This is a genomic window from Vibrio ponticus (genome assembly GCF_009938225.1).
Classification (GTDB): domain Bacteria; phylum Pseudomonadota; class Gammaproteobacteria; order Enterobacterales; family Vibrionaceae; genus Vibrio; species Vibrio ponticus.
Window position 1 is genome coordinate 230,687 of sequence record NZ_AP019658.1, and the last position, 57,671, is coordinate 288,357.

General features: G+C 44.6%; 53 protein-coding genes and 1 pseudogene (2 of these 54 running past the window's edge). 19 read left to right on the top strand and 35 right to left on the bottom strand.

Going from position 1 to position 57,671, the window contains the following annotated elements; all coding sequences use genetic code 11:
• Window positions 1-1,527, bottom strand: the 5' portion of a protein-coding gene (locus GZN30_RS15590) for an SUMF1/EgtB/PvdO family nonheme iron enzyme (protein WP_075647829.1). It extends 300 nt beyond the left edge of the window; 1,527 of the gene's 1,827 nt are visible here — the first part of the coding sequence; it begins with the start codon at window positions 1,525-1,527; the stop codon falls past the left edge of the window.
• A 136-nt stretch (window positions 1,528-1,663) separates the two neighbouring features.
• Complete coding sequence (locus tag GZN30_RS15595; RefSeq protein WP_075647830.1) at window positions 1,664-2,761, bottom strand: PEGA domain-containing protein; 1,098 nt, start codon at window positions 2,759-2,761, stop codon at window positions 1,664-1,666.
• A gap of 406 nt (window positions 2,762-3,167) precedes the next feature.
• Here GZN30_RS15595 and GZN30_RS15600 point away from each other — a divergent pair, with 406 nt between their 5' ends.
• From GZN30_RS15600 to GZN30_RS15620, 5 genes and pseudogenes are all read left to right on the top strand, one after another.
• The gene (locus GZN30_RS15600) at window positions 3,168-3,974 is read left to right on the top strand and encodes a helix-turn-helix domain-containing protein (RefSeq protein WP_075647831.1); all 807 of its coding nucleotides are present in this window, start codon (window positions 3,168-3,170) and stop codon (window positions 3,972-3,974) included.
• 191 nt (window positions 3,975-4,165) lie between these two features.
• Window positions 4,166-7,285, top strand: coding sequence for a bifunctional proline dehydrogenase/L-glutamate gamma-semialdehyde dehydrogenase PutA (putA, locus tag GZN30_RS15605; RefSeq protein WP_075647832.1), 3,120 nt, complete (start codon window positions 4,166-4,168; stop codon window positions 7,283-7,285).
• Window positions 7,286-7,300: 15 nt separating this feature from the next.
• Complete coding sequence (locus GZN30_RS15610) at window positions 7,301-7,990, top strand: 1-pyrroline-5-carboxylate dehydrogenase (RefSeq protein WP_075647833.1); 690 nt, start codon at window positions 7,301-7,303, stop codon at window positions 7,988-7,990.
• Between the two features lie 100 nt (window positions 7,991-8,090).
• Window positions 8,091-9,582 (top strand): annotated as a pseudogene (gene putP / locus GZN30_RS15615) (sodium/proline symporter PutP).
• Window positions 9,583-10,124: 542 nt separating this feature from the next.
• Complete coding sequence (locus GZN30_RS15620) at window positions 10,125-10,592, top strand: Lrp/AsnC family transcriptional regulator (RefSeq protein ID WP_075647835.1); 468 nt, start codon at window positions 10,125-10,127, stop codon at window positions 10,590-10,592.
• Between the two features lie 74 nt (window positions 10,593-10,666).
• On the opposite strand, the gene GZN30_RS15625 is transcribed toward GZN30_RS15620, so the two are convergent.
• Entirely contained in the window at window positions 10,667-11,371 is a 705-nt protein-coding gene (locus tag GZN30_RS15625) for a DUF445 domain-containing protein (RefSeq protein ID WP_075647836.1), read from the bottom strand.
• 115 nt (window positions 11,372-11,486) lie between these two features.
• Complete coding sequence (locus tag GZN30_RS15630) at window positions 11,487-13,322, bottom strand: ABC transporter ATP-binding protein (RefSeq protein ID WP_075647837.1); 1,836 nt, start codon at window positions 13,320-13,322, stop codon at window positions 11,487-11,489.
• Window positions 13,323-13,669: 347 nt separating this feature from the next.
• Between GZN30_RS15630 and GZN30_RS15635 the strand changes: the two genes are divergently transcribed.
• On the top strand, window positions 13,670-14,653 hold the full coding sequence (locus tag GZN30_RS15635) for an arginine deiminase-related protein (protein WP_075647838.1): 984 nt from the start codon (window positions 13,670-13,672) through the stop codon (window positions 14,651-14,653).
• A gap of 107 nt (window positions 14,654-14,760) precedes the next feature.
• Here GZN30_RS15635 and GZN30_RS15640 read toward each other — a convergent pair whose 3' ends face one another.
• Window positions 14,761-15,678, bottom strand: coding sequence for a DUF368 domain-containing protein (locus GZN30_RS15640; protein WP_075647839.1), 918 nt, complete (start codon window positions 15,676-15,678; stop codon window positions 14,761-14,763).
• A 178-nt stretch (window positions 15,679-15,856) separates the two neighbouring features.
• Window positions 15,857-16,597, bottom strand: a complete 741-nt coding sequence (locus GZN30_RS15645) for a flagellar brake protein (RefSeq protein ID WP_075647840.1) — start codon at window positions 16,595-16,597, stop codon at window positions 15,857-15,859.
• Window positions 16,598-16,907: 310 nt separating this feature from the next.
• On the opposite strand from GZN30_RS15645, the gene GZN30_RS15650 reads away from it, so the two are divergent.
• The gene (locus GZN30_RS15650) at window positions 16,908-17,189 is read left to right on the top strand and encodes a GNAT family N-acetyltransferase (protein WP_075647841.1); all 282 of its coding nucleotides are present in this window, start codon (window positions 16,908-16,910) and stop codon (window positions 17,187-17,189) included.
• A gap of 104 nt (window positions 17,190-17,293) precedes the next feature.
• On the opposite strand, the gene GZN30_RS15655 is transcribed toward GZN30_RS15650, so the two are convergent.
• Entirely contained in the window at window positions 17,294-17,785 is a 492-nt protein-coding gene (locus GZN30_RS15655) for a GNAT family N-acetyltransferase (protein ID WP_075647842.1), read from the bottom strand.
• Window positions 17,786-17,945: 160 nt separating this feature from the next.
• Between GZN30_RS15655 and GZN30_RS15660 the strand changes: the two genes are divergently transcribed.
• On the top strand, window positions 17,946-19,124 hold the full coding sequence (locus tag GZN30_RS15660; RefSeq protein WP_075647843.1) for an MFS transporter: 1,179 nt from the start codon (window positions 17,946-17,948) through the stop codon (window positions 19,122-19,124).
• A 245-nt stretch (window positions 19,125-19,369) separates the two neighbouring features.
• On the opposite strand, the gene GZN30_RS15665 is transcribed toward GZN30_RS15660, so the two are convergent.
• From GZN30_RS15665 to deoD, 6 genes are all read right to left on the bottom strand, one after another.
• A complete protein-coding gene (locus GZN30_RS15665; RefSeq protein WP_075647844.1) occupies window positions 19,370-20,209 on the bottom strand; it encodes an energy-coupling factor transporter transmembrane component T family protein in 840 nt (279 codons plus the stop codon).
• Complete coding sequence (locus GZN30_RS15670; protein ID WP_075647845.1) at window positions 20,206-21,900, bottom strand: ABC transporter ATP-binding protein; 1,695 nt, start codon at window positions 21,898-21,900, stop codon at window positions 20,206-20,208. Before GZN30_RS15670 ends, GZN30_RS15665 begins: the two co-directional genes overlap by 4 nt.
• Window positions 21,901-21,906: 6 nt before the next feature.
• Window positions 21,907-22,455, bottom strand: a complete 549-nt coding sequence (locus tag GZN30_RS15675; RefSeq protein ID WP_075647846.1) for an ECF-type riboflavin transporter substrate-binding protein — start codon at window positions 22,453-22,455, stop codon at window positions 21,907-21,909.
• Between the two features lie 325 nt (window positions 22,456-22,780).
• Window positions 22,781-22,927 (bottom strand): hypothetical protein, encoded by a 147-nt coding sequence (locus tag GZN30_RS15680; RefSeq protein ID WP_161987068.1) that lies wholly within the window; start codon window positions 22,925-22,927, stop codon window positions 22,781-22,783.
• Window positions 22,928-23,064: 137 nt separating this feature from the next.
• Window positions 23,065-24,528, bottom strand: a complete 1,464-nt coding sequence (locus GZN30_RS15685) for a lactate dehydrogenase (protein ID WP_075647847.1) — start codon at window positions 24,526-24,528, stop codon at window positions 23,065-23,067.
• Between the two features lie 52 nt (window positions 24,529-24,580).
• The gene (gene deoD / locus GZN30_RS15690) at window positions 24,581-25,291 is read right to left on the bottom strand and encodes a purine-nucleoside phosphorylase (RefSeq protein ID WP_075647848.1); all 711 of its coding nucleotides are present in this window, start codon (window positions 25,289-25,291) and stop codon (window positions 24,581-24,583) included.
• A gap of 344 nt (window positions 25,292-25,635) precedes the next feature.
• Between deoD and GZN30_RS15695 the strand changes: the two genes are divergently transcribed.
• From GZN30_RS15695 to GZN30_RS15715, 5 genes are all read left to right on the top strand, one after another.
• Window positions 25,636-26,586, top strand: coding sequence for a YbgA family protein (locus GZN30_RS15695; protein WP_075647849.1), 951 nt, complete (start codon window positions 25,636-25,638; stop codon window positions 26,584-26,586).
• On the top strand, window positions 26,576-27,373 hold the full coding sequence (locus GZN30_RS15700; protein ID WP_075647850.1) for a MerR family transcriptional regulator: 798 nt from the start codon (window positions 26,576-26,578) through the stop codon (window positions 27,371-27,373). The genes GZN30_RS15695 and GZN30_RS15700 overlap by 11 nt, the downstream gene beginning before the upstream one ends.
• A gap of 9 nt (window positions 27,374-27,382) precedes the next feature.
• Window positions 27,383-28,792 carry a deoxyribodipyrimidine photo-lyase gene (phrB, locus tag GZN30_RS15705; protein WP_075647851.1) on the top strand — a complete coding sequence of 470 codons (1,410 nt, stop codon included), beginning with the start codon at window positions 27,383-27,385 and terminating at the stop codon, window positions 28,790-28,792.
• Window positions 28,792-29,697 carry a L,D-transpeptidase family protein gene (locus tag GZN30_RS15710; protein ID WP_075647852.1) on the top strand — a complete coding sequence of 302 codons (906 nt, stop codon included), beginning with the start codon at window positions 28,792-28,794 and terminating at the stop codon, window positions 29,695-29,697. The genes phrB and GZN30_RS15710 overlap by 1 nt, the downstream gene beginning before the upstream one ends.
• Before the next feature lie 175 nt (window positions 29,698-29,872).
• Window positions 29,873-30,475, top strand: coding sequence for a YitT family protein (locus GZN30_RS15715; protein WP_075647853.1), 603 nt, complete (start codon window positions 29,873-29,875; stop codon window positions 30,473-30,475).
• 682 nt (window positions 30,476-31,157) lie between these two features.
• On the opposite strand, the gene GZN30_RS15720 is transcribed toward GZN30_RS15715, so the two are convergent.
• From GZN30_RS15720 to GZN30_RS15770, 14 genes are all read right to left on the bottom strand, one after another.
• Entirely contained in the window at window positions 31,158-31,370 is a 213-nt protein-coding gene (locus GZN30_RS15720; RefSeq protein WP_075647854.1) for a hypothetical protein, read from the bottom strand.
• 55 nt (window positions 31,371-31,425) lie between these two features.
• The gene (locus GZN30_RS21310; RefSeq protein WP_167521316.1) at window positions 31,426-31,587 is read right to left on the bottom strand and encodes a hypothetical protein; all 162 of its coding nucleotides are present in this window, start codon (window positions 31,585-31,587) and stop codon (window positions 31,426-31,428) included.
• Between the two features lie 54 nt (window positions 31,588-31,641).
• Window positions 31,642-31,803, bottom strand: coding sequence for a hypothetical protein (locus GZN30_RS21315; protein WP_164675333.1), 162 nt, complete (start codon window positions 31,801-31,803; stop codon window positions 31,642-31,644).
• A gap of 57 nt (window positions 31,804-31,860) precedes the next feature.
• Window positions 31,861-32,025 (bottom strand): hypothetical protein, encoded by a 165-nt coding sequence (locus GZN30_RS21320; protein ID WP_167521317.1) that lies wholly within the window; start codon window positions 32,023-32,025, stop codon window positions 31,861-31,863.
• A 59-nt stretch (window positions 32,026-32,084) separates the two neighbouring features.
• Window positions 32,085-32,270, bottom strand: coding sequence for a hypothetical protein (locus GZN30_RS15725; RefSeq protein ID WP_075647855.1), 186 nt, complete (start codon window positions 32,268-32,270; stop codon window positions 32,085-32,087).
• A 256-nt stretch (window positions 32,271-32,526) separates the two neighbouring features.
• On the bottom strand, window positions 32,527-33,408 hold the full coding sequence (locus tag GZN30_RS15730; protein ID WP_075647856.1) for a LysR family transcriptional regulator: 882 nt from the start codon (window positions 33,406-33,408) through the stop codon (window positions 32,527-32,529).
• A 158-nt stretch (window positions 33,409-33,566) separates the two neighbouring features.
• Entirely contained in the window at window positions 33,567-34,199 is a 633-nt protein-coding gene (gene catB, locus GZN30_RS15735; protein ID WP_075647857.1) for a type B chloramphenicol O-acetyltransferase, read from the bottom strand.
• A gap of 165 nt (window positions 34,200-34,364) precedes the next feature.
• Window positions 34,365-35,465, bottom strand: coding sequence for an ABC transporter permease (locus GZN30_RS15740; protein ID WP_075647858.1), 1,101 nt, complete (start codon window positions 35,463-35,465; stop codon window positions 34,365-34,367).
• Window positions 35,462-36,388, bottom strand: coding sequence for an ABC transporter ATP-binding protein (locus GZN30_RS15745; RefSeq protein WP_075647859.1), 927 nt, complete (start codon window positions 36,386-36,388; stop codon window positions 35,462-35,464). The genes GZN30_RS15740 and GZN30_RS15745 overlap by 4 nt, the downstream gene beginning before the upstream one ends.
• 2 nt (window positions 36,389-36,390) lie before the next feature.
• Window positions 36,391-37,341, bottom strand: coding sequence for an HlyD family secretion protein (locus GZN30_RS15750; protein ID WP_075647860.1), 951 nt, complete (start codon window positions 37,339-37,341; stop codon window positions 36,391-36,393).
• Window positions 37,342-37,723: 382 nt separating this feature from the next.
• The gene (locus GZN30_RS15755; protein ID WP_075647861.1) at window positions 37,724-39,109 is read right to left on the bottom strand and encodes a class II fumarate hydratase; all 1,386 of its coding nucleotides are present in this window, start codon (window positions 39,107-39,109) and stop codon (window positions 37,724-37,726) included.
• Between the two features lie 14 nt (window positions 39,110-39,123).
• Window positions 39,124-39,504: a hypothetical protein gene (locus GZN30_RS15760; RefSeq protein ID WP_075647862.1), complete on the bottom strand. Its 381-nt coding sequence runs from the start codon at window positions 39,502-39,504 to the stop codon at window positions 39,124-39,126.
• Window positions 39,505-39,724: 220 nt separating this feature from the next.
• A complete protein-coding gene (locus GZN30_RS15765; RefSeq protein ID WP_075647863.1) occupies window positions 39,725-41,233 on the bottom strand; it encodes a DUF3360 domain-containing protein in 1,509 nt (502 codons plus the stop codon).
• Window positions 41,234-42,425: 1,192 nt separating this feature from the next.
• Window positions 42,426-43,073: an HAD family hydrolase gene (locus GZN30_RS15770; protein WP_075648522.1), complete on the bottom strand. Its 648-nt coding sequence runs from the start codon at window positions 43,071-43,073 to the stop codon at window positions 42,426-42,428.
• Window positions 43,074-43,262: 189 nt separating this feature from the next.
• Here GZN30_RS15770 and GZN30_RS15775 point away from each other — a divergent pair, with 189 nt between their 5' ends.
• Window positions 43,263-44,135, top strand: a complete 873-nt coding sequence (locus tag GZN30_RS15775; protein WP_075648524.1) for an NAD(P)-dependent oxidoreductase — start codon at window positions 43,263-43,265, stop codon at window positions 44,133-44,135.
• Window positions 44,136-44,274: 139 nt separating this feature from the next.
• Here the strand turns inward: GZN30_RS15775 and GZN30_RS15780 are convergent, their stop codons facing one another.
• Window positions 44,275-44,523, bottom strand: coding sequence for an Lpp/OprI family alanine-zipper lipoprotein (locus tag GZN30_RS15780; RefSeq protein ID WP_075648526.1), 249 nt, complete (start codon window positions 44,521-44,523; stop codon window positions 44,275-44,277).
• 298 nt (window positions 44,524-44,821) lie between these two features.
• On the opposite strand from GZN30_RS15780, the gene GZN30_RS15785 reads away from it, so the two are divergent.
• Window positions 44,822-46,168, top strand: coding sequence for a DEAD/DEAH box helicase (locus tag GZN30_RS15785; protein ID WP_075648579.1), 1,347 nt, complete (start codon window positions 44,822-44,824; stop codon window positions 46,166-46,168).
• Window positions 46,169-46,467: 299 nt separating this feature from the next.
• Here GZN30_RS15785 and GZN30_RS15790 read toward each other — a convergent pair whose 3' ends face one another.
• The 3 genes from GZN30_RS15790 to GZN30_RS15800 form a co-directional block, all read right to left on the bottom strand.
• Window positions 46,468-48,075 carry a BCCT family transporter gene (locus tag GZN30_RS15790; protein WP_075648527.1) on the bottom strand — a complete coding sequence of 536 codons (1,608 nt, stop codon included), beginning with the start codon at window positions 48,073-48,075 and terminating at the stop codon, window positions 46,468-46,470.
• 168 nt (window positions 48,076-48,243) lie between these two features.
• On the bottom strand, window positions 48,244-49,368 hold the full coding sequence (locus GZN30_RS15795; RefSeq protein WP_075648529.1) for a mandelate racemase/muconate lactonizing enzyme family protein: 1,125 nt from the start codon (window positions 49,366-49,368) through the stop codon (window positions 48,244-48,246).
• Between the two features lie 11 nt (window positions 49,369-49,379).
• On the bottom strand, window positions 49,380-50,735 hold the full coding sequence (locus GZN30_RS15800; protein WP_075648531.1) for an FAD-dependent oxidoreductase: 1,356 nt from the start codon (window positions 50,733-50,735) through the stop codon (window positions 49,380-49,382).
• A gap of 147 nt (window positions 50,736-50,882) precedes the next feature.
• On the opposite strand from GZN30_RS15800, the gene GZN30_RS15805 reads away from it, so the two are divergent.
• Window positions 50,883-51,536, top strand: coding sequence for a GntR family transcriptional regulator (locus GZN30_RS15805; RefSeq protein WP_075648533.1), 654 nt, complete (start codon window positions 50,883-50,885; stop codon window positions 51,534-51,536).
• 120 nt (window positions 51,537-51,656) lie between these two features.
• Here GZN30_RS15805 and GZN30_RS15810 read toward each other — a convergent pair whose 3' ends face one another.
• From GZN30_RS15810 to GZN30_RS15820, 3 genes are all read right to left on the bottom strand, one after another.
• Complete coding sequence (locus tag GZN30_RS15810) at window positions 51,657-53,027, bottom strand: YjiH family protein (RefSeq protein WP_075648534.1); 1,371 nt, start codon at window positions 53,025-53,027, stop codon at window positions 51,657-51,659.
• Window positions 53,028-53,287: 260 nt separating this feature from the next.
• Window positions 53,288-53,965 (bottom strand): YoaK family protein, encoded by a 678-nt coding sequence (locus GZN30_RS15815; RefSeq protein ID WP_075648536.1) that lies wholly within the window; start codon window positions 53,963-53,965, stop codon window positions 53,288-53,290.
• Window positions 53,966-54,040: 75 nt separating this feature from the next.
• Window positions 54,041-54,448, bottom strand: a complete 408-nt coding sequence (locus tag GZN30_RS15820; protein WP_075648537.1) for a GFA family protein — start codon at window positions 54,446-54,448, stop codon at window positions 54,041-54,043.
• Window positions 54,449-54,522: 74 nt separating this feature from the next.
• Here GZN30_RS15820 and GZN30_RS15825 point away from each other — a divergent pair, with 74 nt between their 5' ends.
• The 3 genes from GZN30_RS15825 to GZN30_RS15835 all read left to right on the top strand — a co-directional run bounded on the left by GZN30_RS15825 (window position 54,523) and on the right by GZN30_RS15835 (window position 57,023).
• Complete coding sequence (locus GZN30_RS15825; protein ID WP_075648538.1) at window positions 54,523-55,143, top strand: hypothetical protein; 621 nt, start codon at window positions 54,523-54,525, stop codon at window positions 55,141-55,143.
• Window positions 55,144-55,214: 71 nt separating this feature from the next.
• Window positions 55,215-55,511: an isoamylase early set domain-containing protein gene (locus tag GZN30_RS15830; RefSeq protein WP_075648539.1), complete on the top strand. Its 297-nt coding sequence runs from the start codon at window positions 55,215-55,217 to the stop codon at window positions 55,509-55,511.
• A gap of 258 nt (window positions 55,512-55,769) precedes the next feature.
• Complete coding sequence (locus tag GZN30_RS15835; protein ID WP_075648580.1) at window positions 55,770-57,023, top strand: peptidoglycan DD-metalloendopeptidase family protein; 1,254 nt, start codon at window positions 55,770-55,772, stop codon at window positions 57,021-57,023.
• A 47-nt stretch (window positions 57,024-57,070) separates the two neighbouring features.
• Here the strand turns inward: GZN30_RS15835 and lldD are convergent, their stop codons facing one another.
• Window positions 57,071-57,671, bottom strand: partial view of an FMN-dependent L-lactate dehydrogenase LldD gene (gene lldD, locus GZN30_RS15840; RefSeq protein ID WP_075648540.1) — the 3' portion only. Its footprint extends 539 nt past the window's final position; the window shows 601 of its 1,140 coding nt (coding positions 540-1,140); its start codon lies beyond the right edge, outside the window; the stop codon is at window positions 57,071-57,073.

Sequence of the window (57,671 nt, forward strand, 5' to 3'; positions counted from 1 at the left end):
GCCCGCACGAGCGGCAATTTCCCATTCGTCTTCACTTGGTAAGCGATATTGATAGCCGGTTTGTTGGCTCAGCCATTTGGTGTAAGCATTGGCATCGTTGCGGCTGATGCATACCACTGGTGATTGTGCTGACTGCTTAAAACCAGGATTACGCCAATAGCTTTTCGCAATCGCTGTCACTTCACCATGACTCATGGCAGTACAGGTATTTTTCAGCTCTGCATCGGTTTGATAATCCGTTTGACGAACGAAAGCATCAAACTCCCCAACGGTGATTGGTGTGACACTAATCCCGAAAGCATGATCAAGGAAATACTGATTGGCAGCATTTTCACCCAGTAAGTATTCGCCTGGAACGATGGTTGCCAATTGTGGCGCTTTGCTGCCTTTTGCAATTAAATCAGCAAACTGATCACCCGCTTTAAGCGTGTTGGCATTTTGCTTGAGTTGCGCTCTGAAGTTTCGGTCAGCGTTGAGCGCGATATTTTGTTTAAAGGTCTGATAACCCTCTTTTTTGATCACTAGGTGGTGTTGACCGATAGGCAACATGATTTCGACAGGTGTACTGCCGTAGGAAACACCATCGACAAAAACGCGATCATCATATTGGTTTGAGCGGACGTTGAGTGTCACCCAAGCAATCTCTTGCTCGTTTTGAGATTGTTGTCCCGAGACATAACCCGGCGCGAAGCAGTACTGCTTGTCGACGTTAAGCAGCGTACAGGCTGTGGTTTCACTAGGTCGAGCTTCAAGCGTGATATCCATCAGAGCTCGATAGCGCTCGCCGTCGTAAAACTCGGCTTGATTGGTTTTGCTACGTAAAACGTGAATGTTGAGCGGCGTTTTGTTGATATTAGCCTCAACCAACGTCTCTTCGGTGGTACTGGCAATGAGCTGAGTTTGAAAGGTTTTCACCGCTTTTTGAGTGGCGAGCTCACGGGTTTGAGCATCACATTGTGCGAGCGTCATCTCCGACTGACAGCGATTGGTAAAGCTGACACTAATTTGCTGGCTTGGTGAGAGTTCTTGCTTAAGTCTATCAACACGAGCACGCAGCTTTTGCTGGTTGCTTTGCTCGATTTCCGTTTCGATTTTACTTACATGAGCCTGGTGCTGTTCAAGTAATTGCTTTGCTTCTTCCAGAGTTTGGCTATCACTAAGCAACTGCTGTTGATTCTGCTTAATGTCACGCCAAACGCTTTGATAATGGGCTTGTACGGCGGCAATATCGATATTGGGGTCGTCAATCATGCGTTGGTAAGCGCTTTCAAGATCGCTTTTTGCCGTTTCAAGCTGAGCATTAAGTTTTGTCGCTTGCTGCTGAGTGTTTTTCAGTGTTTGCTGGTGTTGGGCAACACTTTCTTGCTGCTCACTTTGAGTGGTTAACGCGGCTTTTAACTCAGCGTGTTTGTCAAATAGCTGCGCTTCGATCGCAGTGACCGCATCTGTCGAGGTATTTGCCTGAACAGATAGGGCACCACAACAAGCGGAGAGTGCTAAGAAAAGAGTTGAGAAACGAGTTTTCATCGTTATGTATCTCTCTACAGTTTTGATTCGATTTAAACTAAAGCGCCACTTCGCCTTAGGGTATCGTCCGATAGCTAAGAAACGAAATGGCGCTTTTTAAATAGCATTAACAACGGGTGGCTTCACGCAGGTGATGTTAGCCTTGTTGTTCGCGTAGTTTTACCCATACCGTATCGTTGTGGTTGATGGTCACTTTACGGTTATAAGTTTGGTAACCATCTTTTGATACAGTCACTTGATGTAAGCCACGTGGCAGCATGATTTCGACTGGAGTGCTGCCATATTTCACACCGTTGATCACCACATTGTCGTTGTACTGATCTGAACGTACGGTAACCGCAACCCAGTTTTTGTCTTGTTGCTTCTGTTGTGCGTAAGCATCTGATTTTAGACAGTAACGCGTTGACACGTTCAATAGCTTACAAGCCGCCGTCGCTTCTGGTTTAGCTTGCAATTGCGCTTGTAGCTCAGTGAAGTAACTGTTGTTGCCTTCAAAACCAGTGCGGATTAGTTGGCTTTCTTGTACGTGAACATTAAGCTGCACGCCACTCGCATTTTGTTTCGCTAGCGTTGATTCAGTCAGTCGATCCATCAACGCGGTCTTAAAGGCTTTGACTGCTTTTTGTTTCGTCAGTTGTTGACCTTGGCTAGTACATTCACCTAGCGTCATGGTTGCTGAGCAGGTGGTTTTGAAACTGGTTTGAACGACGTCGCTTTCACTTAATTCAGCAGCAAGACGCTTAACGCGAGCTTCGACTTTTTGCTCTTCTAGGTAAGCAAATTCTGATTTTAGGCGCGCCTGCTTTTGCTTGATTTGCGAAAGACGAACTTCGCTTTCAGTAACTAACTGTTGATTCTCAAGCAGCTCAGATTGATTGCCTTTTACTGCGTTCCAAGAGTCCTGATACTCTTTCTGTAGGCTAACTAAATCAATTTCAGGATCTTCCAGTAGACGACTGTACTGCTTATCAAGCGCCGACTTCGCACGGTTGCGCTTCGCATTTAAATCTTGTTCATCACGTTTTAGCTTTGCATGGTCATTCTGCAGTTGCTGGAAACGTTGAGTTTCTGAATCGAACTCTTCAGCGTTAGCTTGCAGTTCTACCTGCTTATTGCCTAGTTTTTCATCGATGACAGTAACAGGATCAGCAGAAGAGTTTTCAGCTGCCATCGAAGTTGATAGCCAAAATGGGCTGAGCGCAAGCAAAAGCGCTGGGATGCGGCGTGTGATCATAAGTCTCTACAACAGTTATGTTTAATTCACTGATAGCTTTACTCTGCAACAGGAGGAGATTCCGTTGCGCAAGCGATACTTTCCATGTGGGAGTTTGATTCCCAAGTATTTTTGGTACTTTGCGACTAAAATACCATTTTTCATGTAAATCTAAAGTACTAGTTTTTATTTTGTGCGCTTCACACAAATAACGTTTGCAGAAATTGATTTTGTTGCAAGCAAATGGTTAGAAGTGACATTGACCGTAATTTATTTGCACTTGATCATTGTTCCGAGAAAAATGTTATGCAATAGGTTGATAATTAACTTTTTTGGCAAATATTCGCTTGCCTTTCGCCTCTTCTCGAGAATCCGCTAAAATTGTTATACCATCTGCATTAACTTCCGATCTTTACAGTTGTTATCTATGAGTGAGCCCAATAAATTTCCTAATGCTCCCACTATATACATCCCCAAGCCCGCAGAATTAGTGACTTTGCCGTCTTATATGGATTGCCATGATCACCAATACACCCAAATCGTGATTGGTTTAAAAGGGCAGGCAGAGTTTGAAGTTAATGGTGTCGGGAACCTGGTGGGACCGGGTCAAGGTTGCGTGGTGACTTCGGGCTCAGGGCACGCGTTTGGTGGGGTGATCGAGCAATCGGATATCTTGGTGCTCAATATGCCGATGCCAAGCCAAACAGAGCCGCTTATGTTGCAGAAGCTGAACGAACTCAATCAAAAAGAGGTCTATTTCCAACTTGATGCCCAAATTCAGCGTTTAATTCAGATGCTGGTGGCAGAGATGCAGGCAAGCCCAGACGACTTACTCCTCAGTCGCGCTTGTAACGATACGGTGATGGCACTGTTGCAAAGACATGCATCCAGCTTACAGGTGAGTCGCAAAGAGTCTCGCTTTGATCTTGAGGCGATCGACCGTTATATCGAGCAACATTTAACTCAAAAGATCTCTGTCGCTCAGTTGGCTGGCAGTGTGTTTTTGGGGGAAAGTCAGTTTCATAGCCTATTTAAAGATCAGTTAGGCATCACGCCGCATCAGTACGTGCTGTCGAAGCGAATCGACATGGCGAAGCAATTGATTGAGCAACGCAATCTCACTCTCGGGCAAATCGCAGAATTAACCGGATTCTCTGGGCAGAGCACTTTTGCCCATGCGTTTTCACGCTTACAGGGGATCTCGCCATCGCAGTATAAGAAACGAATTGGTTAATTTGGAAAATAAAAATGACCATATATTTTGCTTTTATGGGTGTGATCATGTTTTTGTTTTGTTAAATATCGAAGTTTTAAGCAAATAGTTCGGAGTTTTTGACAAGTATTCCATTCAGCCTCACAATACACTGCTCGCCATTGCAGTAAACCCGCTTAATGATTAAGCAGGTGTGAGATTGAGGAATACGTATGTTTACAGCAACAGATGTGTTGAACGCTGAATTTATTGAGCAGCCGCTTGATAAATTGTGGGCGTTGATCTCGCCACTTTATATGGTGGACGAATCACAATGGTTAGAGCAGCTTTTACCTTTGGCTACGCCAAGCGTTGAGGAAAAGAGTCAAACCGAACTCAAAACCACTCAGTTAATTGAAGCAATTCGCGCAGATAAGAAATCGATTCAAATGATCGATGCGCTATTGCTTGAGTACAGCCTCGATACCCAAGAAGGTATTCTGCTGATGTGTTTAGCAGAAGCTTTGATGCGTATTCCTGATGCCGAAACCGCTGATGCACTTATTCGCGATAAATTAAGCGTTGCGGATTGGAAGTCTCACCTTAAAAACTCCGATTCCGTGTTTGTTAACGCATCGACTTGGGGTTTGATGCTGACAGGTAAAGTGGTTGGTTTAGCGGAATCTCAGCAGCCAAGCCCAACTCAAGCGGTCAACCGTTTGGTCAATAAGCTTTCTGAGCCTGTGATTCGTAAAGCAATGAATCAAGCGATGAAGGTGATGGGGCATCAGTTTGTCTTGGGTCGCACCATTCAAGAAGCGCAGAACAACGGTCGTGCGATGCGTGATAAAGGCTTCACCTATTCTTACGATATGTTGGGTGAAGCGGCGCTGACCGATGCTGACGCGAATAAGTACTTTAAAGACTATCTCATGGCGATTGAAGCGGTAGGGCGTGATGTGGTTTCGGACCACAGTCCAGCCCCTTCAGTTTCGATTAAGCTCTCTGCTTTGCACCCTCGCTACGAAGTAGCAAATGAGTCTCGCGTGATGAATGAATTGCACGACACGCTGTTGCAATTGCTTATTCGCGCTAAAGAGCTCGATGTTGCCATTACCATTGATGCGGAAGAGGCAGACCGCCTGGAACTGTCACTTAAGCTGTTTGCTAAGCTTTACCAGCATCCTTCAGTGCAAGGTTGGGGTAAGTTTGGCTTGGTAATTCAAGCCTATTCAAAACGTGCATTACCTGTGCTGGTTTGGCTCAATGGTTTAGCTAAGCAGCAGGGTGATGTGATTCCTTTGCGTCTAGTGAAAGGCGCTTACTGGGACAGTGAAATAAAGTGGTCACAACAAGCGGGCTACAGTAATTACCCAGTCTACACTCGAAAAGAATCAACCGATGTTGCCTACTTAGCTTGCGCGCGCTTTCTGTTAAGTGATGGTGCACGAGGCAACATCTACCCGCAGTTTGCTAGTCACAATGCACAAACTGTGACCTCAATTGCTCAAATGGCAACCCACACTGACTATGAATTTCAACGTCTACATGGCATGGGTGAGTCACTGTATAACCATGTTATGGCGACTTACCGCCAACCAGTTCGTATTTACGCGCCAGTGGGAAGCCATAAAGATTTGCTGCCTTACTTAGTGCGCCGTCTATTGGAAAATGGTGCTAACAGCTCATTTGTGCACCGTTTGGTGGATGCACGTTGCCCTGTTGATAGCTTAACCGTTCATCCGGTGGAAGCGCTTGCGGGTTTTGCGAGCTTAAACAATCGTGCGATTCCGCTGCCAGGGGATATTTTCCCTAATCGACGTAATTCGCTTGGTATCAACATCGATATCGAAAGTGAAAATGCGCCATTTGAAGCGCAAGTTGCTAAGTGGATGCAACAGCAATGGCATCTTGGTTCGGTTATTAATGGCAAGCTCATTCACGAAAGCATGATCAAGGACGATGTTGATCAGCAACTCGTGACAGCGCCTTATGATCGCCAAGTGGAAGTCGGAACGTTGGCATTTGCCAACCTTGATCATGTTTCCGTAGCGATTGAAAGTGCTGAGCAGGCATTTGACTCTTGGTCAACGCTATCTTTCGAGCAACGCGCCCTGCCAGCGGAGAAGCTTGCAGACTTGTTGGAAGACAATATGGCAGAGCTGGTAGCGCTGTGTCACAAGGAAGCAGGCAAAACCATTCATGATGCGATTGATGAAGTGCGCGAAGCGGTGGACTTTTGCCGTTTCTATGCCAAGCAAGAGCAAGTGTTTACTCCTACTATCACAACCGGTTTTGACGGTATTGAACGCACCGTTGGTCGCAAAGGGCGTGGGGTGTTCGTTTGTATCAGCCCTTGGAACTTCCCTCTAGCCATCTTCCTTGGTCAAGTAACCGCCGCGCTTGTGGCAGGCAATACCGTGGTTGCTAAACCGGCGGAACAAACCAGTTTAATCGCGGTACGCGCAGTACAGCTAATGTTGCAAGCGGGTTTCCCTGCTGGAGTGATTCAACTACTTACCGGTAAAGGCGCAGAAATTGGTGCCGCGCTAACGTCACATGCTGCGATTGCCGGTGTGGCGTTTACTGGCTCAACCTTGACCGCGCAACGTATCAACCAATCACTGGCAGCCCGCGATGCCGCCCCTGTTCCTTTGATTGCTGAAACTGGCGGCTTAAATGCGATGATCGTCGACAGTACCGCACTGCCAGAGCAAGTGGTGCGAGATGTAGTGCGCTCTGCATTTGCCTCTGCAGGGCAACGTTGTAGTGCGCTGCGAGTCCTCTATGTGCAAGGCGACATTGCTGACCGCATTATCGCATTAATCCAAGGTGCCATGCATGAGCTCTCTGTAGGTTTGCCTTACCTCCATTCGACCGATGTTGGTCCTGTGATTGACGCGCAAGCGAAGCAGAAATTACTTAGCCATATTGAATCGATGGCGAGTCAGTTCAAGACAGTCGCTCAAGTTAGCTTGGGTGAAGAGTGCGAGCGTGGCGATTTTGTTGCGCCGACTGCGTTTGAAATTGACGATATTCGTTCTCTAGCGGAAGAGCAGTTTGGACCTATTCTGCATATTGTTCGCTACAAAGCGAGTGAGCTGGCGCAAGTGGTTACTCACATCAACCAGACTGGGTATGGACTCACACTAGGGGTGCATAGCCGCAATGAGACTACCTATCGTTGGATTGAAAAACATGCACGAGTTGGTAATAGCTACATAAATCGTGATCAAGTTGGGGCCGTGGTGGGTGTTCAACCATTTGGTGGTCAAGGTTTATCGGGTACGGGACCAAAAGCTGGTGGTCCACACTATCTATACCGATTCACCCAAACTGTGTTCAATCAATAAGCGAGGAAGAGAGATATGGTTCATCAAGTAGTGAGTTTTACCAATGCTTTCTCTGCGTGGGAGAACTGGAATTTAACCGATTTTGATTCAAAAAGTGAATGCCTACTATCGCTGCAAAAGGCGTTAGTAAAGCCTGAGCATCGTCAAGTAATGGCATTTCATCTAGAACAAGCCCGCCAACTTATTTCTGTTACTCATCAGTTAGTTGGACCAACAGGCGAGAGTAATGAACTTTATACCGCAGGGCGTGGTGTCTGTTTGATTGCCATCGAAACCATTAATGAGAATGCGCGACTTGCAGCAATGGCGCAATGCACCGCAGCGCTCGCGGCGGGCAACAGTATTATTTTGTGTAGCGACGACACTGAGTTTACACAAGATTTGGAGAAGGCTTATGAACAGTCTTCTCTGCCAGTAAATCTACTCCACTTTGCATCTTACGATGCAATCGGTCAGGTGTTGGAATCTGACATTCGTGGTGTGGGCTTTATTGGTTCATCAAACGGGGAAAAAGAGCTTAATCGACAGTTAGCAGCGCGTGAAGGCGTGATTGTTAGCTTTGTTGCTGAGACAGACTTAACAACACTCGAGATAGCGCATGATCCTCAATTGTCGCTGCGGTTTATTACCGAGCGAACCAGAACAATAAATATAACAGCGGTGGGCGGTAACGCGACACTATTAGGCGCCTCAGACCCTCACTAAATGAGGTGCGGTAGCGCTTTGCTGGCTTGCAAATCCAATAACAGAGGTGCCAAGGAGGACATGTCTGTTATTGGATATTCGAATAAAAGAGGAAAATCGAATGGAAAATAGCTTTGCTATTACAACCACATTTATCGCTTACTTAATCTTAATGTTAGCGATTGGTGTGATTGCTTATCAACGAACCAAAAGCTCCACAGACTACTTTCTTGGTGGTCGCTCACTAGGTCCTTGGCCTGCGGCACTTTCTGCAGGCGCATCAGATATGAGTGGTTGGCTACTTCTAGGTCTACCTGGCTATGCATACGCAGCTGGCATTGAAGCTTTCTGGCTTGCTGGTGGTCTATTATTAGGTACTTGGGCAAACTGGTTGATTAGTGCCAAACGCCTGCGTACTTACAGCATTACGACAGATTCTCTAACGATTCCTGAGTTCTTTGCTCGTCGTTTTAACGACAAATCAAAAATGATCCAAACCATTTCTGCGTTCTTCATTTTGCTATTCTTCCTTTTCTACACCAGTTCAGGTTTGGTTGCGGGCGGTAAGTTATTTGAGACAGTATTCGGTCTTGATTACTCAACAGCGGTAATTATCGGTACAGTATGTGTGGTTTCATACACACTATTCGGTGGTTTCTTAGCGGTATCTTGGACTGACTTAGTGCAAGGTCTTTTGATGTCTGCGGCACTATTGATTGTACCTATCGCGACGATGCAAGGTGGTTTTGGTGACGTCGCTAACCAGCTTGAAGCGATCAACCCAGAGCTGTTGACGTTGTGGAATGACTCAAAAGGTCAACCTTTGTCAGCTATCGCGATTATCTCTTTAGCGGCTTGGGGTTTAGGTTATTTTGGTCAGCCGCATATCCTGGCGCGTTTTAAAGCAACACGCAGCAACAAAGATCTGACGACAGCTCGTCGTATCGCGGTGATTTGGACTGCGCTATCAATGGCTGGCGCAATGATGGTTGGTATCGTAGGTTTAATCCACGTACAAAGCACAGGTAACCTGTCACTTGATGATGGTGAGAAAATCTTCATGTTGCTGGTGAACTCTATGTTCCATCCAGTGATTGCAGGTATCTTGCTAGCTGCGATTCTGGCAGCAATCATGAGTACTGCGGACTCGCAATTATTGGTTTCTTCATCGGCACTGGCGGAAGATTTCTACAAACAAGTAATTAAGAAAGACGCAAGCTCAGATGAGATCGTCATGGTTGGTCGTATTGCGGTAGTGGCTATTTCAATTGTGGCTCTGATCTTGGCAATGACGCCAGACAGCACGGTTCTTGGTTTGGTTTCTTACGCTTGGGCTGGTTTTGGTGCGGCGTTTGGTCCGGCAATGATTCTTAGCTTGTACTGGTCTCGTATGAACCGCAATGGCGCTCTGGCTGGTATTATCTGTCGGCGGTGTCACGATTGTTGTCTGGAAACAACTGTCTGGCGGTCTGTTCGATATGTATGAGATTGTTCCGGGAATCATTTTCTCAACGCTGGCAATCATCGGTGTTAGTTTGGCAACCGCTGAACCCGACGAGACGGTAAAAGCTCAGCACCAGAAATTCGAAAAACAACTGATTGAGCTTGATTAATTTGATGACAGCCGTAGCAAAATGTTGAGTTACGGCTGTTGATTAACTACTCATTAGTTATTGCGAAATAGTTCAGCCCTGCTAGCAGGGCTTTTCTGTTTTTCCACTTATATATCTACTCTACATCACACTTTTGTTTATTTTATTTCAAACGGCGGAACTGACAGCTTATAAAAGAGTCAATTCCATAGGCGAGTGAATACCAGAGGATGGAAAAATGACACAAGTGTACTGTAATTGCTGCAATAAAAAGACCGCACATAAAGTTGTTCTTAAACGAAGTGAACAAGCGGATACTTCATTGATTGGCACACTTGTTTGTTTTTTCTCAACCGTTGTCCAGGGTGATCATTACGTGAAGATGGAAAAGCAATATCTTTGCCGTGCTTGCAATCATCAAAATACCCCAGAGCCAACTGCTATTCCTAACATGAAAGTGGCTTAACAAATTCTTACTCAACTGCATTGTTCAATTTGCTGTATTTGTGATTAAATTGTTTCGATAATGTTTCACGATCTAGATTGAATTAGAGCGGTATATCATGGAATTAGATAGAATTGATCGCGAGATCCTCCGAATCCTCAAGGCGCACGGACGTTTGCCTATTGTCGAACTCGCTAAACGAGTAAATCTTACCACCTCTCCTTGTTCTGACCGTGTGAAACGGCTAGAAAAAGAAAGTTATATCAAAGGCTATCATGCTGAACTGAATCCAGAAAAACTTGGTTTTGATGTTCAGGTGTTTATCCATATTCGACTCGACCAAACCTGTTTTTCGGTATTTGAAAAGTTTGCTAAAGCAGTTGAAGAACTGCCAGAAGTTGAGGAGTGTTATTCGCTCTCTGGGGACTTTGATACCATGATCAAAGTGCGTGTCAAAAGCATGAAAGAGTACCAAGGCTTTATGTCAAAAAAATTGGGCAGCTTGCCAGGAGTGATACAGTCACGCAGTGAAGTGGTGATTGAAGAGCATAAATCGAGTATTGGTGTGAGTGCCGAACTGCTTTAAACAGAGAGCTAGGTTACGGATACAATAAAGGCGAACATGTGGTTCGCCTTTATTTTTGACAGGGGATAAATGGTTTATGCGATAAACGATGAAACTACGCCGATCACGCCGCCAAACACACCGCCCCAAACGACGAGCCAACCTAGGTGTTCTTTGATCATTTTTTGCACCATCTCTTTGACTAACTTTGGCGTGAGCTCGCTAAGGCGTTGATCGATGATGTTTTCGATGTTGGTTTTGATCTCATCCATCATCGCTGGCGCTTCCAATTGTTCTTTGAGTGCTTCTTTAACACTGTCGCTTTGGCTGATCTCAATAATTGATTGCTGCATCTTTTCGACGAAAGGCTGCTTCATTGGCTGCAAAGCTTCTGCGCCGCCTAGCATGGCAAGCATGCCACCAAATGATGACTGTTCAATCACTTCAACTAAGGAATCAAAAGCCGGGTTAAGATCCACTTTGGCGATGACAGGTTCAAGGTTTAGTGTTTTGCCTGAAGCCATTTCACTGCTGAGGAATTTGTCGATGTTCGATTCGTTAAAGAATTGCTCCATCATCAAATTCTTAATCGCGAGCTTAAATTCTTCAAAGCGCGCAGGAATAACACCAGAACCATATAAGCCTGGCACCTTTTCAAACAGCATGTGAATCGCTAACCAGTTGGTAATTGCCCCTGAAAAGGCAAATAGACCCGCGTAGTAAGCCAATTGATTATCGTACAGGTGTCCGCCCGCCAATAGGGCAAGCGCAATAATATTAGTCAGTAAGCTCTTGTTCATTGTCACTACAGGTAGTTCTTGATGCGGGGGAGTATAACCAAGAGTCGCGGCAGCAAAAAGCCCTCATTTCAGAGGGCTTGATGATCTACCTTACCTAGCAATCGCTTTAAGCGCGTTATTCATCATCCCCAAGGAAACCACCTGTTTGGTGCGCCCAAAGCTGAGCGTAGATACCTTGGTTCGTTAACAACTCTTGATGAGTGCCTTGCTCAACAATCTTCCCTTGGTCGAGTACAATTAAACGATCCATCGCGGCAATTGTTGATAGACGGTGAGCGATGGCGATTACCGTTTTACCTTCCATCAACTCATTTAAGCTCTCTTGAATCGCCGCTTCCACCTCAGAGTCGAGTGCTGAAGTCGCTTCATCCAGCACAAGTAATGGTGCATCTTTGAGCAGTACTCGCGAGATGGCGATACGCTGACGTTGACCACCGGAGAGTTTTACACCACGCTCACCGACTTGCGCGTCATAGCCGACATTACCAAACGGGTCATTGAGTGTTTGGATAAAGTCATGGGCATGAGCTTGGGTGGTCGCTCGGATCAAATCTTGTTCACTGGCATCGGGTTTGCCGTAAAGAATATTCTCACGAATCGAACGATGCAGCAGTGAGGTATCTTGTGTCACCATACCAATACTGCCACGCAGCGAGTCTTGAGTTACATCAGAGATCACCTGTCCATCAATCTTAATTTGACCTTCTTCGACATCGTGGAAGCGCAAGAGTAGGTTCACTAACGTTGATTTTCCTGCACCAGAACGACCGACTAAACCGACTTTTTCACCCGGCTTAATGTTGAGGTTAAGATTGTTGATAACGCCTTTACTCTTATCGCCGTAGTGGAAGCTGACATTGTCGAACTCAATACCACCTTGATTCACTGCGAGTGGTTTCGCGTTTGGTTGATCTTTAATATCAATCGGCTTTGATAGGGTTTTCATGCCATCTACCACGGTACCCATATTTTCGAACAGCGCACCGACTTCCCACATGATCCACATCGACATACCGTTAATGCGTAGCGCCAAGCTGATTGCGATTGCGATGGCACCAACGCTGATGGCATTGTCCATCCATAGGTAAATTGACAAGGCGCTGATTGAGAATACCAATATGTAGTTAGTGATCTCTACTGCGACATCAAACCCGGTCACTAAACGCATTTGACGGTAAACCGTTTTTAAAAAGCCTTGCATACCTTCTTCAGCGTATTCGGTTTCGCGATCGCTGTGAGAGAAGAGCTTAACGGTTGAGATATTGGTGTAGCTATCGACAATACGTCCGGTCATGGTTGAACGTGCATCTGCTTGTTCCGTCGCTACTTTCTTCAATTTAGGTACAAAGTAAATCTGAATACCAATATAGGCGGCAAGCCAAACCAGCATCGGAATCATTAAGCGCCAGTCTGCTTGAGCGAGCAGCACAATCATGCTGGTAAAGTAGACGGAAACATAGACAAAAACGTCCATGCTTTTCATGACTGTTTCACGCACCGCGAGTGAGGTTTGCATCACTTTAGTTGCCACACGTCCAGCAAAGTCATCTTGGTAGAAATTGACGCTCTGTTTCAGCAAGTAACGGTGTGCCAACCAGCGGATTGACATAGGGTAGTTGCCCAAAAGCGTTTGGTGAATCAGCAATGAATAGCCAACCACCATCACTGGCATAACCACTAAAAGCAGGACACCATAGAAAATTAAATCTGCTTGGTTTTCTTGCCAAAAGGTCTCTGGATTACTGTTTGCCAACCAGTCGACAAGGTTGCCCATTGCGCCAAACAGAGTCACCTCAACGATAGCCACTATCGTTGCCATGATCGACATGATAATCAGTGGGATTTCAAAGCCACGGGTGTAATAACGACAGAAGGCTATGATTCCCTGAGGGGGTTGTTCCGGCTCTTGAGCTGGGAAAGGTTTGGTGAAACCTTCAAATTTCTTAAACATACATCATCCTAGAGCGCGGCAAAGAGATGGGCAAAGGTGCTAAATAGCCACGCGGTATCTAAATTAATCCGCTCATAACAGCACTTAGATAGAATTCAATATGTTAACGGTTTGCATATGAAAATGTAACCACAATAATAGACTTATTGGTTGAAATGGATCGCTAATTATTTCCCTCCATTATTTTGTTTACGCGTTTTCGATATAGCAGCAAGATTTACTGTTTTATATCGAATCTGCCGATGAGATCCCTTTTTGCCCACTTAATTTACTTAAAACTCAGTAATTTTTTTGTTAGCTTTGCGGATACAATCATCTAATAATTAAAACAAATGGAGTTTGTAAACATGTTGCAAAAGCAAACCCTAGAAGATTTAACTAATCCAACGCTAAAAAAACAAAATGCTAACTGTGTGGTAATGGTCCCGCCAAAAGAATTTGGCTTTAACCCAGAAACCGCGAAAGACAATGAGTTTCAACAAGGTATCGCCTTAGACAATCAACAAGTGCAATTACAAGCTTTAGCTGAGTTTGAAACTATGGTTGCTCAATTGCGCGCAGCCGGTATTCAAGTGGTTGTCTTGGATTATGAGCCTAGTGAGTTGCCGACGCCTGATGCAGTATTTCCCAATAACTGGTTTAGTACCACGACACAGGGTGAATTATTCACTTTTCCAATGGCATGTGAGAATCGCCGCCGTGAAATTCGTTTAGCTGAATTGCGCGAAACTCTCGAAATGGCGGGTCGTCACGTTGATAGTACCTATTCGTTTGAAGAACACGTAAAACATCGGGCTTATTTAGAGAGTACGGGTGTGATGATATTTGATCACATCAATAGTACCGTCTATGCCGCACTATCCCAGCGTTGTGATCGTGATGTCCTTGAGCAATTTGCACAACAAGCGGGTTATTCACGCGTGGTTTCTTTCCAAACGGCTTTGCCGTCTGGTAAGCCCATCTATCACACCAACGTGATGTTGGCGATTGGCGAACGTTTTTGCGTCATTTGTGATGAGATTATTCCGCAATATGAACGTACGTTTGTGTTGAAATCACTGGCTAAGGACAAACAGATTATTTCCATTTCGCTGGAGCAGATGAACGCAATGTGTGGCAACGTGCTGCAATTGGAATCGGTTAATGGCGAGAAGGTGATTGCCCTGTCACAAACTGCTTATTACGCATTTACGCAAGCCCAGCTTAACCAATTGGCAAGTCATGGGCGTTTGTTGCCGTTGGACGTCACCACCATAGAAACCGTCGGAGGTGGTAGTGTGCGTTGTATGTTGGGTGAGGTTTTCTTACCTGCACGCAGCAAGTATTTGTAGCAATGAGCATCGCATGATGACCGAGTGATAAAACAAAGCCCCGCTCATTTCTGGCGGGGCTTTCTGTATTGGTTCAGGCGTGCTCTGTACGCTCAGTTGATTGTTACCTAGCGTGTACGCTCAGCGTATTTCTCTAAGCCTAGTACTAAAGCAATAGCGGCTAGCATCATCACGACTGCGATACCAAGTTGAGAAGGCTGGTTAAACACGTGCTCAAACTCAAATGGAGAAAGGTTGTGTTGGATCAGCGGAACCTCTTCACCTTTCGAGTTAGTACGCCAAGTGACCGTTTCTTTCCAAGGCCAGATCTTCGGTAGTGTGCCAATCATTAAGCCAGTTAAGAACATTAATGTGGTGTCTCGAAAGCGATTAAGCAGCCATGATAGTACGTGAGAAAAGCTTAATAAACCTAGTACGCAACCTGTTAAGAATAGCGCGAGAATCGCGATATCAAATGATTTTACCGCTGCAAGTACCGGCGTATACATGCCGATCAAGAGCAAAATAAAACTGCCTGAAATGCCCGGTAAAATCATCGCACAAATCGCAATGGCACCCGCGATCAAAATATTAATGCTGGTTGGTTCCATATGCAGTGGTTTGAGAATCGTAATACAGTAGGCGAAAACAACACCTAGCAGTAAGAATACCCAACGACTAATGGTCTTTTGTTCCACTTGCTTGAGGATGTGAAACACGGAAACCAGAATCAAGCCAAAGAAGAATGACCAAATTGGGATTGGGTGAGTGACGAGCAACCAAGAAATCAATTTTGCTAGTGTTGCGATACTGGTAAATACACCACCGAATAACGCAATCAGGAAGAAGCCATTGATGTGATTGAATGCCGCTTTAAAGCCGTCGCGTTTCCAGATACCCAGTAAGCTCGGGTTGATTCGACGAATACTTTCTAGCAGTGTATCGTAAATCCCCGTGATGAATGCGATTGTTCCGCCAGAGACGCCTGGAACAACATCAGCAGCGCCCATAGCGATGCCTTTCAAAAATGTACTTAAGTAATTCATTATGATTGTCAGAGTGTTGGAATGAGCAGAGTATACCCATCTTAGTGTCGAAAAAGTATGAAAACAGCGCGGCAAATCGCTCTGAAGTTGAGAATTTGCCTCACTAGTTTAGTTACAAAGTTTGCTCGGGTTGATTGCTTCGTTAAGTGGCAATTGGTTTAGGTAATCAAAACGTAGATTATTGTAGTGATAATTTGCTGCCATCAAACTTAAGGTTCGCCAGTAGCGATTTTGCTACTTTCTTACCATTGTCATCAAAAAAGACCCCGTATTTGCGCTTTTGTGACGCTTGTTTCGCGTTGCATACCTTGCCCGTTAATGGTCCAAATGCTTTGCCTTTACTCGCTTCTTGGCTTAAGTGTATTTCGATAGTTTCACCAATGATGAATGGACGACTTAACGAAGAGGTGACGTAGAGACAGCCGCTTTTGGACAAGTCTTTAACGTCGCAATCGATACGGTGGTTGCTACTGTGCGCTTTGGCTGATAAGTCAACTTCATAACGAGGCTCGTTACGCAGCGGTGTCGCTTGCATGGTTTGCGGAATCGACATGGCGATCATCGCAATGGGCGCTCGAATGATATGTAGGATCTGGCTGCGGAAAGTAACAATGGCACCTTCGCCACGAGGCGAGATGGTGGATAACGTAGCCCAAAAGCCTTCTTGGAAAAAGCCTTGAAGCCTATCTTCAGTCAGCTTCGGCATCTCAATCAAAATCATTTGATTTGAGTGACTGCCAACTAAATTACTTTTGGTCACAAAGCTGGTGCCCACGGGCGTGGTAATACTGATACTGAGTTCGCGACCATGATCAAGCATGGCTAGTCCATCAATACTTTTGAGGATCTTTTGCGAACGGTTTTGATTGTCACTTTGCTGAGCAGGTATAGTTTTGGAAGTCCCTGGAAGGGTATTCATTAAGCCACCATGATTCCGCTTGATATTTGGTATTTATTAGACTTGTTCGTTTTTATAACAAGCCAAGGGAATTGGAATACAATTCTATTTATGCTTCGCCAAGAGTCAAACAAGAATTGTTATATATGTCAGTATAGTTATAAATTGATACATTCAAGGTGCAGATATAAGCATCATGCACGGAGAAGTGCTAATGTTGAGATTGTTAATAATAACGATTTCATAGAGAACAGGCAGTTAAGTTGTTAATGTGATATTCGCGCTCATTTGGTTCGACGAGCTTTGTTCTCAATAACAGAGAGAGAAAATAATGAGTAGTGCACTACTAGATGAAGATAGACAACAATTTCGAGTATTACTTGAGGGTGATCATTATGCGATCGCTAAGTACACGCTCAAAGATTCCGTTTACACGATTACTTCGACAAAGGTGCCAGAGGCTTTACAAGGTAAAGGGTATGGTAAGGTTATGATGGAAGCCGTGTTAAGCAAAATTGAAGCGTTGGATGGCAAAGTGATCCCTGAGTGCAGCTTTGTGGTGAGTTACCTGGAGAGAAATCCGCAGTGGCAGCATCTTAGGGCTGAGAATTGAGAATAAGATTCGAGAGTTTAGAATTTAGAGCTTAGAGCTTAGAGCTGAGAGGGCATAGTGGCTTTTAGTCGTGCTACGCCCTCATAGTATTGCGACACAGCGTATTAGCGTTTGATACGCGCCATATAGTAAGTATTCACATACTCACCAGCGCGAAATACGGAACACTCCGCTTCGCCTTCGACTACAAAACCAAATTTTTTATAGCAGGCGATTGCCGCATGATTGTCGACATTGACCTCGATTTGAACGCGTTTGATTTGCAGCCAGTTGTCAGCTAGATCGAGCACAGTCTCGATTAACTTGCTCGCAATACCCAAACCATGAAAATCGTCGTGCACACCCAAGCCAAAGCTGCCGCAGTGATTGAGTCTTGGTCGCTGCAGATGTTCAAAACCAATGTTACCGACGACTTGCCCATCAACCTCAGCAACAAAGCTGTAGACGTGGTCAGGCATGTTCTCTAAGCGTTTTTGCCACATCGCGGTACTCGGTTTTGGCAGTTGGAGGGTCTCTCGGTGCGCTTTGGGTTGAGCATACAGCTCTGCTAATGCTTGGGCATCTGATATTAGGGTAGGTCGCACGATAATTTCCATATACATCTCCAACATTAATTCATCGATATACCCAAGCGACTCGTGATGTTACTTGAGTATACAAATATATAAGATGCGGCTTTCGGTATAGAAAGTAAATAAGTTTGAGTTTGCAATATTCTCTCAGTAATCTGTCAAAGCTTTTTATAAGGAAACTTTGATGAACCACCTTTCTACGTGGAAGACTCCACATAACTTTTTGATCGCTATTTCCATCATCGTTCCCATCGCATTTTCCAGCTGGATGGCACTGTTGAATAACTTTGTTATCGAGCGCGCAAATTTTGATGGTGCCGATATTGGCTTATTGCAGAGCGTACGTGAAATTCCAGGCTTTCTTGCCTTTACCGTAATTTTCGTGCTGATGTTTATTCGTGAACAACGCTTTATGCTGTTGTCTCTGGCAATGTTGACCTTGGGTACCGCCCTGACAGGGTTCTTCCCTTCAGTGATGGGGTTGCTACTGACAACACTGCTTATGTCGACTGGTTTTCACTACTTTGAAACCTTGAAGCAGTCATTATCTTTGCAGTGGTTGAGCAAGGAAGAAGCGCCAGAAGCCTTAGGTAAATATGTTTCGGTAGGGGCTCTAGCCTCTCTGCTTACTTACGGTGCGCTTTGGGTGTGTTTGGAAATATTCCAACTCGAGTTTAAGTGGATTTACCTGTTATTCGGCGGCGTAGGTTTTGCGTTGGTTTTATGGATAACGTTTAGCTTCCCTGAGTTTCAAGCCAATGTGACCCAGAATAAGAAATTGGTGCTACGCAAGCGTTACTGGCTTTACTACGCGCTGACGTTTATGAGCGGAGCTCGTCGTCAAATTTTCACGGTATTTGCTGGTTTCTTAATGGTAGAGCGCTTTGGTTATTCTGCTGCTGACATTACGCTACTTTTCTTAGCAAACTACGGTTTCAACTTCTTATTTGCGAAGAAGATTGGTCGTTTTATCGGGCGAGTGGGTGAGCGCAAAGCGCTGGCATTTGAGTATATTGGTTTGATTGGTGTGTTTGTTGGCTACGCCTTTGTTGAAACGGCTGAGTGGGCGGCGGCACTGTATATCATTGATCACCTATTCTTTGCTCTAGCACTCGCGATTAAAACTTACCTGCAGAAGATTGCCGATCCTGCTGATATGGCATCGACAGCGGGCGTATCGTTTACTATCAACCATATTGCTGCAGTCGTCATCCCAGTGACGTTTGGCTTTATCTGGCTAGTGTCACCTTCGGCGGTGTTCTTTATCGGTGCGGCGATGGCAGCCATTTCATTGCTACTTTCTTTGAATATTCCGGCTAAGCCTGAAGAAGGCAACGAAGTGCGTATTTTGAAGTGGAGTTAATCCACTTGCCACACCAGAATCTGAGAATGGCTAGATAGCAAAAGAGGCTCGATTGAGCCTCTTTTTGTATTGGAAATAACCTTATACCAATCAGCATAAGTCTTTTATCATTCTTGCTGATTAAAATCGCTGATAACGTTGTTGCAGATTTTGTAATTAGAATAACTAGTTAGCGGCAATCTGCGCCTAGTTCTAAGCGATTTTCCTTGCGCAATTTTCTGACCACTTACTTATCCTGATTGGTATTAGAACGGATACCAGAACAGTTGCGTATCAAAGTAACGTTTCGTCAGGGCAGCAACAACAATAAGCGCAATCAGCACCAGTACCGATTTATCCATTGAAGTCAGTGGGCGCATGCTGTACCAAGTGCGACCTTTATTGCGACCAAAGCCACGTAGAATCATCGCATTTGAAATCTCATCGGCACGATCTAGGCTTGAGAAAATCAATGGACCAAGAATTTTCGCTACGTTCTGAATACGAGTGAACAGTGGTGCGTTCTTAGACAGATCTAAACCGCGCGCCTGCTGCGCGTGCATGATGTTGATAAAGTCCTTTTTCACTTCAGGCAAGTAGCGCAAAGTCAGGCTAACGGCGTAAGCGATTTTGTAAGGCACACCAATACGGTTCAAGCTAGCCGCAAACTCTGTTGGATGGGTGGTAAACACAAACACCAACGCAATAGGGAACATACTAAAGTACTTAAGTGTCACGGTTACTAAGTAAAATAGCGTTTCTTGCGTAATTGAGTATGGACCTGGTAACTCAACCAGTATGTTGCTAGAGCCTAAATATTCAGTGCCTTGTTGTGGTGCGAGCATAAACATAAATAGCGCGTTCATCATCAAGACACTCACCGTACCAATCAACAGCGGTTTATAAACCGAGACGGGTACTTTAGTCATTTTCAACAGCAGCAGACCGGTTGCGATTAACGTACAGATAATACGTAGATCGAAGGTGGTTAAAACGACGGTTACCCAAGCCATAAATAGCACGAACTTAGTAATACCATTTAGCTTATGCAATGGTGATTGGGTATCAACATAGCTGATACCAAACTTCATTTTTGAACTATTCATGCGGCTGGCTTCTCTAGGGCAATGAATGCTTGCATAAACTGATTTTTATCCTCGATATGCAGTTTATCTGCTAAGTCATAAAGACTGGTAGTAGTTAAGTTCGCTTGCTCGAGTAGCGTTGGCTCACTAAAGACTTGTGTCATTGGTTTATCGGCAATCAGTTTGCTGTCTGCAATAACCACTGAGCGAGTTGTGTATTCAAGCACTAGGTGCATATCATGCGAGATGATAATAACGGTAATACCCAATTCGCGATTTAACTTCTGCACAAACGCCAACATTGAGGTGTAGTTGCGGTAATCTTGACCCGCTGTCGGCTCATCAAGAATCAACAGCTTTGGCTCCATGACCAGAATCGAGGCGATAGTAACGCGCTTTTTCTGACCATAACTCAATGCTTCAATTGGCCAGTGACGATATTTACTCAGACCACAAAGCTCCAGAACTGCCTCAACTTTATCGTTGATTGCGCTTTCGCTAAGCCCTTGGTTGCGTAAACCAAATGCTACTTCATCAAAAATCATGTGATGGGAAATCATATGATTTGGGTTTTGCATCACGACGCCGATTTTTTGGCTACGCTCAAAAATACTCAGTGCGGCGATATCTTGACCATCAAAATGGATGCTGCCAGCATCTGGCTCGATAACACCCATGATGAGTTTAGTAATGGTCGATTTACCTGAACCATTTTTGCCCAGAATCGACACAAACTCACCAGGCTGTACATCAAAAGAGACTGCTTCTAATGCGTTACGTTCGCCATCGTATGAATAAGTTAGATCGGTAATCTTTAGCAGTGGCGCATTTGTTTCAGTCGCTACCGCTGTAGGTGCTGTTTCAGTCCACGCACTAAACGCTTGCTGATATTGCGCTACTGGCAAGTTAGCCAATGAGGATGGTTTATCTGCAAGCGTCACTGTACAGTTAGCCGCTTTAAGCGCAGATAAGTAAAGTGGTTCACGAATACCATGCTGTGCCAGCAAAGGGGATGTGAGCAGCTCATCCGGCGTCATATCCGCAACAACTTCACCTTGCTCCATCAAAATGATGCGATCAACTGAGCGGTGCAACACATCTTCTAAACGGTGCTCGATGATGACGATGGTTTTGTTGGTACGACGGTGTAGGTCATCGATGATTTCAATCGTTTTGCGACCCGTTTTCGGGTCCAGTGCCGCTAGCGGTTCATCAAATAGCAGAATATCGACATCATCAACCAGAATGCCAGCGAGAGATACACGTTGTTTTTGACCACCAGATAGATCATGTGGTGAACGCTCAAGCATATCCTCTAGTTCAACCATTTTGGCAGTGGCTTTAACTAGTGGATACATCTCAATGTTGGAAACCAGTTGGTTTTCAAGTGCAAAAGCGATGTCCTCACCGATGCTAAGACCGACAAATTGGCTATCGGTATCTTGCAATACAGTGCCAACCTGTTCGGTATAAGCGTGCAAGTCCAGCTCAGAGGCAAGCTTGCCACCGATGCTCAATGAGCCGGTGATTTCACCTTCGATTGAGTGTGGAATTAAGCCATTTAGACACTGTCCAAGGGTAGATTTACCGCTACCGCTTGGACCAATAATGACGATTTTCTCTCCTTTCTCTATCCTTAGATTGATATTTTTTAGTGTCGGTTTATCCAGCGACTTATATCTAAAAGAGAAGTTAGAAAATTCGATAGTCATTACTTATTAAGCCTCAGTTAGGTTGCGGCTCATGGCATTGCGTTTAGCAACGTTTTTCATGATGAAGTAACCAACGATAGCAATAAGAACGGTATTACCTGCAGCAATAATCGTTAGCTGAGTGAATACTTTGGTAAATGGTTCTGCGTATAAGATGGTGTCAAGGAAGGCAGAGCAACCGTAACCGACTACGTTGCCGACAAACGCAAGGATAACAAACAGCACAAAGTCTTTATGGTTAAAGATGCCTTTCTCTAGATTGCCCTTTGTCATTGCCGAGTAGAAACCAATGGTAAGACCGACGATACCTGAACCAAGTACCCAAGTTAACCAAACGCCCCAACCAGCGAATAGATCCGTTACCCAGTGACCAATAAAGCCAACTAGGAAGCCAACCAAAGGACCAAAAAGAACAGAGAAAAGTGCCAATACAGCCATCGCAGGTTTTAGTGTGGTGTTGGCAAATACAGGGATGCCAAACATAGGTAAACCACCAATGCCGTATAGTGCTGCACCAATCGCGATAACAACAACGGTTTTAGCTGAAAGATTCATAGATAACCAATGTCCTGAGAGTTTAAAAAAGCTTGTCACAAGCTTAGTTTAGAATACTTACATGCGACTTATGTCACATTTTAGGCGCGGGATTATACATAACAATCGGCATGATGGAAAGCTAACTGTCTAGACGTCCAAATACTTTTTTATTTTTATTTAGTTTAAGCAGAGAGGAGGGTTTTTATTTATATTAATGAGTGGGTTAGAGTTGAATGTGCTCTAAATAAGTCGGTCTGTATCGAACCGCTAAACGAGATTGCGCTGAGTTTTCAAGCAACTGTACTGCTCAGTTGACAGTTGCTTGAAAACGACGGGTAGCAAATTAGTGGTCGAGATAGAGGTAGAAAAGCATGCTGTTTGCGCGTTCTGCGCAGGATTCTGCGGCTTTAAGCACCTGTTTAGGCTCAGATTCGATTCGAGTTCTGAGTTTGGCTAATTCATCGCTGAGCAGATGCTGGCTTTTATCCAATGAGAGGGTCCTTCGCAGCTGGTTACATTTATGCTTCTGGTGTCATGCTTTGGTATTATAAAAAAAGTAAACTTTTTAGTTCTACAAAAATTCCATTCTCTGCGACAGTTTGATGGCGGACTTCACATTAATGACAATTATGATAACAGTTCACGTATTGCCATTGGCGATGAGGTCAAGCCGAGAGACTGCGCAGCAGTAACACCATGTTTATTTTGATAGCACAAATTATGCCATGCTCTAAAAATATCCAATACTGGAAGCAGACCTGCAGGGCGCAGTTTGCGACGTGGCTCATTAATAAAACTTTGAAATAAAACCTGAAACCTCGTTTGAAAGAAGGCTGTTGTGTCGATGGTCGCGTTTTTTAACCAATGTTGCGGCTCGTTGCGCTCACCGGCAAGGTAGCAAATCCCTTTAGCGTAGTGACCTTTTTCTGCAATTGCCCAGCGGTCACGCCACCAACCCATATGGATAATATCGACTTTATCGATGGAGAGGTCGCTATTCCACTGACCATCTACATACATTAAATCAATGGTTTTATTGGTAATTCTTGGTAGTCCAACACTCAAAGCTGCCGAACGTAATAGTGGATCTTGCGGTAAGTAAATCGTGACGTGTTTATCGTCAGGGCATAGGCTCATCACATGTAGAAAGTGCGCGTATGAGGTATAAGGGGGGCGAATTAATGCCCCTTTTGATGGGTAGTGAAAATGGTTTAAGTTACCCATCGGATCTTCAACATTGCCGCGAGCCAGAATTTGTTGATACTGCTGATCGATCCTTTCTCTAAGATCGCTTGAGAGAATCGCTGGCGTTTGATTGGCTTCCGCACTGTATTGATAGGGTACATAGCGAGCAGGCGCGGTAAATGGGTTGTGATCCACTTCGCCCACGGGTTCTTCATCAGGCGAATAGTTGACGTTTTGGCACAGAATATAGCCAGAGTGAGCCTCACCCGTGGCAAGCCAAAATACGCCATTATTGCTTTGAGGTTGCAATGAAATATAGTGCGATGCAAGTTCAAATCGCTCGGCATGATTAACCCAACGAGCATCGAACATAGCTAACTTGCGGCGACAGCGGCTTGCAATATGCTCAATGTGGTCATAGAAGGTTTTTGGGTTAATGGCGAGCTTGCGACAAATTTCGCGTACCGAATAGCCAGTAAATAGTAGCGCGAGTAAGCTCTCTTGAAATTCGAGCTTATTATTGTTGCCGGACCATTTATCGACGAAGGTTTGATGGCAGCATTTACAGCGATAGCGTTGACGATCGCCGCTGTAGCCAAAGGCATGATAGAGGTGCTTGTGAGTATGTACCGAGAGCCCAAAGTTTTCACAGCCTTGTTTTTGACACGCAGGCAAACCGGCGCAGTGATAACTTCTCAGGCGTTGAAGTTCATTAAGCACTTCTTGATTGTTAAGTAAGGGGGGGAAAGCACCACACTCACGACAAACCATGGCTGGTCGTTTAGGGTTGGTATGTTGAACAACATAACGTTCAGCATCACTCAATCCAAAGTTGTCACACGCCAATGTTTTACAAAAGTTGAGCTGTAACCCGTTCGCTTCCGCAGGCAAATCGCCAGACGCCACAATCGCCCCCTCAGGATATTAGGTTTTGCCAGCCATAAGACTGGCAAAGAAATTAAACGTTAATTGCTGTTTCTAGTGCGACTTTCATCATGTCGTTGAACGATTTTTGACGCTCTTCTGAGCTCAGCTTTTCACCACGAATGATGTGATCTGAAACAGTCAGAATCGTTAGGGCTTTCGCGCCTAAGTCCGCAGCAACACCGTAAATACCAGCCGCTTCCATATCAACACCTAGAATGCCAAGTTTTTCCATCTTCTCAAAGATGTCGGCTTCAGGGGTGTAGAACAGGTCCGCAGAGAAAACGTTACCAACCTTTACCGGTACGTTTTGAGCGCGAGCTTGAGAAACCGCTTCTTCTAAAAGACCAAAATCTGCAATCGCGGCAAAATCGTGGTTATTAAAGCGAATGCGGTTCACTTTAGAATCGGTTGAAGCACCCATACCAATTACAACGTCCATCAATTTAACGTCATCACGAACCGCGCCACAGCTGCCCACACGAATAACATTTTTCACACCGTACTCTGCGATTAGCTCGTGAACATAGATACAGCACGATGGGATACCCATGCCATGTCCCATAACCGATACGCGCTTACCTTTATAAGTGCCGGTGTAACCGAACATATTGCGCACATCACATACTTGCTCAACATCTTCTAAGAAGGTTTCTGCAATGTACTTAGCACGTAGAGGATCGCCCGGCATAAGAACCGTTTCAGCGAAATCACCTGGTTTTGCATTGATGTGTGGGGTAGCCATAGTTTTGCTCCAATATTCAAAGGAGTGCAACAGATATTAACCAATTCTGTTGAACTGCGAAATGTTTGTTGAGGCAATACTAGTCTTATAAAACCGGCATCCATGAGATTTACATCACAAAATTCAGGCTAAAAACAAAATAAATCATTATTGATAACTAAATCTGTTGAAAGTAAAGAGGCAATCGATTGGGGCGATTTTTGCGTATATGGTGATCGATTTTTATCCGACGAAACGTACAAGTTGTACCAAAAATAATTTTGTACAATTAAATCGTTTTGTGTCTATACTTGTACATAAATAAAATTTGTACAACCAGTCACAATGAGTGCGGAGTGAAGATCATGGAAGCGAGCATTAAAGTAGGTATCAGTGCATGTGTTTTAGGTGAGAAAGTGCGTTTTGATGCCGGTCATAAGCTAAGTCGTTTTGTCACCAAAGAGTTGGCGAATGTATTTGAATTCGTATCAGTTTGTCCGGAAGTTGAATCAGGCATGCCAGTCCCAAGACCCACTATCCGCCTGATGACAAATGAAGAGCGCATTACACTGGTTGAAACCAAAGACCCGACCCAAGATCACACCCAATCAATGCTCGATTTTTCTGCCAAGCGAGTTGAGCAGTTAAATAAACAAGATCTTTGCGGCTACATCGTGTGCGCCAAGTCACCAACTTGCGGTATGGAGCGCGTGAAAGTGTATGGTAAGAACAATGCCGACAAAGTAGGCATTGGCTTATACACCAAAGAGTTAATGGAGCGTATGCCATGGTTGCCGGTGGAAGAAGATGGTCGACTTAACGACCCAGTATTGAAAGAAAACTTCGTCACCCGCGTGTATTGCTTGAAAGACTTTTATGACTCGATGGGTGGCGAACCGACAGCAGGCAAAATTGTTGCCTTTCATTCTCGCTACAAACTGACGTTGATGGCACACCATCCTCAGTCCTATAAGTCGCTTGGGAAACTTGTCGCTGATGTCGCCAACTATGATCTGGAAGAGTTCTACCAGCTCTACCGTACCGGTCTGATGCAAGCGATGGCGAATCGCGCCAGTCGAAAAAACAATACCAATGTATTGATGCATATTCAGGGTTACTTTAAGCGTGATCTGAATACCAATGAAAAAGCTGAGTTGTGCCAAGTGATTGATGATTATCGTCAAGGTTTGCTACCTTTGCTCGCTCCGATGACGTTGCTTAAACATCACATGCAGCGTACACCGAATGAATACCTACAAAATCAAGCCTATTTGAATCCATATCCAGAGGAGTTACGTCTGCGTTATGCCTTGTGAAAACAAATTATACGCTATAAGAGAAGTTTCAGAGCTCACTGGTATCAAACCGGTGACGCTAAGGGCTTGGCAGCGTCGTTATAATATCATTCAGCCAGAGCGCACGGATAAAGGACACCGCCTCTACACTCAGCAGCATATCGAGCAAATTCAAACCATACAAGGTTGGCTGGAGAAAGGGGTGGCTATCGGTAAAGTCAAAGCTTTGCTAGAAAGTGGTGTCGATAGCCTTGACCAGCAGGCAACGGCTGCTTATCTCGATGAAGTAGAGCAGATGCTCACCGCGCTGGCGGTTTTGAATAAAAGCAAAGCAGATTCTGTTCTGTCGCAGGTCTGTAAGGAATATCCCCTTGATATCATCAAGGCGAGATTTATCCAGCCCACTATTGAGGCGTTAAAGCAAGTCAAGCGTAGCCAGCAAACGTTGCAGCTTGGCATGTTTCAATCTTTAGTTATGGCGAAACTCTCTTCGATTTTGGATGCGGAGAATAAAGTCGCGAGAAGAGGCAAGTGCTTAGTGGTGAGCTATGACCCATTGGGTTCAATAGAGTTACGTCTTTGGGCGCTAAAGCTGGCAGAGAATGGTTATAAAATCAGCTTTATTGAAGCGGTTGATGATATTGCGGCACTCATTGAACATCCAACGTTGGATAAGCATCAAGCATTGTCGATTTTTTCTTCTCAGGCGCCATCACAGACGCAACTAGTCTTGATGAGTCAAATATCTCAGCAAATGGGTGAGACTTTTTTACCGAGTCCATTGATAGAATCGTTAATTCAAGCATAGGGACATAAAATGCAAATAGTGTGGTTGCGACGTGATTTACGAGCGGAAGACAATAGCGCGTTGCATCATGCCATCGCGTCCGGTGAGCAGGTGGTTGCGGTCTATATTGCCACTCCTCAAACCTGGCGTGAGCACTATTTGGCGCCAATGCAAGCCGATCTGATTTATCGTCGTCTGTTTGAACTCCAAGCAGATCTTGCCGCGTTGAACATACCTTTGCTCTATCAGCAAGTGGAGACTTTTACTCAAAGCGTTGAATGGCTGACTGGTTTATCTCAAACGCTGCAAGTGAGTAAGATTTTGTTCAACAAAGAGTATGAGTGGAACGAGACTCAGCGGGATCAGGCGTTAGTTGAAAGCGTTGACTGTGAGGTGGCAAGCTTCGATGATAAATGCTTGTTTGCTCCCGGCACGGTTTTCAATAAACAGGGTGACTACTTTAAAGTCTTTACGCCATTTAAGAAGCACTGCCTTGCCAAGCTTGAACAATACCCGGTGACGATTGCGCCTCGAGTGATGTGCGAGACAGATGTCGAGCAGATAGAACTTGAGTCGCTGATATTGTCAGCAGATTCCCCTTTTGACTACCCGCGAGAGTCAAGCCAGCAATATGTGGTTGAGACGAAGGCGATTCGCCAGATCTTGCGTGATTTTTGCCGACAAGATATCGATGATTACCAAGAGCTACGCGATTTTCCTGCCATTGAGGGAACAAGTAGATTGTCGCCTTATCTTGCAATAGGTGCGTTGTCCGTGCGTCAATGCACCGCGAGGTTGATGTATGGTGAGACGCCGCACTTGAGTAATGGACGCCAAACTTGGCTAAGCGAACTCATTTGGCGCGATTTTTATCAGCATTTAATTTATTTTGAGCCAAAATTATCTAAAGGACGCAACTTCGTCAGTTGGACAGAAAAAGTAACGTGGCTAAATAACGACAGCTATTTGTCTGCGTGGCAATTGGGTAACACTGGCTATCCTATTGTTGATGCAGCGATGCGACAGTTAAACGCCACTGGGTGGATGCACAATCGTCTAAGAATGATTGTGGCAAGTTTTCTGACTAAGGATCTTCATATCCATTGGCATGAAGGCGAGAAATACTTTATGTACAAGCTGATAGATGGTGATTATGCTGCCAATAACGGCGGCTGGCAGTGGAGTGCGTCGACTGGTTGTGATGGTCAACCTTATTTCCGCATTTTTAACCCTATCACTCAAGGTGAGCGCTTTGACCCCAAAGGCGAGTTTGTGCGCCGCTGGGTACCTGAGCTTGCTGATGTCCCAGACAAGTATGTTCATAAGCCTTGGTTATGGAATAATGTAAATACCTTGTCATATCCGCATCCAATAGTTGATCACAAAAGCGAAAGAGAGCTAACCTTACGCCTCTTTCAAGATGCCAAGGATTCTGTGTAATGCTGCGTAAGCTGCTTCTTATCTTTAGTTGTTTTAGCGCCTCTGCTTGGGCGACCAGTTATCAATTGCCACCGGAAGGCAGCAATATTGTCGGTAGAATCCAGTTTCACCAGATTCAAAAGGGTGAAAGCATGGCTGATATTGCTAAGCAATATGATATTGGCTTTCTTGCCTTGATGGCGGCAAACCAAGGGGTGGATCCTTTTTTGCCTGCTGAAGGCTACGTACTCACTATTCCGACACAAGTCATTTTACCTAACGTTGAACGCAAAGGGATTGTGATTAATTTGGCGGAGCTACGTTTGTATTACTTCGAGCCAGAGAGCGATATTGTACATATCTTCCCAGTAGGAATTGGTCGTATTGGGCGCGATACACCTGAAATGGTGACTAAGATCAGCCAAAAACGCCCAAACCCGACTTGGACGCCACCAAATTCGATTCGCAAAGAATACGCAGCGAAAGGCATTGAACTTCCTGCGGTAGTGCCTGCGGGTCCGGATAACCCATTAGGTGAATACGCTCTGCGCCTAGCGCATGGTAAAGGCGATTACCTTATTCATGGCACTAACAAAGACTTTGGTATCGGTATGCGTGTGAGCGCCGGCTGTATTCGTATGGATCCAAAAGATATTGAGTGGTTGTTTAGCCAAGTTGACCTTGGCATCAAGGTGACCGTGATAAATGAACCTGTGAAGCTAAGTCTAGAGCCGGATCGCAGCGTGTATTTAGAAGCTCATGAGCCACTGACTCGTAGTGATGGCAGTAAGAAGATCCTTGGTGTACCAGAGGAATTGACTTGGTGGCTACAAGCGATGAACAAGTCTGACGCTAAGGCACGTGCGGTAATTCTGGCGCAAAATGGTGTGCCAGTTGAAATTGTGGAGCCACACGGTGTCGAATAATAAACGTGTCGAGTGATTGAACTTGATTTCGTCACTCAGTGTAAACTTAACGCTACGCTTGCGCGTGGCGTTTTTTTTGCTATTTATTCGACATTTTTGACCTCTGACGCCATTTTATGGCACGGAAAATATGCCCTTGTGCTGTTTACAAGGGAGAAAGCAAAGGAAAGCATATATGGATAAGGATCATTCCCTTTATGAAAACTTATTGGCGCTCATTTTGGGTAGCGCATTGGTTTCATTAGGCGTCATCTTCTTCAATCAAGTCGGGCTGCTTACGGGTGGGACGGCTGGTTTGGCAATTTTTATTACTAAAGTGACCGACTTTAGTTTCGGACAAGTCTTCTTTGCCCTCAATCTGCCTTTCTACTACTTATCAATTACTCGTATGGGGTGGCGCTTTACCATCAACACTTTTGTCGCAGTGGCAATCGTATCGTTAGCAGTAGACCATTTACACTATGTTATAGAGTTAAAACAGCTTCACGAGGTGTACGCAGCGCTTATTGGTGGAGGATTGATTGGTACAGGGATGCTGGTTATCTTTCGTCATAAGATGAGCTTAGGCGGTTTTAATATCCTCGCCCTGTTTCTACAAGACCGCTTTGGCATCCGTGCAGGTAAAGTGCAGATGGCGCTTGATTGCAGCATAGTATTTATGTCGCTGTTTATTGTGCATTGGAGTTTGATTGCGTTATCGGTCGTTGGTGCGGTGGTGACAAATCTGATTTTAGCGATGAACCATAAACCTGGGCGTTATCAGCCACAACCCAATTAACAATAGCCTGGTAAGAAACAGGCAAAAAAAAGCGCCCATATGATAAGCAAACATATGGGCGAAAAATTGGGCAACAATTTGAAATTGTTAATTGGAGATGTTGGTAAACATCCATATTCAAACTGTTAAAACATTCTCGATCTTACGAATGATTTGTTCAGTATGACCAACCCCGCTAACTTAACACTTCTGTTACGAATCTTTAATTGATAAATTTACAAAGATAAATTCCAAAATTGCAATTTAGCCGCTAGCCCTTGTCCTATAAGGGTTTCATAATATCCAGCCGGATCACTTCTTTTAGTGTCTTTAGTTTCGCCAAAAGCGATATAAACTATTGATAAAAAGCGTAAACCAAAAAAGAAAATTTACGTCTAAACCGCCATCTGGTGAAATAATCTGCAATAAAATGCAACAAGCTGTCTTAGAAAAAAATACGCTGATATAACCGATCAGTTTGCTGATCAATAGCTAGAATGTTTAACGTTTTTGTAATGTATGCCATGCGGTTTATTGGCGAGTGATAACATTTTTGAGAGTTGAGAGTTGAGAGTTGAGAGTTGAGAGTTGAGGGGAATGATCCCGTTGGGTAGACACTGGTGAGAGATTAGTGGGTGTAGGGCGTTATTAGATTAATTATAAATTGGAGTTTGGGAAAAACCGCTCCTCCTTGAGCCAAAAATCATTTCATGCTTTTTGCTGCATGTTCAATTTGCTTTGGTGACATGCCAATGGCAATAGCGCCAGTAGCAATCGCTTTAATGGTTTGCTCTGTTGTCACTTCTGCCTTGGCTGATTTGTCATGATTGTCTGCGTCATCTTGTTGATTGGCTGCGTGTACGCCAAATGCTGAGAATGATAACAGGGACAAAGCAATAACAATTGCCGTTCTCATAGTAAAACCTCTTCAATGTTTTGTTGGTCATCGTCGACTAATGACCGATTTTTTATTAAATGGCTTGCTGAATTTGTGCATGCGACATGCCAACGCTAATCGCACCACGAGCAAGACCTTGAGCAACTCGCTCTGCTGATACCGTCGCTGTGTTAGCTTGGGTAGCAAAAGCAGAAACCGAGAAAATAGATAACGCGATAATCAGAGCTTTTTTCATAGTTATTACCTTTTTCATTTTAGTTGTTTGAATGACTAATCAATATAACAATGGTTATTTCAGTACGTTTTGAATTTGTTTTGGTGTCATACCAATAATAATCGCGCCTGACGCAACACCCTTAATCGCTTGTTCTGCCGTTACATGAGCATTGGTATGGGCAGCGTAAGCAGAAATAGAGAAGATAGATAGCGCGATAACTAGTACTTTTTTCATAGTGTTTACCTTTTCCTTTTCAGTGTTGTCGTTAAGTGTTGAGCTGATTGGTTTAAATTAGTTAATTGCTTTTTCAATTTGTTTTGCTGACATACCAACGCTGATTGCGCCAGTTGCGAAGCCTTTAATAGCTTGCTCTGTTGATACATTTGCAGTGAATGAGTGTGCTGCGAATGCTGAAACAGAGAAGATTGATAGTGCGATAACTAGTGCTTTTTTCATGATGTTTTCCTTTATTACTGATTTTTAATTTGTGAATCGTGTTGAGCTGACTTTATTTCTTATTTCACTGCGTTTTCAATTTGGCTAGCAGACATACCGAAGCTGATTGCGCCGTTGCCGATAGCTTTAATTACTTGTTCAGTTTGTTGAGCTTGACCATTAACAGCGTGGCTTGAAAATGCTGCGTGCGCTGCGAAAGCTGAAACTGAAAGTACTGACAATGCGATAACTAGTGCTTTTTTCATAATTTGATCTTCTTCTTATTTATTTAGGTTTTGGGCTGTGCCCCTCTCGATGTGGTGAATATTAATGAGACTTGGCTCACGTTTACAGGAAATGCAGAATTTCCATTTTGGAAATTACCGTGTCTGAGTTCACATAATGAACGTTTAGGTTGATTGTTGTGCGATTTGACTTTTTGTTAAGCGATAAAAAAAGCCCCACATAAAGTGAGGCTAGAAAAATGACGTTCAAAAGGCTTGATAAATAAGTTGTTATTTATTAATTGCTTAAACTGGATAGTACGCGTTCGCCAACGTTGTAAAGCCAGGTTTTTTGCGGATCGTTTTGTTTCGCGCGGTGAAAACTCATCACGCAATGAAGATTGAGATTTGTGAGCGGAAGCCCAATTGCTCGGCAGTTTTTAGGGATCACTCGTGACATGGTAAAAGAGAAGTGATCGGAATTGGTGACGATATTTTCGATGGTTAAGGTATTTTCGACTTCGACATCTGCGGTAATACGATGTCCAAGGCTAGCCAGACGCTCAAATAGCGGATAGCGCACGTCATTCCAGCCAGGGTTTCTTGTGATCACAAAGGGATATTGCTTTAGTTCTTCAAAAGTTTGCGCGGGATGATCGTCGCGAACATAAAAAGCAGGGGAGATATTACATAACGCTTTTTGCTGAATAACTTGTGGCAGAGTTTCATCGTAAATACCAAATAGCACGGAATTTTCCCCTTCAATAAGACGCGTGCGTGCTTCCAGGTTCCATTGACGCATGGAAAATTTGGCATGGGGCGCTTCTTTACGCAGGGCTAAATAGAGCTTGTCGCCAAAGTTGTCCCAAAATAACGCGTGTCCATATAGGATAATTTCTTGTTTAAGCGTTTGTGGATCAAAGTCTGTCGGCTGAATAGAGTCAAAGGTAGCCAAAATAGCTTCAAAGTGACTGATGTTGGTTTCGATAAACGTAGTGGGTTCGAAACCTTTGCGGGTCTGAATAAATAGCGGGTCTTCGAAATGAAGTTTAAGTTTAGATAAGATTTTACTGACTGCACTAGAGGTTTTCCCTACCGCGTCCGCGACTAGCTTTACGTTTCTTAGTTCATGCATTTTAACTAAGACAAAAATACTTTGGATATCTAAATTGTTCCCCATTTCCACTGCTCTGAATCAATTTAACTAGAGCGAAATATATAGAATATCGCCCCCTTAACTCAATGATCTAGGTCGGTAAATAGTGAGAGCAAGCTAACAATATGCGCATCTGGCACACATAAATGGACAAATGGCGCCCAGAGGGGCGCCATTGAAGATTATTTTTGTACGTTTTCACGCCAGTAGCGATAAAGCGCGGCGATATCCTGCGAGCTTAGTAATGGCATTGCACCTTGCAACGCGTCATCACCCCAGTTCCACCACTGCATTTCTAATAACATCGCAATTTCTTCGGCGGCAAAACGGTAGCGAATATGTTTGGCAGGGTTAGCACCAACGATTGAATAGGGCTCAACATCTTTGGTGACGACTGCGCGTGAGGCAATGACTGCACCATCTCCGATTTTTACCCCAGCCATAATCATCGCTTCAGAGCCAATCCAAACATCGTTACCAATTACGGTATCGCCCGCACGTTCAAAAGCATCATTGGCACCGGCAAACAAAGGGTTCTCTTGGTAGAAAAACGGAAAGGTACTCGCCCAATCGTGACGGTGACCTTGGTTACCTGCCATGATAAAAGCCGCACCTGAGCCAATTGAACAGTAGCTGCCAATGATCAACTTATCGACATCATCGCGGTTAGGCATCAAGTAGCGTGCACAGTCATCAAAGCTGTGCTGGTGGTAATAACCCGAGTAGTAACTGTGTTTACCCACAATGATGTTTGGGTTGGTGATTTGGTCTTCAATCGGTTTGCCAACAAAAGGGCTTTCAAAATAGTTTGTCATTATGATCTCTTCATTCTATTAATTTTTGATCTTATTCGGATTGGTTACGGCTGAGATTATAGCGATAACTGAGCCCGAAGTAACAAGTTTACTTGGTGTAAAGGAAAAGCGCGATCCGTTTACTCGTAAACCGATCGCGCAGTAGGGAAGTGATGTCGGTTGAATTTAGTCGAGGGACTTTTTAAAGCGTTTAGAGGCAACCATTAAGCCAATAACCGTAAAGGCAGCAAGCCACAGACTATCTCGCCACAAATCAGCTAAATCTGCTCCGCGTAATACTATCCCGCGTATTAAGCGCATAAAGTGAGTCGCCGGTAATACCTCGGATATCCACTGCGCTGCCACTGGCATGGCTTCGTAAGGGAACATAAAACCCGACAGCAAAATCGATGGCAGCAGGATAAATACCGTCATCTGCATCGCTTGCAACTGGGTACTTGCAACAGTCGAAATAACCAGCCCCAAAGTCAAGCTAGCAGCGATAAACAACAATGTCCCCAGTAAAATTTGGCTGAGCGCGCCATTGATAGGGACACCAAAAATAAAATGACCTAATCCGAGAATGATCCCGACCTGAATTAAACCCACGAAGATATAAGGTACGATCTTCGCGACCATCAGCTCCATCGAATGGATCGGTGTCGTGATGAGTAGCTCTAGGTTGCCTCTTTCACGTTCACGTACGATGGCAGCACTGGTAAACAGAATCATCGTCATTGTAAGAATCACGCCGAGTAAGCCAGGAACGATGTTAACCGCAGAGCGCTGGCTGGGATTATAAAACAACGCGACTTCGAAGGTTTTATGCACTTGAGGTTTGATCTCAAAATCGAAATCCGTCAGGGGCATACTTTGTAAGCCCAGTATTGCAGCACTGATCATGGTATCGGAGCCATCGACGATCCATTGCCCGAGTTCACGCCCTTGCACCATGCGTTGAGTAAGGTCAGACGGTAAAATCAACGCAGCTCGCACTAGACCCTCTTGTATCGCTTGCTCTGCCTCTTGTGGAGTGGCAAAACGCTGGGTGATATCGACCACTTGCGTGACGCGAACAGATTCAGTTAGCACACGACCAGCGGCACTTTGGCTTTGATCAACCACTGCAACAGGAATATTGCGCACATCGGTATTAATTGCAAAGCCAAACAGTAGCAGCTGAATAAGCGGGATCATCACCACCATACCAAAGGTAATGCGATCACGAGAAAGCTGGCGGATCTCTTTGATCATCACCGCTTTCATTCGGGCGAGACTCTTGATCATTGGCGTCCCTCCCCGGTAACGGTAACAAACACATCTTCTAAACTTGGACGGGCGATATTCATTTCAGCGCCTTTTAGTTCAGGGAACTCATTGGCAAGCCACTCCATCGGGTTGGTTACTTGATCATAAATCAAAACGCGTAGGCGGATACCCAGTTGCGCCGCTGAGCGCACTTGTGGGCGTTGCAGGAGCTTCTCTTTCAGTGCTCGTAGCGAAGGGGCTTTGACTTCCACAATATTCACGCCCATTTCAGCCATGAGACGTTCTGGTTCACCATCGGCGCGAATTAGCCCTGACTCCATAATGGCGAGGCGGTGGCAGCGTTCAGCTTCATCCATGTAGTGGGTCGTGACTAAGATGGTGGTACCTTGATCGCTGAGATCAAACAACTGCTCCCAAAACTCACGGCGATTCTCAGGGTCTACCGCCGAAGTGGGCTCATCAAGGAACAGTAATTCAGGTTTGTGCATCGTTGCAGCCGCAAGAGAAAGGCGCTGTTTCTGTCCGCCACTCATGCCGCTAACGCGTTGCTTTCTGCGTTGATCGAGTCCATAAATGCCAAGTTGTTGGTTGATGCGATTGCGCAGTTCGCTATTTGGCATACCGAATATCTGCCCAATAAACTGCAAGTTTTCTTCTACCGTAAGATCATCATAGAGAGAGAATTTCTGTGTCATATAACCGATTTTTAAACGTAGTAGCTCCGACTGTTTGGGGATCGCTAACCCCAACACATCGACGTTGCCAGAGGTTGGGCTGAGCAAGCCAGTCAACACGCGAATGGTGGTTGATTTGCCACAACCATTAGGACCCAGGAAACCATAGATACTGCCTTTAGGTACATTGAGGTTGATGCCTTCAATCGCGGTAAAATCACCGAATTTTTTCACCACGTCGCTGGCTTGAATTGCATAATCTGACATGGTTACTCCTCACTAAGATCCACTTGCGCGGCTAAACCTGAAGGTAATTTGATTGCCGCTTGGGTTAGGTCCACTTCTGCCAAGTACATCAGGCGAGAGCGCTCCTCTTCAGTGAGTGCATAGTAAGGGGTAAATGATGGTTCGGTTGATACCCAGCGTACAGTACCGTTAAAGGCTTGCTCGACACCATCAACATGCACTTTCACCGCTTTACCGGCAATAAAATCGACACGGTGACTGGCAGGAACATAAACGCGTGCATAAGGGATCTGGCTGGCTTGCACTACCGCGACAATTCCGTTAACAGGCACGCGCTCACCTAAGTTGTACGGTAGGTTATCCAGCACGCCAGAGCGGGTGGCGACAATGGTGAGCTCCGCCAGTTTTTGCTCTTCAAGCGCGACATCTGCCTCGGCTGCCGCAAGCGCCGCTTTAGCTTGTTCGATGTCTTCAAGGCGAGAGCCTGCGGTTAGTTTGGCGAATTCTTCGTTGGCAGAGTCTAACTCTGCACGAGCCGAATCACGCGCAGCAAGCGCGGTATCTTTTTCGGATTGGCTGATCAGCTTCTTCGCTACCAGTTCTGCTTTACGCTGGTAGTTCTTTTGCGCTTCGGTAAGTTGTGCTTGGCTACGCACGACGCGCGCTTGAGCCGCAGCAATATCTTCAGGGCGTTCACCATTGGTGAGTTTCAGCAAGTAGGCATCCGCTTTGGCTTGTTCGGCAATTGCGTGAGCGAGCAGGGCTTGTTGGTTTTTACTGTCCAATTTCACCAGTACATCGCCTTCATTGACCATGCTGCCTTCTTTGACCGGTAACTCGCGGATGATTTCATTTGCTGTGGCAGAGAAGGTGACTCGGTCACGTTCAAGAGTGCCAAGTGCTTTCTCTTTTTCGATAGGTGTACAAGCATTGAGTGTGATGAGGAATAGGGCGCTTAACAGAAGTTTTTTCATGCACTTAGTCTCTAGTTCACTTGGTGATATATGCAGCTTAGTTGAAATTCTCTGGCTGCAATGTGATCAAATCTTTAACTTAGCTATAGAGTAGTGTTTTTAGTAAGGTGAAGAAAAGTAACATAATTCCCCACATATTCATCAAGTGATGAATTTATGAGATAGATGGGAGAGAGTAGAGTGGAGAACCGAGATTTTAGATATTTCGAGGCGAGATCTGAGTGTTTGGAATGGGTGTTATTTTAGCTTCTTTGAGTTGGTGTATCCCGCATAGAAGTTTGCGGGCTTATTTGCCTCTCATGTCAGTGTTCAGGTTACTCTCTGCTTTGCCAAAGAGTAACCAGTAAGGCACTTTGATTTCTTTTGGATTACTCGATTGAATCTATTCAGCAAGCCCACCTTGGGTAAGTTTCGCAGGGGCAAGTAAACGCTCAAGAACTTCTCGTCCAAGGTCCGTTTCTCTGTCAGCAACATCAATGATAGCTTTGCCTTCGGCATAGGCTTTTTTGGCGATGTCGGCTGCTTTTAGATAACCAATTACCGGGTTAAGGGCAGTTACAAGAATCGGGTTTTTGTCGAGGGCTTGCTTGAGGTTATCTTCGCGAACATTAAAACTTGCGATAGCCTTGTCTGCTAAGGCAGTGGCGCTATTACTCAGCAATTCAATGCTTTCGAGTATATTGTGTGCAACCACAGGTAGCATGACGTTCAGTTGGAAGTTGCCTGATTGCCCTGCAACCGTGATAGTCGTATCGTTGCCAATTACTTGCGCAGCAGCCATTGCAGCAGCTTCTGGAATAACAGGATTTACTTTTCCTGGCATGATCGATGAGCCCGGTTGTAAGCCTTGTAGTTCAATTTCGCCAAGTCCGGCGAGTGGTCCTGAATTCATCCAACGTAGATCATTTGAAATTTTCAGTATCGCCACAGCGGCTGTTTTGAGTGCACCAGACAGCGCCACGATGGCATCTTGGCTACTTAAGTTAAAGAAGAAGTTTTCACTGGCAGTAAAGTGACAGCGGGTTGCTTGGGTGAGATTATCAGCAAAGGCTGCAGCAAAACGTGGATCAGCATTTATACCTGTTCCCACCGCTGTTCCGCCTTGAGCGAGTGCTTTAACAGCTGTGAGTTGATGCTCAATGGCTTGCTTGGCATGCTCAATTTGATACTGCCAACCACCAAGTTCTTGATCGAAAGTAATCGGCATCGCATCCATCAGATGGGTACGACCGGTTTTCACGTTCTGCCCTATTTGCTTGCGTTTACTCTTCAGGCTGGAAATTAAGTGCTCTAAAGCGGGTAATAGACTGTTTTCAATGGTGAGTGCACTACTGACTTGAATCGCAGTTGGAATCACATCATTACTGCTTTGTCCCATATTGACGTGGTCGTTTGGATTGACTGGTGCACCGAGCTTTGCGCTGGCAAGTGTGGCGATGACTTCATTGGCATTCATATTTGAACTGGTGCCGGATCCAGTTTGAAATACATCGATCGGAAAGTGTTCTGTATGATGTCCATCAATAATGGTTTGCGCCGCTTCTTCAATCGCGACGGCAATATCCCCCTCCAGCAAACCTAGTTGAGCATTAGTGGTTGCAGCGGTTTGTTTGACGTACGCTAAGGCTTGAATAAATGCCACAGGCATTTTGTGTTGGCTAAAATGGAAGTTGTCGACAGCACGCTGTGTTTGAGCTTGGTATAAGGCAAACGATGGAACTTTGACTTCCCCCATGCTGTCCTTTTCAATTCGAAATTTCTGTGTCATATCAGGTCCTTTTGTTAGTCGTGCGGCGCTTGGATACACCTTAATTGTTGTTGTAGTTTTAGAAATTTGATGTCGCCGTCTTCCCATTGGTAGTAGTAACGTTTGAGGCAAAGTAAGGGAGTATGGATTGAGTCTAAGCAGACTCGGCGGAAGATTCGGCTATGTTTGGGGTTTTGAATCGCTTCCAACATATGGAAATACAGCCGGCGTAGATACAACTCACATAGCAAGATGCTTTCGTACTCCGAGCCTTCTTCGTAGTAGGAGGCAATTGTCATCGACCAATGGATGTAGTCTTGAATTATGTCTGGCTCGAAACCATCGGGTGCTCGATGTTGAACAAATCGATCTTGTGCTTTGAAGTATGCGTTGTAGACAGGCTGCAATGGATTCATAACCACCTCTTAATTAACTGAATGATAATTATTATCAATTAATTTAAAGAGTGCAACCATGGGATTGTTGGGGGTATAGATTGGAGTGGGTGAGAATTGAAAATTGAGAGCTGAGAAGTGCTGCTTAGTTCGATGGGTGATTTTCTTTCGCTTTGTTAAAACGGTCTAGCTACTCTTTGTCTTACCAAAGAGTAACTAGAAAGGCGGTTTTGTCTAATGGTTAACGAAAACTTGGAATGATTGCTGGTATCCCAGGTAGTAGACCCACTAGTGCCATCACGCTCGTTAGTACCACAAACATAATCCCTGGCAGCACCCAACGGTTCATTTTACTCAGTTCACCGCTACGTTCTTTACAGCCGACTAAGCCTAGATTGTCTAATAGCATGGTGAGAGACCAACCAAATGCTGGGTTAACCAGTGCGGACGAAAATACAACAATGGCTGCCGATTGGGTGGTTTTCCCTTCTCGCGTCATTTCCATTCCTGCCTCTAGCAATGGCACAAATACCCCAACAATCAGCGCAACGCAAAGTACAGGTTGCCAGATTGCTAAATCCATTGGGTAGCCCCAAATCGCGGCTATGATACAGAACAGTGCGGTCAGCAAAGCGCCAGCAGGAATAGGACGTTTAGCAATCGCCGCTGGCACGATATAAGTACCCCATGAAGAAGTAAAATTAGCACCGCCGAGCAGAGAACCGAACGTTTGACGAATTGAAGCCGTGGTCATGGTATCGTCAATATTCATATGGACTTTTTCTGTACGTTCAGGGTAACTGATTTTTTGAAACACTTGATGCCCTAAAAAGTCAGGTGACCACATAGCCACGGCTAAAATCGCAAAAGGTAATACCACCATGAAATGTTCAATCGTAGGTAAACCTAGCATCCAGCCACTATTCTCCCCCCACCAATACATTGGGTTCATATTGGGTAAACCAGGTTCGGTTTGGAAAGAAAACGGCGCACCCATGGCAAAAGCTAAACTACCACCTAGCAAGCAACTCAGAGGCACAGCTAGCCAACGTTTACGAAAATGTTCTAATAAAGCATATAAAATAATGGTGCAAAAGATCACCACAAAGGCAATATGACTCATACCGATCCCCTCAGCCCAAGCGAACAGCTTTTTAACTTGAGAGACAGTTCCCACAAAGCCAAGGTAGAGCAATAAACCGCCACACACGCCTTTACTGGTGAGATTTGCCAACATGCTGCCACCTTTGCTGATGGCTAAGATTAAGCCAAACGCGCCAATCAGCAACCCAAAAGCCATCGGATGCCCGCCGGCGGCTACGACGATAGGAATTAAAGGGATCAGTGGACCGTGTGTACCTGCAAGGTTAGCGGTGGGTAGTAAAAAGCCTGAGAAAAGAATAATGAAAATGGAGGCTATCAGTAATTCATATCGAACATTTTCTAAGATAAAGCCTTCATTGAGCCCCAAAGCGCCTGCAAAGGTGGCGGCAATGGCTCCCACCATAACAATCTTACCAATCGTCCCTGCCATTGCGGGTATCGTATCTTCTACCTCAAATCGATAATCTTTAAATGGCAAATTTGGACGCCAGCGTTTAGGCGCCATTATTTGCAATTCGTTTTCTAGATATTGTTCACGGGAATCAAATTCCGAGCTTGGTTTATGTTGCTGTTCATAAGTAAGTTCATCGTTACTGACTTGGGGCTTATCTTCTCGTAAAGGCACGGACTCTAAAGTACTGCTCATTGTGATTCCTTTCATTCACACATCTAAGTTGTGTTATTTTAATAAATGCTATTTACTCACTGTATGAAAACTTAGCGGAGTAGTTATCTGTATTTTTATTACAAAAAAGATCCATAATTAATTATGGTTTATACAAATTAAAGGCAAATGACGATATTTCATTTTATATTTGTATTTATTAGCTATAAAAGATGGCTCGTTGTTTTTATAAAAGCTTATATAACTAAAAATGGCGTCATGCTACCGAATTACGAGAAGTAATTTATCCTAAAAAGGGTAGGATAGTAATTAGACATAAGTCTTATGGCAGAATGAGGGTTATAAGGGGTAATGATAGTTAAAGTGCTAGTAATACTCATCATTTCAATGGCTTATAAATTTGCATTAACCGGTTGATGTTAGCGTGGAAATACGACTTATCAGTGGTTGGTTGGGGGCTTAATCAGTTATTGACTCTAAGGTAAAGTTTTATGAAGGATTTCAATATTGTGTTCTAAAAAAAATAAATTGCTTAATATTGATTTATCAATCTTTCTCATTGTTATTTATTTTTGTTCAATGATTGATAACTTGTTTTGGGTTATTTTAACAAGTGTGTGAAATTGTGGTTTTTCTTATAATATAGCGTGACTAATTATCTAGGGGTAAAGGTTATACTAGGTAAAAATTCAGGACAGAATTTTTAAGTTTTCGGTGTCGGGAACACCTAAAACTGACCGGACAGCATCAAATATACTAGAACGCCTTTCTGGTTACTCTTTGGCAAGGCAAAGAGTAACTGGTCCGCATACGAAAATGGTAAGAAAGGAGGCAAGTTATGAAGCGGGACATAATATACCCAAGTGACTTCAAGATGCAGGATTCAGAGCGTTGTCATTGATTCGAGTTTAAGGAAAGTAACGCAGCGTAATAGCCGGCTTTTTCCAAGTTGTTTAACGCAGCAATCGGGTCAATAACATGCTCAAAAAGGGTGAGTTGCCTTAGCTTGCATACCTTGTTATCGATTCTTGATTTAAACCCACTAAACCTAGCATCTCAAGGTTACTTGGGTATAAGCTAAGCAAGAAGGGGCGAAATAAGCTATTGTTCTAGCGTGAGGTTTCCGCGTGTAAGAATGAAAACGGGCAATTCGAAAATATATACCTGTTAATCAATGCTAATAAAAAGGAGCCTTTCAAGACTCCTCTTGTTATCAGTTTGCTTTCAGCTCTTCTAACACCGCCGACAGTGATGGTTTGATCTTATGACCAAGCGCGATGATCTCCTCACTAGGCTCAACAAGATCTGGGATCTGATAGGTTTGCATACCAGCAGAAACTGCCGCGATAACGCCATTCGAAGAGTCTTCAAACGCCAGACACAGGTTTGGTTCTACACCAATACGCTCTGCTGCCAATAGGTAGATTTCAGGATCTGGTTTACCGTTACGGACCTCACAACCACAAGTTAAACCGTCAAAGTAACCATCTAAACCTGCGAGCCTCAGCTTAATTTCAGCCAATTCTTTACGAGTAGAGGTTGCCACTACGGTAGGAATGTTGTTGGCGTTTAACCATTGCAGTAGCTCTACCACGCCTTGCTTAACGTCAATCGCCTGATGATGAGTGATCGCATCATAGTTGCGTTTCCACTCTTGGTGAATGGCAGGAAGATCATCACCATAAGCTTGAGCAAGGATTTTCTCTACGCCAGCGGCGTTTCGTCCAATGATGTTGAGATAAGCATCTTTATGGAATGGAAAGCCTAAGGTCTCACAAGCTTGCTTGAATACACGCATACAAAGGCGTTCTGTATCCAATAGCAAACCATCCATATCAAAAATAGCAGCTTTAAAGTTCATCTTGTTGCAAATAAAGAATTGAGAGGAGGAGCATTTTTACACAAAAACGATGGCGAACCGAGTGAATATTTGCAAAAAAGCATTAGCCAAAAAAATCAATTTACGTCATTGTGAGTAGCATTCTAACTCTATCAAATTTTCGAGTGCTGGAGCGATAGAGCCAATATAAAAATAATATGGGAGTAAAACATGGAGAGCAAAACCGTTGCTTTCATCGGTCTTGGTGTGATGGGCTATCCGATGGCGGGTTATCTAAGTAAAGCGGGCTACACGACACGCGTATATAACCGTACTTTTGCCAAAGCAGAAAAGTGGCAAGCTGAGTATCAAGGTGTAGCTTGTCAAACGCCAAGAGAAGCGGCTCAAGGCTGTGATGTGGTGTTTGTTTGTGTAGGCAATGACAACGACGTACGTAGCGTGATTTATGGCGAAGATGGTGTACTAGCTGGTTTAAAACCAGGCACAGTGCTGGTGGATCACACCACCACATCGGCAAATTTAGCGATGGAGCTGTCACAAGCAGCTAAAGAGCAAGGTATCGCCTTTATTGATGCGCCAGTTTCTGGTGGTCAAGCAGGTGCTGAAAATGGTGTACTTACGATTATGTGCGGCGGTGAGCAAGCAGTGTTCGACAGCGTGGCGCCGATTATGGATGTTTACGCCAAGCAAAGCACTTTGCTAGGTGAAAGCGGTCAAGGTCAACGTTGTAAGATGGTGAACCAAATCTGTATTGCTGGCGTTCTACAAGGATTGAGCGAGGCTCTGATTTTAGCAGAGAAGTCGGGCTTAGATATCGCACAAGTAGTCGATACGCTTAAGTTTGGCGCAGCTGGCTCATGGCAAATGGAAAACCGCGCAAATACCATGGCACAAGATAAGTTTGATTTTGGTTTTGCGATTGACTGGATGCGCAAAGATTTGGGCTTTTGTATCGAAGAAGCGGAGCGTTTGGGTGTCGAGCTTCCGCTAACCAAAGAAGTGGATCAGCGTTACGCTCGTTTGCAAGAGCAGGGCTTAGGGCGCATGGATACATCAGTCTTAATTAAGTCTCTTAAAAACTGACGATGCGAGTGTTTGCCGAACAATAGTACAAAAAAATCCGATATCAATGATATCGGATTTAATTTATGAGCTCATAGGTGAGTTCACTGCTTTTCCAGTTGCTATCGCAACCCAAACGTAGTGAACAACAAGCTAAATCTTACTTAGTGTAAGATTGAGCGATGTTGTCGATACGTTCGTTAGCGCGTGCTGCTTCTTCTTGTGCTGCCATTGCTGCACCGCCAGCTTTGTTCACGTCAGATTTTAGAGAGTTAACGTCTTGGCTTAGCTGACTTACTTGGTTGCTTAGTTCGTCTAGTTTTGCAGTTGTTGCTTCGTCTGGACCTGATGCACAACCAGCTAGTAGAAGAACTGAAGTCGCTGCAGCTGCGATAAACATTTTGTTCATGGATGAACTCCTTGCATTTTGTAAGTATCAATAATGTCCTATACGTGTGAATGTATAGCAACAAACATAGTGTAGCTCTATTTAAACAATTTACACAGTATAGAAAAGTCAAAATATTCCAAGAATTTAGCTACTTTTAGCGCGAGTGTCGTAAAAACGTACTAGTGTTAGAGGTTGGTGTTCATAATTTCGTCAAGGACTGCAGCGATTATTTTCTGTGATCTCTATCCATTTTGCCTGCTTTCGAGGTATCATAGAGTGTTGAATTTTAATTGACGGCGTGATGCCGAAACTGACCTTGGAGAATACTTTGCAGTTTAAAGATTTAGGCTTAGATAATCGCTTATTGAAAAACTTGAACCACTACGCGTTTAAGAAGCCAACAGATATCCAAAAACAAGCAATTCCTGTGGCAATTGCTGGTAAAGATTTGCTTGCTTCATCAAAAACCGGTTCAGGCAAAACCTTAGCGTTTGTGCTGCCTATGCTTCACAAATCGCTTAAGTCAAAAGCGTTTTCAGCAAAAGATCCTCGTGGTTTGATTTTGGCACCGACTCGTGAACTTGCGAAACAGGTTTATGGTGAGCTGCGTGCAATGCTTGGTGGTCTAACTTACGACGCTACGCTTATCGTGGGTGGTGAGAACTTTAACGACCAAGTAAAAGCGCTGCGCCGCTACCCGAAATTTATCGTCGCAACACCTGGACGCCTAGCTGACCACCTTGAGCATAAATCTCTGTTTCTTGATGGTCTAGAAACGCTAGTGCTAGACGAAGCTGACCGTATGTTGGATCTGGGTTTTGCACCAGAACTTCGTCGTATTAACAATGCTGCCAAGCATCGTCGTCGTCAAACGCTGATGTTCTCTGCAACGCTGGATCACGCTGAAGTGAACGACATTGCGGCTGAGATGCAAGACTCACCAAAGCGTATCGCAGTAGGTATCTCTAACCAAGAACACCAAGACATCACCCAAAAGTTCTACCTGTGTGATCACTTGGATCATAAAGAAGCCATTCTAGAGCGAGTATTGGAAGAGTCTGAATATCGTCAGGTGATCATCTTTACTGCAACTCGTGATGATACTGAGCGTCTAACTGCTAAGTTAAATGAGAAAAAGCTGAAGGCTATCGCGCTGAGCGGTAACTTGAACCAGACTCAACGTAATACGATCATGAGTCAGTTTGAGCGTGCTGTATTTAAGATCCTGGTAACGACCGATGTCGCTTCTCGTGGTCTTGATATTGCCAACGTGACTCACGTAATTAACTTCGACATGCCTAAACACACAGAAGAATACGTTCACCGTGTAGGTCGTACTGGTCGCGCGGGCAACAAAGGCGATGCAATCTCATTAGTGGGTCCTAAAGACTGGGACAGCTTTAAGCGCGTTGAAGCATACCTACATCAAGATCTTGCTTTCTCTACACTGGAAGGCTTAGAAGGTAAGTTTAAAGGATTAAGACCTAAGCAGCCTGTTTCTCGTAACGGTAAAGTGGATTACCGCAATAAGAACAAGCAAACCACGAAGAAAGCGCCGAAGAAACCAGTTAAGCGCGATAAAGGTTTCTACCAAAACGTGGCTGTGGGTGACAGCGTCTTTATTCCGAAGAAGAAAGTTGCACCAAAAGCTGACGACGAGTAATCGACAGCGATTTAGTTTTCTAGACCACCTTCGGGTGGTCTTTTTTATGCCTAATGGTTCTCAAGCAGACTGACCGCTTGTCCCTCTTATAGGGACAGACACCATAATTCTGTTCTGTCTTCCTCTTGTGGGGACAGTCACCTTAACTCTTCACAGACACTTTTACGTTGTAACGGTTTTGAAGGGGGGACGTTTTTGAATTTAATATGCGACGCTCACTAGAGCGCAGGCATGAAAAAAGGCACCCGAAGGTGCCTTTGACTTATGACTTATTTTCTATTTGCCAAACTACTTCAAACTTACGCTTGGATAGCTGGTTTTTGCGTTGCTGTTTCAGCTGAGACTGTTTCTTCTTCAGTATCAAGACCTAGCAGCTTATCTTGCTCAGCTTGGTGAGCCATGATTGCTTTGTAGTTGTTGCTTAGGTATTGAAGAGTCTTCACTGCCGCAACAAAGAACACAGGTACAATCAACACGATAATTAGTACTGGGAACGCTTTCAGAATGTTCAGGTCTGCGTTAATCAATAGGAAAATGATTGGCAGAGCAGTTAGCAGTAGACACCAGAACAGACGGAACATTGGGTTTACGTTCGCTTCATCATCAAGTTGTTTCGTTGCGATACCCGCTAGAGAGTATGATGTACCGTCTAGAGTTGTCACAGTAAACAGGATCATAGTGACTAGGTAGATAGCCGTTAGAACCATAGGAATTGATGTTGAATCAAAGATTTGTTTAACCAGTTCAGTAGGTTGACCATCAGCGATTAGTTTCACGCCATCTACAGCGCCGCTGTTGATTAGGTCCATAGAGAACGTACCGCACACACCAAAGATAACCGCAGAACCCATTGTGCCACCAATCACTAGGATTAGGATTACGTCACGTAGTTTTTGACCTTGGATGATCTTAGTGATGAATACACCTACACCAGGAGAGTAAGAGATCCAGTTCGCTAGGAAGAACACAGTCCAGTATTGTGGGAACAGTGTTGTACCGTAAGGGTCTGTGTTGGTGCTCATGCGGATGTACTCAGAAAGCATCACACCAATACCATTGGTTAGGTTGTTCATGATCAGTGCAGACGGACCGATGATGAAGATGATGCCCACAAACGCCGCACAGATGTAAATCGTTGCACTTGATAGGCGAGCCATACCTTTTTCGATACCGATGTACGAGCTCATTGAGAAGATCACAGATAGACCTAGGATAACGCCAATACCCAACATTAAGTTATCTGGAATGCCAGTTAAGCTTGCTAGGTTAGACGAGATCATTGGAATACCAAGACCTAGAGTCAGTGCTGTTGCTGCCAGTGTTGTGATGATGAACAGTAGGTCGATGAACTTCTGTGCCCAACCTGGTAGACGGTCATTAAATAGTGCGTTGATAACACCACTTAGACTCATGCGGCGGCTACCTTTTAGGTAGAATACTACCGCAAACGGAATTGCAACGATTAGGTAGATAAACCAACCTGCAGCACCCCAGTGGAACATGTTGTACGCTGTCGCGTATTCCATTGCCATCGCTTTATCAGTGATACCAAACTGAGGGTCCATGAAGTAGTAAACTGCTTCAATGAAACCCCAGTACATGGTACTTGCACCCATACCCGCAGACAGAGCCATTGCGAATAGTTGGAATTTAGTGAATTTTGGTTTGCTGTCACCCATACGGATATCGCCGTATTTAGAGAAAGCGAGGAACAGTAGAGCGCCAGTAGCGAAGATTGTGTACCAAAGGAAACCAGAACCAAAGTTGATTACGGTAAAATCTAACATGCTACCCATGGTGCTTTTAACTGCTTCTGGGTATACCACTGCAAGAATACCTAGCAGCAACACAAATCCAAAGCTGCCGAAGGTAAGTTTCCAGTCTATTTCTGAAGTATTCAATTTCATAGTGTGACTATCCAATATTGTCTAATTTTGCGAATACTCGGACGGACAACTGACATCAAATGCTTTCCCTTCCAGTTCAAGCAGAACAAGAAGGGAAGCGGTTGTAGGAAGAGGTGTCAGTCTTTTGCTGTCTCTGTATTGAATTATTCTTGTTTTAACGGCATACGATTATTCGAATACGTAAGATGCCACAGACATTTCTTTTACTTTGTCCCAGTCCATTTCGATACCTAGACCGTTGCCTTCAGGCGCGTGAACATAGCCTTCTTTGTCTGTACGAATAACTGTTTTCGATGCTAGCTCGAAATCTTCGTATGGGTAGAACTGTTCGAAGAACTTACAGTTATTGTGTGCAAGAGCGACATGTAGGTTTGCTGCTTGCGTTAGTGTGTAACCCATTGATTGGATCTCAAGGTTCTTAGAGAAACCTTCAGCAATGTGGAAACACTTGTTTAGTGGAGTGATACCACCACATACCGTTGCGTCTTGGCGAACATCAGACCACATATCTTTTGATAGTGCGTAAGTCACTTCTTGCAGCGTTAGTAGGCAGTTACCGTGGCTAGAGATTTCTAGATCAGTGTTCTTAACTAGGCGCTTGTAAGTGTTGTAGTCGTAGTCAGATACTGGCGCTTCTAGCCATTCCCAGTTGTAGCTTTCTAGGCGTTTCGCCATTGCCATTGCTTGTTCTGGCGTGTAGAAAGTTGCAGTATCTAGCATAAAGCGGATGCCAGTTTTACCGTAGCGAGCTTGTACAGCGTCAACCAGTGCAACGTCTTTCTCGTATACACAGTAGCAGTGTAGTTTGATTGCTTTAAAGCCGTGTGCCACACAGTCGTCTAGGTACGGGAAGTACTCTTCTACTGTGTCGAACATTGGCGTTGATGCGTAAGAAAGCATCTTGTTACGCGCGCCACCTAGTAGCATGTAAAGTGGCATGCCAGCTTTCTTCGCTTTAATGTCCCAAGCCGCGATATCGATTGGAGATTTCGCTGGTAGACCGCCCCAAGTACAACGAGATTGTAGCCAGTTGTATAGTTCTTGAGTTGCTAGCGGGTTTTTACCAATCAGACCAGGAACAACAGTACGTTGTGATTCGATGATACAACGGTCGAAGTCGTTTTCTGTGTAGCTGATGGTTGCACCAGCACCTTCAGTACCGTCGTTACAGATTAGGCGAACGATGTTGTTTGTGTATAGTAGCGGTTCTTGGTTATCTGCCCATGGCACTGGAGCGGCTTCGCGGTCTGCTACCGCATAAAGTTCAACGCGTTCAATTTTTAGATCTTTCATCTTCTTAATCCTTACAGGCGTGAGCCATTTTCAATCATGGTGGCGCGAATGGTCGCAACATCTAGGTCACGAATCGCCGAATCTGTATCAATTGCTTGCACGGCAGCAATACCTGCTGCGTGACCGAGTTCAAAACACTGAGCTGTTACGCGAGCTGAAGCTAGCGCTTCGTGTTCCGCGCTCAAACAGCGACCTGCAACGATGATGTTTTCACCGATAACAGGGACTAGTGTGTGGAATGGAATGTCGTAGTAATCGTTCAGTAGCCAGTGCAGTTTAGGTTTGTCACCAGAGTGAAGCTCGATAGGCCATGGTGTACGGCAGATACCATCTTCACGTTTGCGGCAGTTCACTACGTCTTCGTTCGTTAGTGTCTCAACACCAACGATAGAACGTGTTTGGCGGATACCCACTTCAACACCAGTGTCTACGACGAATGCATCTTCACAGCCAGGTACGAATTTATTTAGGAAGCGTGCGTATTCACGTACTTGGCGACGGCCAAACACTTCAGCTTCAGTAAAGTCAGCAGGATCAATCACGTTTAACATGCGGCCATCTTGACCTGCTAGACGAGTGGCATTAACCATTAGCTCGTTTGCGCGAGTGGTTGGGAAGATCCAAATCTTGTGGCGTGGTAGTTCGTACTCGCCGCTTGCGTTTGCCGCAAGGATGTTCTCAGTCACTTTTGGCGGACAGATAGTATCTTCACCGTAGTACTCAAGGTACTTGTCCATGTCTACACCACCGAAGCGGAAGAACATCGTTGGGTTTTGGATACGACCATTGTCACCGAAGTAGTAATCCATGCCAGCACGCGCAACCACAGCTGCATCACCTGAAGCATCAATGATCATCTTACTTAGGATCACGCTTTGACCTGCATTCGACTCAACGATCACGCCTTTGAATGCGTCGCCATCCATGATCACGCCGGTTACTGCGGTGTGGAAAAGGGTAGTGACACCCGCTTGCTCAAGGAAGTCATCAGCCACTTCACGCCAAACTAGTGGATCGTGAGTGACTGTGAATGTTTTGCCGTAACGTTGTGGCTCAGTAACGCCACCTTTGTTTTCTAGTGCTTGACGGAAACGCTCTGTAAAACCGAACACCACTTGCTCTGGTTGCGCGTTTTCTTCGTCAGTTGCCATGTACATGCCGCAGATAGTACCAGATAGACCTGCTACTGCCGCACCGCCACAAAAACCGTACTTTTCAATTAGCCAAGTTTTTTTACCAAGACGACCAGCGCTTTCCGCTGCTGCTACGCCAGCAGGACCACCACCGATGACCAACACTTCTACTTCCGCCAATACTGGCAGGTCTGGAGTGCTCTCATAACGACGGATAATGTTCCAAGATTTCATTCTTACCTCACTAATAGATAACTGATGTTCATCTGATATATCAGTTGTATGGTTTTAATATATTCCTAATTTCTTTTCTGGTACAATGAGATTCTTCCTTAACGTGATATTGCTCACTAAAAGATTTTATAAAGGAATAGAACCTATATGAGCGTTAACGCAATCAATAAGACCGAGGTTGCATACAGCAAGCTCGAGAAAATGATCATCTTCCGCGAATTAGAACCAGGGAGTATGGTTAGTGAGAAACAGTTGGCTGAAGAGTTAGACTTAGGGCGAACCCCGGTACGTGAGGCTTTACAGAGATTGGCGTATGAGTGCATGGTGGAGATTCATCCCCGTCGTGGCATTCAAATCCCCGTTATTTCGGTAGAGAGTCAGTTAAAAATACTGGAAGTTCGTCGTGATATTGAAGCTCTGTGTGTGAAGTATGCTGCTTCGCGTGCCAGTGTGACGGAAAAGCAACAAATGCTGCACTTGGCAGAGCAGCTTGAAGTCTGTGCTGAAAATAAAGATGACTTACTTTACGCATCATTGTTGAAAGACATTCACACCGTTTTGGTCAAAGCAGCTTGTAATGAATACCTGCAATTGGCTATGGCTCCTTTACAAGGTCTTTCACGTCGGTTCTGGTTTGCCTACAAAAATGAAGCGTCAGATTTAGTTGAGGCATCGTCACTGCATGCCGCAGTGCTAAGAGCAGTAAGCCATACGGATGATGAAGAAGCTGTGGCTGCATCACATCGTCTAAATGACTACCTAACTGATGTTGCCTATCGCTCAATTCAGCCCCGCAAATAAGCTGATCATTGTTTAAGTGATACATACAAAAATGGCTACCCAATCAGGTAGCCATTTGTTTATCTATGTTGAAGTACTTCGTCGAACTACTTCCTCAACTTAGTTCAGCTAAGCATTTGCTTAGAAAATCAGGTGCGCGACACCCGCAATGACAGGCAGGGTAATCAGTGTACGCAGAATGAAAATCGCAAATAGCTCAAAGATGTTTACAGGGATACGGCTACCTAGTAGTAGAGCCCCTACTTCAGACATGTAGATCAGCTGTGTTACTGACATTGCTGCAATCACAAAGCGAGTCATTTCACTATCGATAGAAGCCGCTAGAATCGATGGGATAAACATATCCGCAAAACCGATCACGATAGTCTTTGATGCTTCAGCCGCTTCAGGCACGCCCAATAGCTCTAGGTAAGGGATAAATGGCTGACCTAGGAACGAGAAGATTGACGTGTATTCAGCAATAACCAGTGCAACAGTACCTAGACCCATAACAACAGGCAGGACACCAAACACCATATCCACTGCGTTGTGAACGCCTTCTTGTAGAATGGTTTTGAGTGATTTTACTTTGCCTGCTTTTTCTAGCGCGAGCTCCATACCCCAAGAGAAGCTTGAGTGACCCATAGGAATCGCATCAGCATCTTCAGCTGGTTTAGTACCATCGATAAACGTATCACGCTTGTAGCTTAGAGGTGGTAGGCGAGGAATGATTACCGCCGCAACAAAACCTGCTAAACATACCGCGCCGTAGAAAGGTAGGAACATATGTTCTAGCTCAACTTGAGCAATTACTACCAAGCTAAACGTAATTGAAACTGCAGAGAAAGTTGTACCAACAACCGCCGCTTCACGTTCGGTATAGAATTTGTTCTCGTACTGTTTGCTGGTAAGAAGAATACCCACACTGCCATCGCCCAACCAAGAAGCCATACAGTCAATCGCGCTGCGACCAGGTAGGTTGAAGATAGGACGCATCACTTTTGCTAGCAAAGTACCGAACAACTCAAGTAGACCGAAGTTCAGCAGTAGCGGTAGTAAAAGACCAGCAAAGATAAATACAGAGAACAGAGTAGGCAGTAGACCTTCTAACACCAAGCCACCAGTATTGCCTTCCCAAATTGCTTTTGGACCAATTTGGAAGTAAGTCATCACAACTGCAATACCACCGACAACGCGCACTGCTAACCAAAGAGGCGATGGGTTAAATAACCCATTTAAAAATTGGCTGTTAGCAATAAAGCTTGGATTTTTTACACGGCACATTAGTGATGCTGCCGCCATAAATGCCACGATAGCGGTTACGATACCAACTAAAGCGTCGCCAAACAGTGCTTGGATAGACTTAGCCAATACAGCAACAGGAATAGTGATATCACCGTTGTAGCTAATCGGTGCCATAAATAGGAACACACCAATCAACGACGGAATCAAAAAGATCCAGAAGTGCGATTTCGGTCTGCTTTGCCCGGTTGCTTGAGTTTTGTTTGTCATTGCGGTTCTCATGTTACAACTAGTCAATAATCGCCAGTTTCCGTGGCATAGTTATTCACTAAACATCCTTATTTAATCAATTTAGCGAAGACTACTGTGTTTTTAGTTAATGCGCAATACTATTCAATAAATATCGCTATTTATTCACCACAAAGTTTTGCTAACAGTATGAATTATAGACAGGTGTAAATTAGATGGGATGGAAATTAGCATCAGCGAGCGAACAGGAGCCGCTAAGTGCTCCTGTGCAAACTATTTTTCTATTGAAGCGAGTGACGTTTATGACGAGTCAGGTAGAGATAGAGCCAGTAAACCAGTGCCAGAACCAGTGCGAGAGTGATAGGTGCCATAAGTGACGCGATGTGGTACTGAGCAAACAGTCTCGCACCGACGACACCACCAAATAAGAAACCGGCAAAGATAAACAGAAAGAGTTTGGCTTTGCGAAAATCAAAGCGCTCACCACGTAGACGTGCGCCAATCATGATACCGAGGTCAGTGATAATACCGGTCATGTGAGTGGTGCGTACGACCGCGCCACTAAAAGTGGTAATCATGGCATTTTGCAGTCCACACGCTGCGGAGGCAAAGTATTGTCCTGTAGTGACGTTTTGCTCAAGGAGTAGGTAAGCAATAAATAGTAGACCTGCTTCGATACATAGCGCGACACCATAGCGACGACCCAGCTTTAAAGCGGTACATTCAAAAAATGCGCCAGCGAGCGTCGCACCCAGAAGAAAGCTGACTAGGATCATCAGTAGATGCGTGGTCATGCCATCGAGTGACTCGATACTGGTGCCAAGCAGAGTGACGGTTCCTGAGATGTGCGAAACCGCTTGATGTTGAAAACCAAGTAAACCTATCGCGTTAACAATTCCGGCAAGTAGGGCAAGAAGGAACGCTCCGTATTCCACCCATCGAGGTAGTCGAGATATCACTGAATTACTCCCCAAAAGAAGAGGGCGATTATAGCGCCGACTGCTCGAACCTTAAAGGGGAGTAGAGTTAAAACTCTAGGAAATAGCTTCGATTTGGCAGTCAAATTTTAACCACGATTGCTTGTTTTGTTCGTAAACGGAAAAACTTGGCTGAGGCAGTTCTTGGTTGGTGAATATGCCCACCGGTATGACGATAAAATCTGACAACGCTGACAGAGTTAGCATCACGGTAGTGCCACATGCTGGACAGAAGGAGTAATGGACTTGATTGCCGGAATCCCCAATGCGACTGAACTCAACCACATCGCCGCTGTATGACACTTGGGATTTGTTAAAACGCGCCTGAACACCAAATACACTACCGGTTCTTTTCTGACAGGCGAAACAGTGGCAAATTGCCGTACGAATTGGCTCACCTTTGCAGATCAAACTTACTTGACCACAACTGCATTCAGCAGTGCGGATTTTAACATCATGTTTCATTATCGATCCTTGAGATAACCTTTAGCCGCTGATATGTTTATTGTCACTATAAGGATATACATACTAAGTAAATTATGAAAAAGCGTCTGTTACCGATCCCACTAATTTTATTAATTCCGATATTGCTGCTGATTGTCGTCGTTGCCGCGGGTCTATACCGTTTTAGTCTCGATGACGAAGAGATCTTAGCTAAATTCCCCAGCCAAAGCCAAGTGGTTGACCCAATAGTTAAGCAAGTGTTCTCAATTCAAACTCCGAACCCTTGGACTATTCAAGTGCCAGAGTCTGCAGCATTCGCCTTTATTGATGAGTTAGATACGCAAGCGCAAATTGCGTTTGGTCCTTATGATTCAGGTGCCGAGAGGGGGCAAGTAACGGTAAGTACTAAGTGGCTAACGTTTGTTGATACCAACCAATATATTTCGCTGATGACCGTCTCTAATCAAGGCAGTGGAGTGTTCAGTTACTTAGCCTCTTTTCGCTACGATACTGAGCGAAAGCGTGTCGTGTTAATTGACAGTGTATTGATTGGTGATCGTATCGCTGTCGATAAACTTGCTTACGACAATTCACAAGTCGCGATTGACTACCGTCAGCATAGTGTTAACCAGCCGATGTCGGCTGAGCCAGAAGAGAAAGTAACGCAGCTGATAACTGTGAATTCGAATTTGACGCTTTTGTTGCACACAAAATAAACGGTTGTTTGTGTGATACAGATTGCCTATATTGAAAGGCGTTATTTTTCTTGTTGTTGATGGAGTAATAAATGATAAATAAGCGTTTCTTTAAAACTAAGGATGAGGTGGAAGTGACTTTTGAACTGCCTCAAGAACACGTTGGTAAGAGTGTTGAGTTGGTGGCTGACTTTTTAGATTGGCAGCCAATGCAAATGAAGAAAGTCGCTAAAAGTAAATCATTCAAGTTCAAAACTCGTCTGCCAAAAGATAAGCAGTACGAGTTTCGCTATCTGGTTGATAATGAGCGCTGGATTAATGACCCAAGTGCTGATCATTACAAACCAAATGGGTTTGGCGAAGATAATTGTTTGGTAAATACATATTAATAACTAATTCAAATAATTACCGAACGGTTAATCGATAAGTTGATAGAAACAAGGCGCGTATAGCGCCTTTTTTGATCGCAAACTGACTTGGATAGGGTGACAAGTGCCTGATAAATTCGTACCCTTATAGCCGTTTTATGGGTGTGGAAATGAAGATTTATACACTTAGTACAGATAAGAATTCGAACGATATAAGGTCAAATTGTGCAAGTAACAACAAGAAAAGCACGCGTTTCTGATCTCTCGAAACGTAAAAAAATGATGCTTTTGGGATTACCGCTGTTAGCTATTATTGCAATTGCGTCAACAGGTAACCAATCACCCACTATCCGCACTATTGATCTTTCCCTTCCTGAATCAACATTGGTTGAAAAACTTCTTCACGACAACGCCGAGATTAAGGATATGCCGAACTACGAATATCAAATTCGTGTCGGTGATAATTTGAGCTCAATCTTTGACCAGCTTGGCTTTGGTTACAGTGATCTGATGAAGATTATGGAAACGGACCTTAACTATCTGGCTTTAGATACATTAAAGCCGGGTAACACGCTGCGTTTTTGGCGTGATGAAGAGACCAATGAGCTCAAAAAAATGGAGCTGGAGTTCAGCCTGGTTGAACATGCGGTTTATACCCGTACTCCAGATGGCGACTACACGTTTACCGATGTGAAGATCCCGGGGGTATGGAAAGAGTTTCCAATGGTGGGCGAAATTAACGGCAGCTTCTCTCAATCCGTTAACCGTTTAGGTCTTGGTATTACTGAGGTTGAGCAAATCGTTGCGCTGCTTAAAGATAAGCTTAATTTTTCACGAGATCTGCGAGCGGGTGACAAATTTGAAGTGGTGCAGTCGCGTCAATTTGTTGATGATAAGCTAACGGGTAATCGAGAGATTCAAGCAGTTAAGATCATTACTCGCGGTACGGAATACACAGCTTACCTTCATTCTGACGGTCAATATTACGATAAGAATGGCGACAGTCTACAGCGTGCATTCCAGCGTAAACCGGTGAATGGTAACTACCGCTTAAGCTCGAACTTTAACCCGCACCGTAAGCACCCTGTAACAGGACGAATTGCCCCACACAACGGGACGGACTGGGCAACACCGGTGGGTACACCGATTGTTTCGACTGGTGATGGGGTGGTGATCATGACACGTAAACACCCTTATGCGGGTAACTACGTGGTGATACAGCATGGCAGCACCTACAAGACTCGTTACTTACACCTGAGCAAAATCTTAGTGCGTAAAGGTCAAAAAGTAACACGTGGTCAGCGTATTGGTTTATCGGGTAAAACGGGGCGTGTAACAGGTCCGCACATTCACTATGAGTTGATTGCGCGAGGTCGACCAGTCAATGCGATGAAAGCCAATATTCCGATGGCAAACTCAGTGCCGAAGAAAGATATGGCAGCATTTGAAGCCAGACGTGCCGAGCTTGATACCATGTTACGTCAGCAAGAGCTTAAGCTTGCTCAGCAGACCAGCGATAACGCTTCAAGCTAATTTGCAGAGATAAAACCAAGGCGAGCATTAGCTCGCCTTTTTGTCTTTTAAGGCATTGCAACTAATGATTCTCGGCTGAGATCGGCAATGGTTTTTGCGCCAGTTAGCGTCATCGCTACGCGCATTTCTTTATCGTAAAGGTCGAGTAGATGTTCAACGCCAGTTTGCCCTTGCGCTGCTAATGCGTAGACAAAGGAGCGACCAAGTAACGTACAATCTGCCCCCAAGGCTAACATGCGTACCACATCCAAACCGGTGCGTATGCCTGAGTCGACCATAATTTTTAAATCCCCTTTTACTGCGTCGGCAATGTCTGGTAGGGCTCGCGCAGTAGACAACACACCATCTAGCTGGCGACCCCCGTGGTTAGACACCACAATGCCATCGGCACCAAAATGCACCGCATCTTTGGCATCTTCGGTATCTAAGATGCCTTTAATCACCATCGGTCCGTCCCAAAAATCACGGATCCATTCGAGATCTTTCCAACTAATTGAAGGGTCAAAGTTCGCCCCTAGCCATCCGATGTAATCTTCCAGCTTGGTTGGTTCACCGCGATAGGTTGAGATATTACCTAAATCATGGGGTTTACCTAGCAGCCCAACATCCAACGCCCAACTTGGGTGTCGCATCGATTGAAATATGCGA

What these genes read in the sequence shown, in the direction of transcription:
- GZN30_RS15595 (WP_075647830.1), bottom strand. Translation starts at nt 2,761, where the DNA reads ATGATCACACGCCGCATCCCAGCGCTTTTGCTTGCGCTCAGCCCATTT.
- GZN30_RS15600 (WP_075647831.1), top strand. Translation starts at nt 3,168, where the DNA reads ATGAGTGAGCCCAATAAATTTCCTAATGCTCCCACTATATACATCCCC.
- putA (WP_075647832.1), top strand. Translation starts at nt 4,166, where the DNA reads ATGTTTACAGCAACAGATGTGTTGAACGCTGAATTTATTGAGCAGCCG.
- GZN30_RS15610 (WP_075647833.1), top strand. Translation starts at nt 7,301, where the DNA reads ATGGTTCATCAAGTAGTGAGTTTTACCAATGCTTTCTCTGCGTGGGAG.
- GZN30_RS15620 (WP_075647835.1), top strand. Translation starts at nt 10,125, where the DNA reads ATGGAATTAGATAGAATTGATCGCGAGATCCTCCGAATCCTCAAGGCG.
- GZN30_RS15625 (WP_075647836.1), bottom strand. Translation starts at nt 11,371, where the DNA reads ATGAACAAGAGCTTACTGACTAATATTATTGCGCTTGCCCTATTGGCG.
- GZN30_RS15630 (WP_075647837.1), bottom strand. Translation starts at nt 13,322, where the DNA reads ATGTTTAAGAAATTTGAAGGTTTCACCAAACCTTTCCCAGCTCAAGAG.
- GZN30_RS15635 (WP_075647838.1), top strand. Translation starts at nt 13,670, where the DNA reads ATGTTGCAAAAGCAAACCCTAGAAGATTTAACTAATCCAACGCTAAAA.
- GZN30_RS15640 (WP_075647839.1), bottom strand. Translation starts at nt 15,678, where the DNA reads ATGAATTACTTAAGTACATTTTTGAAAGGCATCGCTATGGGCGCTGCT.
- GZN30_RS15645 (WP_075647840.1), bottom strand. Translation starts at nt 16,597, where the DNA reads ATGAATACCCTTCCAGGGACTTCCAAAACTATACCTGCTCAGCAAAGT.
- GZN30_RS15650 (WP_075647841.1), top strand. Translation starts at nt 16,908, where the DNA reads ATGAGTAGTGCACTACTAGATGAAGATAGACAACAATTTCGAGTATTA.
- GZN30_RS15655 (WP_075647842.1), bottom strand. Translation starts at nt 17,785, where the DNA reads ATGGAAATTATCGTGCGACCTACCCTAATATCAGATGCCCAAGCATTA.
- GZN30_RS15660 (WP_075647843.1), top strand. Translation starts at nt 17,946, where the DNA reads ATGAACCACCTTTCTACGTGGAAGACTCCACATAACTTTTTGATCGCT.
- GZN30_RS15665 (WP_075647844.1), bottom strand. Translation starts at nt 20,209, where the DNA reads ATGAATAGTTCAAAAATGAAGTTTGGTATCAGCTATGTTGATACCCAA.
- GZN30_RS15670 (WP_075647845.1), bottom strand. Translation starts at nt 21,900, where the DNA reads ATGACTATCGAATTTTCTAACTTCTCTTTTAGATATAAGTCGCTGGAT.
- GZN30_RS15675 (WP_075647846.1), bottom strand. Translation starts at nt 22,455, where the DNA reads ATGAATCTTTCAGCTAAAACCGTTGTTGTTATCGCGATTGGTGCAGCA.
- deoD (WP_075647848.1), bottom strand. Translation starts at nt 25,291, where the DNA reads ATGGCTACCCCACACATCAATGCAAAACCAGGTGATTTCGCTGAAACG.
- GZN30_RS15695 (WP_075647849.1), top strand. Translation starts at nt 25,636, where the DNA reads ATGGAAGCGAGCATTAAAGTAGGTATCAGTGCATGTGTTTTAGGTGAG.
- GZN30_RS15700 (WP_075647850.1), top strand. Translation starts at nt 26,576, where the DNA reads ATGCCTTGTGAAAACAAATTATACGCTATAAGAGAAGTTTCAGAGCTC.
- phrB (WP_075647851.1), top strand. Translation starts at nt 27,383, where the DNA reads ATGCAAATAGTGTGGTTGCGACGTGATTTACGAGCGGAAGACAATAGC.
- GZN30_RS15710 (WP_075647852.1), top strand. Translation starts at nt 28,792, where the DNA reads ATGCTGCGTAAGCTGCTTCTTATCTTTAGTTGTTTTAGCGCCTCTGCT.
- GZN30_RS15715 (WP_075647853.1), top strand. Translation starts at nt 29,873, where the DNA reads ATGGATAAGGATCATTCCCTTTATGAAAACTTATTGGCGCTCATTTTG.
- GZN30_RS15720 (WP_075647854.1), bottom strand. Translation starts at nt 31,370, where the DNA reads ATGAGAACGGCAATTGTTATTGCTTTGTCCCTGTTATCATTCTCAGCA.
- GZN30_RS21310 (WP_167521316.1), bottom strand. Translation starts at nt 31,587, where the DNA reads ATGAAAAAAGCTCTGATTATCGCGTTATCTATTTTCTCGGTTTCTGCT.
- GZN30_RS21315 (WP_164675333.1), bottom strand. Translation starts at nt 31,803, where the DNA reads ATGAAAAAAGTACTAGTTATCGCGCTATCTATCTTCTCTATTTCTGCT.
- GZN30_RS21320 (WP_167521317.1), bottom strand. Translation starts at nt 32,025, where the DNA reads ATGAAAAAAGCACTAGTTATCGCACTATCAATCTTCTCTGTTTCAGCA.
- GZN30_RS15725 (WP_075647855.1), bottom strand. Translation starts at nt 32,270, where the DNA reads ATGAAAAAAGCACTAGTTATCGCATTGTCAGTACTTTCAGTTTCAGCT.
- GZN30_RS15730 (WP_075647856.1), bottom strand. Translation starts at nt 33,408, where the DNA reads ATGGGGAACAATTTAGATATCCAAAGTATTTTTGTCTTAGTTAAAATG.
- catB (WP_075647857.1), bottom strand. Translation starts at nt 34,199, where the DNA reads ATGACAAACTATTTTGAAAGCCCTTTTGTTGGCAAACCGATTGAAGAC.
- GZN30_RS15740 (WP_075647858.1), bottom strand. Translation starts at nt 35,465, where the DNA reads ATGATCAAGAGTCTCGCCCGAATGAAAGCGGTGATGATCAAAGAGATC.
- GZN30_RS15745 (WP_075647859.1), bottom strand. Translation starts at nt 36,388, where the DNA reads ATGTCAGATTATGCAATTCAAGCCAGCGACGTGGTGAAAAAATTCGGT.
- GZN30_RS15750 (WP_075647860.1), bottom strand. Translation starts at nt 37,341, where the DNA reads ATGAAAAAACTTCTGTTAAGCGCCCTATTCCTCATCACACTCAATGCT.
- GZN30_RS15755 (WP_075647861.1), bottom strand. Translation starts at nt 39,109, where the DNA reads ATGACACAGAAATTTCGAATTGAAAAGGACAGCATGGGGGAAGTCAAA.
- GZN30_RS15760 (WP_075647862.1), bottom strand. Translation starts at nt 39,504, where the DNA reads ATGAATCCATTGCAGCCTGTCTACAACGCATACTTCAAAGCACAAGAT.
- GZN30_RS15765 (WP_075647863.1), bottom strand. Translation starts at nt 41,233, where the DNA reads ATGAGCAGTACTTTAGAGTCCGTGCCTTTACGAGAAGATAAGCCCCAA.
- GZN30_RS15770 (WP_075648522.1), bottom strand. Translation starts at nt 43,073, where the DNA reads ATGAACTTTAAAGCTGCTATTTTTGATATGGATGGTTTGCTATTGGAT.
- GZN30_RS15775 (WP_075648524.1), top strand. Translation starts at nt 43,263, where the DNA reads ATGGAGAGCAAAACCGTTGCTTTCATCGGTCTTGGTGTGATGGGCTAT.
- GZN30_RS15780 (WP_075648526.1), bottom strand. Translation starts at nt 44,523, where the DNA reads ATGAACAAAATGTTTATCGCAGCTGCAGCGACTTCAGTTCTTCTACTA.
- GZN30_RS15790 (WP_075648527.1), bottom strand. Translation starts at nt 48,075, where the DNA reads ATGAAATTGAATACTTCAGAAATAGACTGGAAACTTACCTTCGGCAGC.
- GZN30_RS15795 (WP_075648529.1), bottom strand. Translation starts at nt 49,368, where the DNA reads ATGAAAGATCTAAAAATTGAACGCGTTGAACTTTATGCGGTAGCAGAC.
- GZN30_RS15800 (WP_075648531.1), bottom strand. Translation starts at nt 50,735, where the DNA reads ATGAAATCTTGGAACATTATCCGTCGTTATGAGAGCACTCCAGACCTG.
- GZN30_RS15805 (WP_075648533.1), top strand. Translation starts at nt 50,883, where the DNA reads ATGAGCGTTAACGCAATCAATAAGACCGAGGTTGCATACAGCAAGCTC.
- GZN30_RS15810 (WP_075648534.1), bottom strand. Translation starts at nt 53,027, where the DNA reads ATGACAAACAAAACTCAAGCAACCGGGCAAAGCAGACCGAAATCGCAC.
- GZN30_RS15820 (WP_075648537.1), bottom strand. Translation starts at nt 54,448, where the DNA reads ATGAAACATGATGTTAAAATCCGCACTGCTGAATGCAGTTGTGGTCAA.
- GZN30_RS15825 (WP_075648538.1), top strand. Translation starts at nt 54,523, where the DNA reads ATGAAAAAGCGTCTGTTACCGATCCCACTAATTTTATTAATTCCGATA.
- GZN30_RS15830 (WP_075648539.1), top strand. Translation starts at nt 55,215, where the DNA reads ATGATAAATAAGCGTTTCTTTAAAACTAAGGATGAGGTGGAAGTGACT.
- GZN30_RS15835 (WP_075648580.1), top strand. Translation starts at nt 55,770, where the DNA reads ATGATGCTTTTGGGATTACCGCTGTTAGCTATTATTGCAATTGCGTCA.